Source organism: Candidatus Omnitrophota bacterium (assembly GCA_041653595.1).
Taxonomy (GTDB): domain Bacteria; phylum Omnitrophota; class Gorgyraeia; order Pluralincolimonadales; family Pluralincolimonadaceae; genus Pluralincolimonas.
In genome coordinates, this window is record JBAZFB010000002.1 from 54,941 (window position 1) to 109,713 (window position 54,773).

Here is a 54,773-nt window from a genome sequence, read left to right on the forward strand (position 1 = left end):
CCCTGTGATGCTGATCGAGGAGGCCGAAAAGCAAAGATGAAGAAAATACTCGTAATACATGGTCCTAACCTTGACCTGCTCGGACAACGCGAGCCCGGAGTATACGGGAAGGTCACTCTCAAGCAGATAGACGGGGAATTACGGAAGATCGCGAAATCCGAGAAGGTCGCCCTTGAGACATTCCAGTCCAACCACGAAGGCGAGATAGTAGAGAAGATAGGGAAGGCGAAGGGTAAATTCGACTGCATACTTATAAATCCCGCCGCTTACACCCATACCTCGGTCGCGATAAGGGACGCGATCTCCGCGGTCTCGATACCTGTGGTGGAAGTCCACCTTTCGAACATCTACGCCCGGGAAGAGTTCCGGCATACCTCGCTTATATCCCCAGTCGCCGTAGGCCAGGTCAGCGGTTTCGGCCTCGACAGCTACAGGCTCGGCCTTAAAGCCGCGATAGAGATAGCCAAGAAAAAGAAATAACAAGGACCCGACTTGACCCCATATCATAAGCGCCAAAAAAAGTTGTCCGCCATTTTGCGCCGCCAGGCCATAGACTCGTTTTTTGTCAGCAAGCCGGAGAATGTCCGCTACCTGAGCGGATACGGCGGCGACGATGCCTACCTTTTGTTCGCAAAGTCCAAAAAGTACTTCATTACCGATTCGCGATACTACCTGCAGGCAAAAAAGGATGTGAAAGGTTTTAGGATAATCATCGCTAAAGTGCCGGTCTCCCAGCTCCTGGCGGAGATCTCGGCAAAGTCAAAGGCCGGGAAGACGGCTTTTGAAGCGGGACAACTGCCTTATGCGGCCTATAAACGTATAGCCGGGAAACTTGCGGAGAAGGGGATAGGATTCCTGCCGCTCGAAGGCGCGGTAGAGGGATTAAGGCAGGTGAAAGACGCGCCGGAGATAGCCCTTATCAGGGATTCGATAGCCATACTAGAGAACGCGGTCCTGTATTTCGAGTCTATCCTGAAGCCGGGACTAAGCGAGAATGACCTCGCTTCCAAGACAGAGTATTTCATCAGGGCCGCGAGCGGGGAGTGGGCCTCTTTTGAGATAATAGTCGCCTCGGGCAAGAACAGCGCGTTCCCCCACGCCAGGCCGAGCGACCGTATAATAAAGCCTAACGATATGGTTTTATTGGACTTAGGTGTGAGCTATGAAGGCTACAAATCCGACTTGACACGGGTATTCTTTTTGGGTAAAATTAATACCAAGCAGAAGAAGATTTACGGCATAGTAAAAGAGGCGCAGAGACGCTCAGTCAAGGCTATCAAGCCCGGCGCGAAGATATCTGAGATAGATGGAATTGCGCGGGGCTTTATTAACGCTAAGGGATTCGGAAGCGGATTCGGCCATGCCCTTGGCCACGGCATAGGGCTTGAGGTCCACGAGAGCCCGTCCGTCTCCAGCAGGAACCACGCAGAGATCAAACCGGGAATGGTATTCACAATAGAGCCAGCCATCTACCTGCCTGATTGGGGCGGTATACGGATAGAGGATATGGTACTGGTCACAAAGAAAGGGTGCGAGGTATTGACAGATGATATCGACAAGTGATATTAAAAACGGCTTAACGGTCAAAATAGACGGAGAAATTTTTCAAGTCATAGAGTTCCAGCACGTGAAACCCGGCAAGGGCGGAGCTTTTGTAAAAACGAAGTTGCGCAGCTTGTCTTCCGGAAATGTCCTGCCCAGGACGTTCCGTTCGGGTGATAAGCTCGAGGACGCGTTCATCGAATATAAAAAACTCCAGTTCAGCTACGTCGCCGGCGATGAGTACCACTTCATGGAAGAAAAGACCTTTGAGCAGTTCCAGATGACCTCCAAACAGCTGGGCGACGTCACCCATTACCTGAAAGAGAACATGGTGGTCAACGCATCTTTCTACGAAGGTAAGTTGATGAGCGTAGAAGCCCCCATGTTCGTCGAGCTGGCCGTAGTGGAAGCCGATCCCGGCCTCAAGGGAGATACGGCCAAGAGCGGCACAAAAGCGGTAAAACTCGAGACCGGGTATTCCATACAAGTCCCGTTATTCGTAAATACAGGCGACGTCCTAAAGATAGATACCCGCACAGGCGATTACGTCGAGAGAGCCAAATAAAAGCCCAAAGGGGGATAAGATGAACGTAAAAGAACTCAAAGAAATGATAGCCCTGATGAACGAGAACGGCCTGACCGAAATAGAGATCGAGAGGGAGGGCCAGAGGATCAGGCTGAAGAAAGGATTTTCAGGCGCGCCCGAAGTGACCCAGGAGGGAGTATTTATCCAGCCCCAGCAGGGCCCTATCCTGGCCGTGCCGCATAAAGAACCGGAGCCTGTGAAATCAAACCTCATAGAGATAAAAGCTCCTATGGTAGGGACCTTTTACAGGTCGCCCGCGCCTGACGCGCCTTCGTTCGTCGAGGAAGGCAGCATGATAGAGCCCGGGCAGGTGATATGCATCGTCGAAGCGATGAAGCTCATGAACGAGATAAAGTCGGAAGTCAAAGGCAAGGTCGTCAACATCCTCGTTGAGAACGCCCAGCCCGTCGAATTCGGCCACGTGCTCTTCCTTATCGAGCCCGCATAAAAAATGTTCTCAAAAATATTGATAGCCAACCGCGGAGAAGTCGCCCTGAGGATCATAAGGGCGTGCAAGGACATGGGGATAAAGTCCGTCGCCGTATATTCCGAGGCGGATAAAGACTCCCTCCATGTGAAATTTGCCGACGAAGCCATCTGCATAGGCGCCGCGGCGCCGGCAGGCAGTTACCTTAACATACCCAGTATAATAAGCGCCGCTGAGATATCCGATGTCGAGGCGATACATCCCGGATACGGGTTCCTGGCCGAGAACGCCCATTTCGCCGAAGTCTGCGAATCCTGCAATATTAAATTTATAGGCCCTACGCCTGAAGCCATGCGCCTCATGGGCGACAAGATGGCGGCAAAAGATACAATGAGGAAGGCCGGGCTTCCTATCATACCCGGCAGTTTGTCGATAGTGAAAGAAAAGGAAGAGGCCCTCAGGGTCGCGCATAAATTGCAGTACCCGGTCATCGTAAAGGCCGCCGCAGGCGGCGGCGGGCGCGGGATGCGTATCGCGCACAACGACGTCAGGCTCGTCAGCGTCCTGATGACCTGCCAGACCGAAGCCGAGGCCGCGTTCGGTAATCCGGCGGTATATATCGAGAAGTATGTTTCCAACCCGAGGCATGTGGAGTTCCAGATAGTCGCGGATAAATACGGCCACATCGTCCATCTGGGCGAGAGGGACTGCACGATACAGAGGCGCCACCAGAAGCTGCTCGAGGAATCCCCTTCGCCGGCGGTCGACCCCAAACTCAGGAAGAAGATGGGCGACGCCGCGGTGAAAGGCGCGAAGGCGGGGAATTACACGAATGTCGGGACGATAGAATTCCTCCTCGATGAAAACGATAATTATTATTTCATGGAGATGAATACGAGGATCCAGGTCGAGCATCCGGTCACCGAGATGGTCACCGGTATAGACCTCGTAAAGGAGCAGATAAAGATCGCGGCCGGAGAGAGGCTCTCCTACAGCCAGGATGACATCAAATTCAGCGGCCACGCTATCGAATGCCGCATAAACGCCGAGGACGCCGACAATAACTTCATGCCATGCCCGGGTAAAGTCACGTTCTTCCATGCGCCGGGCGGGCCGGGTGTCCGCGTCGATTCGCACGTCTACCAGGGATATACTATACCGCCTTTTTACGATTCGATGATAGCCAAGGTTATAACTTACGGGAAGAACAGGTCCGAGGCGATACAGGTGATGCAGAGGGCCCTCTCGGAATTCACCATCGAGCCGATCAAGACGACGATAGATTTCCACAAGCGCCTCACCGCAGATCCCGCGTTCCTTCGCGGTGAGGTCACGACCGAATTCATAGAGAAGAAGATGTCAGACAAGGAGGCAGCGCAATGAAAATATTGAACAGGTTAACGATGATGTTTTTCCTGATAGTCTTTATCACGATCGGCCTCTTCCTCATTGCCGTATCCATAAGGTCCGTGGAGAGCGAACCGATAATGAACGCGCTCGACTCGATCAATGCCTCTACGACTTTGCGGATCGGGGTGGGAGCGGTCGGTTTTCTTCTCATCGTGATATCATGGGCGAGCTACCAGTTTACGGTCGCGCGCATCCAGAGGCAGAAGAACATAGCGTTCAATAATCCCGACGGCCAGGTCTCCATCTCGCTTTCGGCGATAGAGGAGTTCATAAGGAAGATAGGTTCGTCCCTTCCAGAGGTCAAGGAGATGAAGTCGGATTGCATAGCGACCAAGAAGGGCATCGATATATCCACTAAGGTCATATTCTGGGCCGACGCGAACATCCCCGAGTCCACGGAAAAGATACAGGGCCTCGTGAAGTCGAAGATACAGGAGATGCTCGGCATAGACGAGCCGATCATAATAAAGATACACGTCACAAAGATAGCGACCCGTCCCGACGCCAAACCCGTTGCGAAGAAGGGTAAGGATAAGGACGATGTTAGCCTTCCGTTCGGCGGGTTCGATTACAGGAACGAATAAAAAAGACAAAAGGAGGAAGTACCAGATGAAAAGGTTGGGAATACTTACCGGGGGCGGGGACTGCCCGGGCTTGAACCCCGTCATCAGGGCGGTCGTGAGAAAGGCCCATCTTGAAGGATATGAAGTCTTAGGCATAAAAAGCGGCTGGAAGGGCATTATCGAGGGAGATGTAATGACCCTGGATCGCCATTCCGTATCCGGGATATTGCCGAAGGGCGGCACGATATTAGGCACCTCAAGGACCAATCCCTATAAGAAAGAGGGCGCGGTACAGAAAGTAAAAGATAATTTCAAGAAGTTCGAGCTCGACGCCCTGATAGCCGTAGGCGGCGAAGACACGCTTGGCGTCGCCAATAGGTTGGTAAAAGAGGGATTGAAAATCGTGGGCGTCCCTAAGACCATAGATAACGACCTGGGTGAGACCGATTATACTTTCGGCTTCGACACCGCGATCAACATCGTAATGGAATGCATCGACAGGCTGCACACTACGGCCGAAAGCCATAACAGGATAATAGTTGCCGAAGTCATGGGCCGCCATGCGGGCTGGATAGCGGTCTATGCCGGTATCGCCGGCGGCGCGGATATAATTTTGATCCCCGAGGTACCGATAAATATCGATGAGGTATGCGCTATAATAAAGAAGCGTCACGAAAGCGGCAAGAATTTTTCGATCGTCGTCGTCGCTGAGGGCGCGAAGTTCGGAGATGAAGAGATCCTGCAGACCGAAAAGCTGGATGAATTCGGCCACGTTAGGCTGGGCGGTATAGGCCAGCAACTGGGCGGAATGATAGAGAAGAAGACCGGCTATGAGACGAGGGTCACAGTGCTTGGCTATATCCAGCGCGGCGGCTCGCCTACGGCGTTCGACAGGGTCCTGGGCACCAGGTTCGGCATTAAGGCCGTCGAACTCGTCAAACAGGGCAAATTCGGTTATATGGTCAGCCTCCAGGGAAATAAGATAGTGGAAGTTCCCATCGAGAAAGCCGTCGGTACGCTGAAGACGGTCGATAATGACTTCTATAACGTGGCCAAAACATTCTTCGGTTGAAAATGAAAAAAAAGATAGAAGGCATACTGGAAGAAAGCATATCCGTAAAAAAAGACCTCATAACGTCGCAGGCCGGCGCTATTGAAAAAGCCGCCGACGCTGTCATCAAGTCGCTGAAGTCCGGCGGCAAGGTCATAATCTTCGGGAACGGGGGGAGCGCCGCGGACAGCCAGCATATGGCTGCTGAACTCGTAGGGAAGTTCCTGAAGGAGAGGAAAGGGGTCCCGGCGATAGCCTTGACCACCAACACCTCGATAATTACGGCGATAGCCAACGACTATTCATATGATGAGGTATTCTCGCGCCAACTCGACGCGATCGCGGGAAATAATGATGTGGCGATTGGGATATCTACGAGTGGGAACGCGAAGAACGTCATCAGGGCTGTAGAGCTTGCCAATAAAAAGGGCATGGTCACGGTCGCGCTCACGGGACGCGACGGCGGCGGGCTGGCCAAAATAGCGAAGATCCCCATAATAGTCCCTTCCGGGTCTACCCCGAGGATCCAGGAAGCCCACGTCATGGTGGTCCATATCCTCTGCCAGTTGGTCGAGGAGGCGTTGTTCTAATTTACCGGCGGGGTCCCATAATGACTGAAAAAAAGATAACCTCCTTTACGGAAGTAAAGGCTCTCGCCTCAAGGCTTCGCGCAAAAGGCAAAAGGATCGTTTTCACGAACGGGTGTTTCGACATCCTGCACGCCGGACACGTAAAATACCTCGAGAAGGCCAGGTCCCTCGGGGATGTCCTGGTACTTGGGCTCAACAGCGATCGTTCGGTTAGAAAAATAAAAGGGCCGTCGCGCCCCATAGTCCCGCAAAAAGACAGGGCCGCTGTCGTGGCTTCCCTCGGTTTTGTGGACCATGTGGTAATATTCGGCGATACCACTCCCCTGAAACTCATAAAGGCGGTAAGGCCCCACGTGCTCGTTAAGGGAGCGGACTGGAAAGTAGGAAAGATCGTCGGAGCCGACCTCGTGAAGTCCTACGGAGGGAAAGTCGTCGCTATACCGCTGGTCAATGGCAGGTCCACCACCGGGCTTATCCGCAGGATATTGAACACTGCGGATATCCGCAGTGCAAGAATATCTTAATGAAAGAGAAGCTTTACAGGATAATTGACGCGAACCTTAACAGGTCGAGGGAAGGCTTAAGGGTCTGCGAAGAGATCGCGAGATTTGTGCTCGATGACGCGCCCCTGACGAGGGAATTCAAGGGCCTGCGCCACGGCATATCAGACTGCATCAAGCTTTATCCCGCCAAGCTGCGCGGAATAATATCGGCGCGCGACCCGGAAGGCGATGTCGGCCGGGGCAAGCAGGCGATCGAGAGGAAGAGAAGCGGATGGAAGGAGATCTCGATAGCCAATATGGAACGCGTCAAGGAGTCGCTCCGCGTCCTGGAGGAATTCTCAAAGCTCATCGACGGAAAGATAGCCGATAAGTTCAAGAGGCTCAGGTTCAAGGCGTATAATACCGAGAAAAAACTCGTTTCGAGGTTTTGATATTGCGCGATTTCAGGCTTTACGTGATCATAGATAAGAAGGCGGTCAAGGGCCGCGACCTGGCCTATGCGGCGAAGGAAGCGATAGCCGGAGGCGCGGACGTGATACAATTCCGCGACAAGGAATCTGACGCCGCGGATGTAGTCGAGGCCGGGCGCGCGATACGCGAGGCTATAGGAAAAGACAGAGCGCTATTTATCGTTAATGACAGCCCGGATATCGCGTTAGCCGTCGATGCCGACGGCGTGCACCTCGGCCAGGAAGATATGCCGGTCATCGGCGCCCGCTCCATATTAGGCAGGGGCAAGATAATAGGCCTCTCGACGCATTCGCTCGAACAGGCGGGCGCGGCGCAAAACAGCGGCGCGGATTATATAGGAGTGGGGCCGGTATTTTCTACGCCTACCAAGCCCGGATATAAAGCGGTCGGGCTCGATCTGATAGAACAAGTAAATAATATGAAGGGCCTTCCTTTTGTCGCTATCGGCGGTATCGACGAGACGAATATCGACGAGGTGATAGCGGCCGGCGCATCAAGGGTTGCGGTAGTAAGGGCGGTATGCGGCGCGGAAGATATCAGGGAAGCGGCAAAAAGATTGAAGGATAAACTCACCAAAAGATGACCCAATTAGAGTCGGCAAAAAGAGGCAAGATCACGCCCGAGATGAGGCTGGTCGCGAAAGCGGAAGGCCTCGACTTGAAACTGCTCGTCAGGAAGATATCTTCGGGCAGGATCGTCATACCTTCCAATATACTCAGGAAGAAGGGAAGGGTCTGCGGGATCGGCGAAGGGTTAAAGACCAAGATAAACGCCAATATCGGGACATCCCAGGGTTCTTCGAGGATATCGGCTGAGCTGAAGAAACTGAAGGTCGCGGTCGATAACGGCGCGGATGCCGTAATGGATCTTTCGACCGCCGGTGATCTGCGCGCTATCAGGAAGGCTATACTCAGGGCTTCGCCCGTGCCTGTAGGGACCGTCCCTATTTACGAAGCGGCTGTCGACGCGGACCGCAGGAAGAGGCCTATCTATTCCATGACGGCGGATGAGATGTTCGCCGTGCTTGAGGAACAGGCGAGGGAAGGCGTGGATTTCTTTACTATCCATTGCGGCGTTACGAGGAAAGCGGTGGATTGCCTTAAGAGACAGGGCAGGGTGATAGGGGTCGTCAGCAGGGGCGGCGCCATAATGGTCGAATGGATGGCGCATAACCGCCGCGAGAATCCCTTTTATGAGGAGTTTGACAGGGTCCTGGAGATCGCGCGCAAATACGACGTCACTTTAAGCCTGGGCGACGGGATGAGGCCGGGATGCCTTGCCGATGCCAGCGACAGGGCGCAGATACAGGAGTTAATGACACTTGGCGAACTTTCCGTGAGGGCTAAACGGGCCGGCGTCCAGGTAATGATAGAAGGGCCCGGGCATGTCCCGATCAACCAGATCGAAGCAAATATTCTGCTGGAGAAAGACCTTTGCCACGGCGCGCCGTTTTATGTCTTAGGCCCGCTGGTAACGGACATAGCGCCGGGCTACGACCATATAACATCGGCGATAGGCGGAGCGCTTGCGGCCGCCCACGGCGCTGATTTCATCTGCTACGTCACGCCTTCTGAACATCTCGGCCTGCCTTCGGTCGAAGACGTGAAGACAGGCGTCATCTCCGCCCGGATAGCCGCGCACGCGGCGGATGTAGCCAAGGGGGTAAAAGGCGCGCTCGATTGGGACATCGCCATATCCGCCGCCCGCAAGAAGAGAGATTGGAAGAAGCAATTCGCCCTGGCCATCGACCCGTCGCGCGCAAAGGAATACAGGAACCGTTCCAAGCCGGCGGCGAAAGATGTCTGCACGATGTGCGGGCAATATTGTTCAATGAAAATATCGGAGGAATACCTGGGATAATGTCACTCTTGGTCGTAGGTTCAATAGCCTTGGATTCGATAAAGACCCCGTTCGGAAAGGTGGATGAGGCGCTCGGCGGTTCGGCAGTATATTTCTCCTGCGCCGCGACATTCTTTAATTCGGCGCGGCTGGTTGGAGTGGTGGGCGCCGATTTCCCGGAAAAATATATCAAACTATTGGAAAAGAGGGGCGTAGATGTCACGGGGCTCAAGATCGACGGGGGAAAAACCTTCCGGTGGAAAGGCGAATACGGGTTCGACCTCAACACGGCTCACACGATCTATACGCATCTTAACGTGTTCGCCGATTTCAAGCCGGAGATCCCCGCGGAATACCGGGACTCCGATAATGTCTTCCTGGCGAATATTGACCCTTCGTTACAACTGGATGTCCTGAAACAGGTCGACGACCCGCGCCTTATCGCCTGCGATACGATGAACTACTGGATAGAGAACAAGCCGAAGGAGCTTAAAAAACTCCTGAAGCACGTCCATATATTTTTCGCCAACGACAAGGAAGCGCGCGAGTTTTCCGGCGAACTCAACCTCCTCAAGGCCGCAAGATATATATTTTCTTGCGGGCCGAAAATTGCTATAATAAAAAAAGGCGAGCACGGCGTTCTTTGTATCTCAAAAGATTTCATCTTTTCCTATCCCGCGTATATTCTTGAAGACCCGTTTGACCCGACCGGCGCCGGCGATACCTTCGCCGGAGGGTTTATGGGTTATCTCAGTAAAGCGAAGAGGATCAACGAGACGGTGCTGCGCAAGGGATGCGCCTACGGGACCATCCTTGCCTCATTCGCGGTCGAGGATTTCAGCGTCAACAGGATATTGAAGTTGACGGAAAGGGATATACAGGGCAGGTATAAGAAATTCAAGATGCTCATGCATCTTTCCGATTAGGAAGAGGGCGAAACGAATTCGTTTAAGCGGGTGTAGTTCAGTTGGTAGAACGTCAGCTTCCCAAGCTGAATATCGTGGGTTCGAGTCCCATCACCCGCTCCATTTTTGGGATGGTGTATTATAAATGTCTTATTTTAAAGTTTTATTTATAGCTATTCTTATCCTCTCCCTGGCGGGCTGCGCGGAGACCCCGGTCATTAAGCCGCCGAAAGGAGGCCTGCCTGTCCACGCTAAAGGCGGGACTTACCACAGGGTCGTAAAGGGTGAGACGCTTTGGAGGATAGCGAAGAATAACGGCGTAGACCTCGAGACCCTTGTCGAGGCGAACGGCCTGGCGGACGCCGGGAATATAAAGGTCGGACAGGATATACTCATACCCGCTAAACCCGCACAACCCGTGTCGAATATCACGCCTATCCCCGTGTATTCAAAAGAGGATTTTATCTGGCCGGTCAAGGGCAAAGTCATCTCGTCGTTCGGACAGAAGAGAGGATCGACGCCGAATAAAGGGGTGGATATCCAGGCGCGGGAAGGTACGGTAGTCATCGCCTCCAGGAGCGGCAGGGTCATATTCAGCGATGATAAAGTAAGGGGTTTCGGGAAGACTGTCATACTGGACCATGGCGACGGCATCCAGACGGTTTATTCGCATAATTCCGAGATACTTGTCAGGATAGGTGAAGATGTCAGGCAGGCGCAACCGGTCGCTAAAGTCGGCTCCGGGGGGAGGGGCAATTCCCCGTACCTGCATTTTGAGATAAGAAAGAGGCATAAGCCTCAGAACCCATTTTATTATTTGTCGTAAGCCAGGAAGGTTTTATCTATAATGTTATTGGACCCCGCAACGGGAAATAATTTTTTCGGCAGAGACGATATACTCGCCCTGCTTAAGAAGCGCGCCGACGGCCTGCGTTTCGGTTACCGCCAGAATGTCGCCATCATAGGGCCTTCCTATTACGGGAAGACCTCGGTCATCTACCGTTTCATAAGCACCCTGCCTTTTAAGGACACGGTCCCGGTCTATATCGAGGTAAAAAACCAGGGGTTTCCCGCCTTCGCCGAAAAGTTCATCGCCGCCTTGCTTTTCAGGTATCTCGATTTCGCGGAGTTTAAGGCGGCCGGCACCGGCGGGCTCGTCTCTCTCGCCGCGGACAGGATGCCGAAGACCGCGAAGGCCGTGAAGGCGATCGAAACGCTTATAAAAGGGGGCAAGAACCTGAAGGCCTACCGCGCCCTGTTCGAACTTCCCGCTACGGCATATTCCGAGACCGGCCTGCGGCCGATAATTATACTGGATGAATTCCACCGGATCGCGGACCTCGGCATAGAAGACGCGTTTGCCGAGCTCGGAAAATTCATCATGCTGCAGAAAGACACGATGTATATCGTATTATCTTCCCAGATAAACCAGGCCAAAAATATCCTCGCGGAAAAGCTCTCCCTGTTATTCGGTAATTTCGAAATATACGAACTCGGGACCTTTGATGTCCGGACGGCCTCGCAGTTTATCAGGGCGCGCCTTGTTTCCGGCCCGCTGCCGGATGAGCTCGTGAATTTCCTGGTGGCGTTCAGCGACGGCCACCCGTTCTACCTCGATTCTATCCTGTTGAGCCTGCGGGGCCGGGGCGGTAATATTACCGCGGTAAAAGACACCGATACGCTTACGGCGATGTTCATCGAGATACTCTTTGATTCGAAAGGGATATTAAACCAGCATTTTTCGGGCGTGATGACCCGGCTCGACGGCATAGACAGGCATTCCGCGGCGGTCCTGCTGGCCATCTCCAACGGCGCGAAGAAAGTCCAGGCGATATCGGAGGCCTCCCGCGTCAAGACCGCAGAGCTCTCAGCCCTGCTTGAGAAATTGATAGACGCGGGGTGGGTATCCAGGCAAGGGAAGTTTTACCTGATACGCGATAAAGTATTCGAATTGTGGCTCAGGAACGTCTACCAGATAAAGGAATACCTGCTCGACCCGTCTTACGAGCCCAAGATATCGATGTTCAGCGCCGAGGTAAAAGGGTTCATAGAGAATTTCGTGGAATCTTCAGCCAGGGATATCGACGACCTTGTCGCGGGGCTTTTCACCTCGTTCAACGGCGAATTTATGGAATTAGGAGGGAAGAGTTTCAGGTTGCCGCATTTCGGCAATACAGAGGCCCGGGCATCAAAAATAGACGGCATTTCGTATTTGAGCCTTTTTGCGGAAGGCTGTACATGGGAACTGATAGTCGGCCGGCGCCCGGTCAGGGACAGCGATGTCATGGATTATCTCAGCCAATGCAAGGGCAGGAAAAGCGCGGTCAAGCGGAAGATCGTCATCGCCCTGGCAGGTATGGGCGCGAACGCCAAACTTCTCGCAAAAGAAGCGAAATGCTGGATATGGGACCTGAAGGACCTGAATACCCTGCTCGACATGACCGGAAGGCAGAGGCTGGTCCTGCCGCAATGGGACGCTGAAGGGATAGCGGAATCGCAGAAAGATCATCTTGCAAGCACGGAGAGCGCTTAATTGATATGAAGATACTGGTCTTGTCCGACACGCACGTACCCAGGATGGCTAAAGATATCCCCAAGGCTGTCTATGAAGAGATAAAGAAGGCAGACCTGATACTGCACGCCGGAGATTTCGTGGAGATGAGTTTACTGGAGAAATTGAGGAAGCTCAAAAAGACGGTCGCCGTATACGGGAACATGGATTCGAAGGAGTTGAGTTCCGCCCTGAAAGCGAAAGAGATCGTGGAAGCCGGCAAATTCAGGATAGGCCTTATCCACGGCTGGGGCACTCCGGACGGGTTGACCGACCGCATATTGGAAGAGTTCAAGGGCGATAAAGTAGATTGCATTGTCTTCGGCCATTCCCACCGGCCGATGAGCGAAACGATAAAAAAGGTGTTGTTCTTGAACCCCGGCAGCCCGACCGATAAGATATTCGCCCCGTACAATTCCTACGGGATAATTGACGTAAACAGCAAGATAACCGCTAAGATAGTGAAACTTTGACGGAGGATTAATGGACAGGCTTTGGGCGCCGTGGAGGACCAAATACATCACTAAGGCGAACACGATGAAGGGCTGTATCTTCTGTTCCAAGCCCAAGACGGGAAAAGACAGGAAGAATTATATAGTAGCGCGTACCCGCCACAGCTTTTCCATCCTTAATCTCTATCCATACAACAACGGCCATATGATGATCGTCCCTTTCAGGCACGTTGACAGCCTCACTAAACTTAACAAGGAAGAGACGGCGGACCTCATAGGCCTCCTTAACGCGACACAGGAACTCCTTTCGAAGACGATGGGTCCCGACGGTTTCAATATCGGCATCAATGTCGGGAGGGCGGCCGGCGCCGGCATAAAAGATCACGTCCATATCCATATAGTCCCGCGGTGGTTCGGGGACTCCAATTTCATGACGGTTTCGGCTTCGACGAAAGTCATATCCGAATCTCTCGGCGCCTTGTATGACAGGCTGATAAAATGCTCACGCGTAAAGAAATAGAAGAGATAGAATCGAAGACGCTCGCCCCTTACGCGATGAAGGCGAAGGATTCGAGGGGCAGGGAGCATAAGGAAGAGGAGCATCCTTATAGGACCTGCTACCAACGCGACAGGGACAGGGTGATACATTCGACCGCTTTCCGCCGCCTGGAATACAAGACGCAGGTCTTCGTAAACCACGAGGGCGATTATTACCGTACGAGGCTGACGCACACCCTCGAGGCCGCGCAGATAGCGGTCTCGATAGCGCGCACCCTCGGCCTGAACCCCGACCTGACCGAGGCGATCGCCCTGGCTCACGATATCGGCCACCCGCCTTTCGGGCATTCCGGGGAGCAGGAACTGCATGAATTGATGAAAGGCCACGGGGGATTCGACCACAACATACAGGGACTTCGCGTCGTGGACCTCCTCGAAGAAAGATACCCGGATTTTAAAGGCCTTAACCTTACATGGGAAGTCAGGGAAGGGGTAAACAAGCATTCCACCCCGTATGACAGATCCGGCGGCCTTCCCCAACTCGAACCCGAGAAATCGCCTACGCTTGAAGCCCAGATAGTCGACCTGGCCGATGAGATAGCCTACGACAACCACGACATAGACGACGGATTGACCTCGGGCCTGATAAAGGAAGAAGAGATCCGCGATATACCTTTATGGAAGAAGATCTGCGAGGAGATCTCCAGGGCCCACCCGTCGATGAGCAACAGCATAAGGAAATACCAGATGGTTAGGTCGCTTATAAACACGGAAGTCACCGACCTCGTAAATGAATCCGGAAAAAGGATCGAGGATTTAGGGATCGCCTCCGCCGAATCGGCAAGGTCGAGGCCGGAGAGGACTATCGCTTTTTCCAAAGGATTGCTTGAAGAGAGGAAACCCCTCAAGAAATTCTTATATGATAATCTTTATATGCACAAGAGGGTAGTGAGGACGGCGGATAAATCGCGGCGCTTTATCCGGGAGCTGTTCAATTATTATATCTCGAACCCCGAACAGCTGCCCGCGGCCGCCGGCCGGGAGGCCGAGGACAGGTACAGGGTGGTCTGCGATTATATCGCGGGGATGACCGACAGGTACGCGCTTGACGAGTACATAAAACTATTTAACCCATATGAGAGGATGCAATGAGGCACCGTCTTTTATACCTGATCATATTAGTGGCCATACTTTTCGTGGTCTTCTATTCGCCGCTTACCTCATACCTGCTCAAGGATTTCATAACCTTTAAGCTCGAAAAGGCCCTCGAGATGAATGTCGTCTTCGGGTCGGTGCGCGTGAAGATGCCGGCCCAGCTTACGGTATCCGACATAAAAGCGATGGACAAGGACGGCCTGGCGTTCACCGCGGAGAGGGCGTACCTGCGCCTCGACCCCGCGAAGTTCTTTAAGGCGCAATTCGTCCTCAGCTGCGATTTCCAGAATGTCGTCCTGAAGTCGGCCCTTAAGGACTCCCTCAACAAGCTCCTAAAGCCTTTCGGGGTATCCGCGCAGAATAACTATAAATTCGACGGCATAACCGGTGTCATAACGGTCAGCAAGAAATCGATCTCCATCACGGACCTGAAAGGGACCGGCCAGGATTTCAGATTTTCGGGCAATTTCGCCAGGTTCCAGGACAATAAGGTGGATTATGACCTCGACTTCGACATAAATAGCAGGTTTGTCGCGGCGGACCAGGAACCGGCGAAGACATTCTTCCTGACCGGGGCCAAGGACGGCTGGTATTCCATAAAGTTATCTTTCAAAAAAGGGAATCCCGTTTTTTTCTCGACGGGAGGGGTAATACTGGAGACCCATCCGGTAATTAAATAATTGTTTGCTTTCAAATGCCCGTTATGATAAAATTAGTCTTCCTCGGAGTGATATAGATGCCGCCTTTAAATACCCAAAAACAACAGCAAGAGCTGTTTGACGAGTTTGTAGTAGTAAAGAAGACGAGGGGAAGGTTTTTCGGCGTATTGAACAAGTTCGATAAGCAGATCTTCCCGCAGTATCGTCTGGCTTTGTCTATTCGCTATGAGACGCTGTTCATAATCCTGATCGGCGTCGCTCTTGTGGCGGCTATCATCTTTTCTCTGGGGGTGGAAAGAGGGAGGAACTTGAACAGCGCGGACGTGGAAGCCCCGGCCCCGGTCGAACCGGTTGTCGAGGCGCCGTCTGTAAAGCCGGCGCCGCTGCCGGTCGCCGAAGCGCCAAAGACGTTTCCGAAGGCGCCGGAGCCCGTTAAAACGGTTGCCGTCAAACCGGTTGTAAGCGCCGCGGCACCGGCCGCGGATAAGCCTTTTACGGTACAGGTAGCTTCGTACAAGGTCCGTGGCGCGGCGGAGAAAGAACTCTCGCGGGTTAAGGCCATGGGCTATTCCGCAGATATAATAAAAAAGGGCGATTATTTCATTTTGTGCGTCGGTTCATTCGCCACGAAAGATGCGGCGAAACAGACGCTTGCAGCGATGGGAAAGAAGTATAAAGGGTGCCTGGTAAGAAAACGCTAAAATGCAAGGAGAGTGATTGATGTCGATCCATCCAAGTCTGCGTCCTTCCAAAGGGAAGGGCCATAGGTCGGTTTTTAAGAGGTTCGAACGTATAAAAATGCTGTCGGAAAAAGACAAGTGGAAGGAAGATCAGTCCGTATTCGGCCTTCCTAAGGTCAAGTCCGTGAAGATCAAGGTCAAGAAAGAGAAGGTCGAGAAAGTCGCGGCTGAAGGTGCCGTAGCGGCTCCAGGGGCGGCGGGAACGGCTCCGGCCGCAGGCGCGGCCACTGCCGGCGCGAAACCGGCCGCGGGCGCGAAACCGGCGGCAGCGGCTCCGGGCAAGAAGGACCAGGCAAAATCGAAGGAAGGGAAGTGAAACTTTCTTTTTGTGCAAGGTTTTTTCTCTGCGCTGTAGCCTGCCTTGTTTTTCCTTTTAACCTTTCATACGCGTCGAAAGGATCGCTCGAGGGCGGGCCCTTTACCGGGACCGTCTCCGGTGACCGGGTGAATGTAAGGGCCGCCGACAGCATCTCTTCCGAAGTTGTCTGCCAGTTGAAAAAAGGGGAAGAGATAAACGTGCTGGGGCTTAAGGGCAAATGGTATAAGATAGAGCTCCCGAAGAAGGCGCTCGTCTATGTCACTAAGTCCAAGGTCTCAAAGAAAGACGGCCAGACGGTGATCTCGGAAGACAAGATCAACGTCAGGGCCGCGGGCACCGTCTCCTCATCCATCGTCGGCCGCCTTAATAAAGGCACGGCGGTCAAGATACGCAAGGAATACCTTGACTGGTATGAGATAGAGGCCCCAAAGGGTTCATGCGGGTGGGTATCCTCTGATTACGTCAATAGTGACGGAAGCTCCGAAGTCCCGAAGCCCGCCGGCCTGCCTGAAAAATTAGCCCAGCTTGACGCGTCATACGCGGCGGAGCTTAAGAAGCCCTTACGCGAGATAGAGCTCAAGTGGATCCTCGAGAGATACCAGAAATTCGCCGCCGAATACAAAGACACTCCCGAGGAGAAAGAAGCGCTGCTTAAGGCGGAAGAGATAAAATTAAAGATGGCCGAGATAGGGCATCTAAAGGCGAAAGAGGATTACGACGCCAAAATAAAGAATATCTCCTCGCCGCGGCCCGGAGAGGCGCCAATGGTCTCGGGGCTGGTCAATAATGTGGGCAAGGTCCACGGGCGCTTAAGCCATTTTAAGATCGTCAAAGACGGCAAGTCCCTGGGCTATCTCTCGAGTTCGAAAGTAGACCTTAACCGCTATATCAACCTGCCGGTGAACGTCTGGGGCGTAAGGAAGGACGTGAACGGGACGGCGCTCTACGAGGCTGACGCGGTACAAATAATCGAGTAGAGATGGAATACGTAAAATTCGAAGATTTCAAAAAACTCAACATCAGGATAGCCAAGGTCCTGAAGGTAGAAGACCATCCTAACGCCGACAAACTGTATCTCATCACCGTATCGACCGGCGAGGCGGAAAAGACGGTAGTCGCGGGCATAAAGCCTTTTTATAAAAAAGAAGAACTCGAGGGGAAGTCGGTAGTCATGATAGACAACCTCGAACCGGCCACTATACGGGGAGCTGTCTCGAACGGCATGATCCTCGCCACGAAGGACGGGGAATCGCTTGCCGTATTGATCCCCGAAAAACCCGTAAAAATAGGCAGCCCCGTTTCCTGATGGATAGATTTTTAGCAAATTTTACCGTAACCGTCCTGGATTTTATCGTAATAATCCCGATATTCCTGTTCGCCATGATGATCCATGAGATCGCCCACGGATGGGTAGCTTATAAGTTAGGCGACCCGACGGCGAAATTTTCCGGAAGATTGACCCTAAATCCCGTTTCTCATATCGACCCTATCGGCACCATATTGTTGCCTATCACCCTGATGATCATGGGATCGCCGGTCGTCTTCGGGTGGGCCAAGCCCGTCCCGATAAATTTCCTGGGTCTCCGCAATCCAAAGAAGGATATCGCGTGGGTCGGCGCAGCCGGCCCTTTAGCCAATGTCATGTTAGCCTTTGCGCTTGTGGCGGCTTACCGGCTGTTCCCTTTTTTGCATGAGCCGCTGTTAAAAGGCCTTATGTTTTACGCGATAAGCATAAACCTGATCCTGGCGGCGTTCAACCTTATACCGATCCCGCCTCTTGACGGTTCGAGGATCTTATTCAGCTTCCTGCCGCCAAGGATGGCGATGAGCTATATGAGCATAGAGCCGTACGGATTTATGATACTCTTTGTAATGCTGTGGATGGGTTTTTTAAATTGGTTCGTTAATCCTATTTTGTTTGCGCTCTCAAGGATCATAGGGTTTTAAATCTTAAAAAGGAAGGAGGTGCGTAATAACAATGGCAGACGAATTGACCGGAGTGGTAAAGTGGTTCTCTAACCAGAAGGGCTACGGTTTCATAACTCCGGATAACGGGGGTAAGGATGTCTTTGTCCACCATTCTGCGATAATCGGCGAAGGTTATAAGACTTTGGCCGAAGGGCAGAAGGTGAAATTCGAGATAGCGAACACCGAAAAAGGCGATCAGGCGTCCAACGTAACGAAGATCTAACTAAGCGGCTCCGTAATCATCAATCATAAGGTGATATCATGGCTTCAGTACCGGTCCGCCTTGGCGAGCGCAGCTATATTATCGCCATCGAAAAGACTCTTGGAAGGCTGTCGCGGGAATTAAGAAGGCTTGATCCCGGGACAGACGCGGCAGTCATCACGAATGCGAAGGTCAAGTCCCTTTTCGGCAAGAAGCTCGGGAGTTCCCTTAAGGGGTCCGGCCTCAGGGTGAAATTCCTGGTTGTCCCCGATTCGGAAAAGGCCAAGTCGCTCAAAGAGGCGATGAGGCTTTTGGCGTCGCTTTCCAGGATGGACGGCAAGGGCAAGAGGCTGTGCGCCGTCGCGCTGGGAGGCGGGGTGGTGGGGGACCTCGGAGGTTTCGCGGCATCCGCGTATAAACGGGGGATACCGTATATCCAGGTCCCGACGACATTGCTTGCCCAGGTAGACTCATCGATCGGCGGAAAAGTAGCGGTGGACCTGCCCGAGGGCAAGAACCTGGTAGGCTCATTCCATCAACCCAAACTCGTCTACAGCAATATATCTTTCCTCAGGGGCCTTTCGGGCCGCGATTTCGCCTCAGGCATGGCCGAGGTCATCAAATACGCCGTAATAAAAGACAGGGCGCTCTTCGGTTATCTCGAACGCAACAGGAGGAAGATACTCAGGCGGGACGCCGGCACGCTCCTGGAGATAGTAAAGAGGTGCGCGAAGATAAAAGCAGTCATAGTATCGAAGGACGAAAAGGAAAAGAAGTCGATAAGGACAATTTTGAATTACGGCCATACGATAGGGCATGCCGTCGAGGCGGCGCACGGATATTCCGGCGCCTATTCGCACGGCGAGGCGGTAGGGTTGGGAATGATAGCCGCCGCGCGCATGTCGCAGAGATTGGGGATATTCCCGGCTGCGGGTGTCTCAAGGATAGAAAAGCTGATCGGCAGTTTCGGCCTCCCGGTAAACCTGAAGAAGACCGACACGGCAAAGATCATGTGTTCCCTGTCGCGCGATAAGAAATTCATCCGGGGGGTGAACAGGTTTGTCCTCCCGGTAAAAATAGGCAGGGTCGTAGTCAGGGAAGCGATCCCCGAACCGTTAATACGCGAAGAGATAAAAAAATTATACCGTTGAAACCCCTCCATGGCAGATAAATCAAGGTCATCCGAACTTAAAAAATTTGAACGGCGGATAAAGTATGCGTTCAGGAATAAGCGGCTCCTGGCGCAGGCGCTTGTCCACCGTTCATACGCTTATGAGCATGCCGGAGGGAAGGGGTCCGATAACGAGAGGCTCGAGTTCCTCGGTGACGCGGTCCTCGGGTTGGTGATAAGCGGCACTATCTTCAAGCGGTTCCCGGATTTCCTCGAGGGAGAGATGACCCGGATACGGTCGGCGCTCGTAAGCCGCCCGACCCTGGAAGGCCTGGCCAGGAAGCTCGGGCTCGGAGAGATGATCCTGCTCGGAAAAGGAGAAGCGGCGAGCGGCGGCGCCGAACAGTCGAGGAACCTTGTGGGCGCGTATGAGGCCGTGATAGGGTCCATCTATATCGACGGGGGCTTCAAAAAAGCCGGAAAATTCATCGAGGGCCAATTTAAGGCGGAATTGAAGAGGATCTCGGAAGGCGGCACCACTAAAGATTATAAATCGGTCCTCCAGGAATATACTTCGAAAGCCTACAAGGCCACCCCGAAATATACGGTAGTATCCGAAGAAGGGCCGGAGCACAGGAAACATTTCGAGGTCGCGGTCCTCTTCGGCGGGATGGCGCGCGGGAGGGGAGAAGGGAAGAACAAAAAATCGGCGGAACAGGACGCCGCCTATAAAGCGCTTTTTAACGAGGGCTTGCTTGACAAAATGGCTGAGGAGAAGTAAAATCACATAACATGCAGATCAGACCGATACAATCCAGGGACCAGAAGCAGGTAAAGGAGTTGATCAGCGGCATACTCTCCAAAGAGTTCGAGTATGGGCATAACGCTTATCCTTACGGCGACCTCGATTCGATAGGCAAGGTCTACGGCGGAAAGAGGGAGCAATTTTTCGTGATAGAGGATAACGGCGAGATAGCCGGGACCGTCGGGATCAAGGAGGAGTCGAAAAATACCGCCATCATAAGGCGGCTCTTTGTCAGCCCTTCATTCAGGAAGAAAGGATTCGGAGGCCTGCTCATAGACAGGGCCCTGGATTTTTGCAAAGAAAAAGGTTATCGCGAAGCGGTCTTCCACGCCGCGACAACTATGAAGAGCGCGATCAAATTGTGCGGGAGCAGGGGTTTCAAGGAGGACCAGAAGCTCGTCTCCGGCGGCATCGACATAATAAAATTTGTAGTCACTTTCTGAGGCCAAATTGTTCTGGAAAAAATCGGATAAAACGGATAAGAGCGTAAAGAACCTCTCGGAAAAAGATATCCAGAGGCAGCTTTACGGGGATTACCTCGGCAAGGTGGAGGTGATGGATTCCTCTTTTATCGTAAAGGAAAATGAAGAGGCGCCGATACAGGAAAAACCCGACGCGAAAATGAAGAAGGAGCTTAATTCCGAACTGGAAGAATTAAAAGGCGAGTTCAAACGGCTTCAGGGCGAGGTCAACAGGCTTAAGAAAGACAAGGAATCGCTCGAGCGCCCGGAGATATGGTTCAAGCCGCCTTTCCTTAAGACCAGGCAGCTGGTGGTGATCGGGTCCATCGTGGTCCTTATCTTAGCGGCTTACGGATCATTCTTCGCCGTAAAATTGTTCATATCGAAGGTCAGCCATAAAGAGCCTGTCCTTTCCGAAACCGCGGTCTCTAAAAAAGAGACCGTTCCTTCCAAAAATACAGCCGTAAAAAAATCCGTTAAAAAGGTAAAAGGTAAGAAGCCTTAACCCGGAGTAAGGGTCAATCCAATTTCAGGACGAAACCCTGGCCTGTCACCTCATCCAGCATCTCGACGCTGCTATTATGGATCTTTACTATCCTGGCTCCTTTTATTGAGGCGCCCTCCTCGAGGATCCTGTTCTCTATTATGGCGGCCGGTTTACCCGCGCCATAGACTATCCCGCTGAGGGTCAGGCGGGGATTTGACAGTTTTGTTATGAAACTGCCGAGGGGGGTAACTTCCTGTTTTGAGGGAGCGGGAGAGGGGACCGTAGAGTATCCTTCGGCGGCCGGTCTGCTGTTTGTTTCATGGGAAGACGAAAGAGATGCGATAACGTTGTTCGCTTCGGTTGTCGGGTTCTGCGACCCGCCCTGCGGGAGCGTCAAAAATGCGACAAGGCCGACGATCACGATCGCCGCCGCGGCCATCAGCATTGTCCTCGAAAGGTTAAAACCGCCGCTGTCAGAGACCCCGGCTGCCTCCTCGATCTTTTCTTCCCGGATTTTGGCCGTAGTTCCGGCGGCAAGCGGCGGGGTATTACCGTCCGCAGACGCCTTTTTTAAGGCTTCCAGTATTATGCTCATATTTTTACATACCCCTCGATCTCTTCAACGGAACGCTTTATCATGTCCAGAGTCATTGTTTTTGTCTCCATGGAGAATCCCAGAAGTAATACCCTGTCGCAGATGAGGTTTATCAATCTCGGCACGCCTGAGGAGTATTCATAGATCTCTCCCAGGGCATCCGGCTCGAATGTTATGTTCCCGTCGGCGCCCGCGACCCGCAGGCGGTGGTAAATATAATCGCCCAATTCGGTCCTGTCCAGGGGAAGGATATGATACCTTACCGCGATCCTCTGCCTGAGCTGTTCCAACTCGGGGGAATCAAGCTTTTCCTTCAGCTGCGGTTGGCCGACGAGGACTATCTGGATCAGTTTTTCCTTGTCGGTCTCAAGGTTGGAAAGCAGCCTTATCTGTTCCAACTGGGCCGCCTTGAGGTTTTGCGCCTCATCGATGATAAGGACCACATTAGAGCCGGCTTTAAGTTCCGCGATCAGGAACTTGTTGAGCTCGGTAAGGAGGCTTATCTTGGTCTTTGGCTTTGGCGCGAGGCCCAGGTCGGTGACTATGGCCAGTAAGAGCTGCATCTCCGGAAGGTTTGAGTTAAGGATAAAGGCGGTCTTCGTATTTTTGTCGAGCTGGCCCAAGAGGGCGCGGCAAAGGGTGGTCTTGCCTGTGCCGATCTCGCCGGTTATCTCAAGGAATCCCTTTCTTTCTTTTATGCCGTAGATGAGATGGTCGAAGGCTTCACGGTGCTTCTTGCTGAAAAAAAGGAAATTAGGGTCGGCGGTTACGTTGAAAGGTCTTTCTTTTAGGCCAAAAAAACTTTCATACACGCGGAGGACCTCCAAAAAACCCGAAAAAACGGATTTCGTGATTTTCATTCTATCATCATAATATATGCTTGTCAAAGCAAAAATCCTGTTGTAATGCGCGGTATTGGGGGTATAATATCTTTGTGAGGGGATGAAAATGGGCTGGGGCGGAATCGATACAAGAAGGGGCGCGCGCGTCGTCTTCGAATGCGTCGTCATCGTCAAGAAAAAAGAGACCAGCCTTGTCTTCAGGACCCAGACCGAGAACATCTCTACCGGCGGGATCTGTGTCATACTCGAGAAAGGGTTATTGAGGAATACCCCGGTTGACGTAGAAATTTTCCTTGCCGATGACCCGGTCCCGTTAGCATGCGGCGGCAAAGTCGCATGGGTCATGCGGCGCAACGAATACGCAAAGAAGAAACCCGCGCAGTTTGATACGGGAATAGAATTTACCGATATCACGGACGAGGATAAAGGCCGTATAAAGCGGATCATCGAGGAGTTGCTGGAATATTAACTTGACTTTTGTTTTTGAGGGGTAGATAATGATTACAACTGAAAAAGGAGGACGAGAACTGATCTTTAAAAAAAGATAGGGGGGTGAGGGGGATGAGTGAGAAACGGAAATTTATGCGTTTTGATGTGGCCGTTGAAGTGGAGTATATGGTTCCCGGAAATGGCGCCCCGATAGAAGGCATCTCCGTTACGCGCAACCTGAGCCGCGAAGGGATGCAGATCACCGTAAACAGCAAACTCGTTCCGGGCACCGAGTTAGAGATCAAGTTGAGGATCCCCGAGGATATGGCTCCTGTGTACGCGAAAGGAGACCTTGTCTGGGTGGAGAAATCAGAGATCAAGACCGAATCCTCCGCCGGGGTGAAGTTCTCCCAGATGTCGCCTTTTGACAGGAACCGCATACTGGACCACGTTTATAAAGAGTGGGTGGAAGAACAGATCGGCCAGAACGCAGCACAACCGCGGAACAAGTAAAATATAAACTTATGTCAAGGCCAAAGTCCGAAAGAAGAAAACATCCGCGTGTCGATGAGAAAGTGCCTCTAAAGATAAAAGATGAAGGCTTCGACACGATAAGCGTAACAAAAAATATCAGCTGTTCAGGCGTTTTTTGCCAGGTTGACGGTTATTTCCCGCTTTTATCAAAAGTCAAGATCGTGCTCCTGCTCCCTTCCGAAGAAAAATCAAAGGCGCATCCCATACATATAGAGGGCGTTGTCGTCCGTTCGGAACCGGTAAAATCCCCGTCGAATCCCAATTGCAGGAACATAGGCGTCTTCTTCAGCAGGATCAAGAAACAGGATATGGTTAAGATAACCGGCTATATCAATTCCATCCTGGCCAAGAGGATGGTAATAATAAATTAAAACTTTGTTGTACGGAATCCTGCGCCCGATCGGGTGGTTGATCTGCAGGATTTTTTTCTGCCTGAAAGTCAAGGGCGTAGAGAATATCCCCGCCGAAGGCAAAGTCATAATAGCCGCCAATCACTCCAGCTACCTGGATCCCGTCGCGATCGCAGCCGTTGTCCCCAGGCAGATAAAATGGATAGTCCGGAAAGACGTCTATGATGTTTGGTGGCTGAGGCCTTTGTTCGCTTCGACAGGCATGATAAGGGAGAACGGTTCGGTCGGGAAGGCCATAGACCTGCTCGGGAAAGGCGGGGCTTTAGGAGTATTCCCGGAGGGATCCAGGAGTTACGACGGAAGGCTCGGCGCGGGCAGGAGAGGCGCGGCCATTATGGCGTTAAGATCGGGCGCGCCGGTCGTACCGTGCGCGGTCAAGGGCGCTTTCAAGGCCTATCCGCGCAATTCCGTATTGCCGAAGCCCTGTCCCGTAGAAATAATAATAGGAAAAGCTATCGAACCGGGAAGGATGGATGAGCCGGACGATCGGACGGTCGATTCTTTACTGGCAGGGATAATGAAGGCGATCCAGTCGCTGATGGAGCAATAGTAGTATTGACTTTACCTGCGGCCGTGATATAATTGTATCGGAAAAGATATCTACCCTATCCGTGTTAGGGTTGGCGCAATGATCAGCAAAGTCGTATAAGGGGTTTGGAGTTCGGATACCTTTCGGGGTATTCGACAGAACCCCACCTTGAATAAAGGGTCAAGCAGCCAAACCTCACGGTAGGGTTGAGGACTTATTCACGGCCTAGGGTAAACCTAGGCCTTTTTTACGAATAGAAGGAGTTTATTAAATGAGGATAACTAAGGAGAAGGTCTACTTTCATGTGCCTTACAGGATACTCTTAAGCAGCCTCGACTGGATAGCGCAGATCGGGGTGAATTGCGAGATATACGCCAACGGAGAGGCACTGGACAATTATACCGATGATGAGATAGATAAAATAAACGGCGTCTTTGAAAGCCGCGGGATAAAAAAAATAGTGCACGGGCCGTTCCTGGACCTTAATCCGGGAAGCACGGATCCCAAGATAAGGGACCTGACCTACGGGCGTTTTATATCGGCGCTTGATTTTTGCGAGAAACTGAGGGCCAACCACATCGTATTGCATACAGGGCTCGACCCCATCTTTTACAAAGGCGCCTCGCGCATTTTTCTCGACCTCAGCATCCCGGTCTGGAAGGAGGCGATGAAAGCCGCCGAATCAAGGAAGATAGTCATCGCCATAGAAAATTCCGTAGACCCGGATCCCGAAGTGGTTGTGGGGCTGCTGAAGGGGATCAACTCCCCGTCTGTGGAGGCGTGTTTTGACGCCGGCCATTATTACGCGTTCGGCAAGATGTCCCCGTTCGACGCCTTGAAATGGTACCCGGACGGGTCGATAGGCGAATTGCATCTTTCCGACAACAAGGGTGATTTCGATACCCATCTGCCGCTTGGGGACGGTGACCTGGATTTCAAGAGGCTGCTGATCGAAGCCTGGAAGAAAGGCAGGGAGCCGATCATAACTTCCGAGCCCCATTGCAAAGAACATATCGAAAGAAACCTCAAATACCTGCTCTCGCTGGGCCTTTAGAAGAGAGGCTTGGCCTTTTGAAGAGCGGTATGTTATAATAAAAAACGGAGGGATGAAGATGGCTAAAAAAGAGATCAAAGGTGATGTCGCGCTCTTCCCGCTGCCGGTCGTCCTTGTTACCTGCGTCGGAAAGAACGGCAAGCCGAATATCATAACTTTGGCGTGGGCCGGCGTCGTCTGCTCGGAACCGCCGATGGTCTCCATCTCCATAAGGCCGCACCGCCACTCCCACCCGCTGATAAAAGAAACGGGGGAATTTACGGTGAATATCCCAACTTCCGATATAATGAAAGAGACCGATATCTGCGGGATGGTCTCCGGGCGGGACACGGATAAGTTCGCCCTGACGAAGCTTACCCCGGAACCGGCCACGCACGTCAAGTCCCCTCTCATAAAAGAATGCCCTGTAAACCTCGAATGCAAAGTGAAGAACGCGATGCTGCTCGGGACGCACGAGATGTTCCTGGCCGAGGTCGTCGCCGTCCACATAGACGAGTCGGTGATGACGGAGACGGGCAGGATCGATTACGCCAGGGCGAAACCTTTCTCGTATAATTGGGGCGAATACTGGAGCGTTAAAGAGAAGATAGGACACTACGGATGCTCGAAAAAATAATCTTCCGCATCGATAGGATATCCGAGAAGATCAGCGCGGTCTTTGATTATTTCGGCGCGCGGATAAAAAATCTCTTCTTCGGCCATTTCGGGATAAGGCTTACGTACAGGCGCGAGTCGGTAGTCACGCTCATGGTCCTGGCGGCTGTCGTTATCTTTTTTTCTTCCCGGGGCTGGCTTATCTGGATAGGGATATCGGCGATGATGGCCGGCATGTTCCTCTGGCTCATAATCATCTTCTCCTGGACCCTCGACCCGCTGATAGATTACAAGATACGCATCCATAAGATAAAAAGATGGGGGGAGAGGCTGCTTAAATACCTGAGCGGTGAATTCAAGGACCTGGAGAACAGGCACCATATGGAGGCTTACGCCTGGGGCAAGCTCGCTTACTTCGAGGAGCTAAAGAACGAGGTTGCCAATTTCTCGAAGGTCAGCCTGCTCCAGAATTTCCTGGGCAGGTTCTTTTCGACCTTCATGTTCCTGATACTAGGCTACGCCTTCATATACTACGGCCTGCATAAGATCGTAGGTTCAAGCTTCGTTTCGTCCGCGGAACTGGGCGGGTTCGGCCGTTTCGGCTCGATAGCGGATTTTATATATTACAGCGCGATCACTATCGCCACAGTCGGATACGGGGACATCTATCCGGTACATATCCTGGCAAAGTTCTTCGTCGTGACCGAAGTCCTCTACGGCGCGCTCCTGGTCATCTTCCTGATATCATCTTTTACCGCTATATCTATTCCTCTTACCTCGGAAAGGCAGAAGGCGCTGCTCGGCGAGATCGAGAAAGAAATAAAGAACATCGAAAAGGTCTTTGCCGATATCAAACAATTAAGCGGAGGCGACTGATGCCGCCTATCTTTAATAAGGCCTTTGCCGTAATAGCGGCCTCTCTCTTCCTGGCTCTCCAGTCCTCCGGACAGGCCGAAGGGGAGGGCGTCTCCGGCAAAGAACTGGAATTGGGAAATGTGATGGTGACCCTTTACGCCTTAGGGGGGAGCGCGGCCGGCCAAAAGACTTACGGGGAAGAGATATATTTGGCAAAAGGCACACCCCGCCAGGCCCTGATCACCCTTAAACAGGTACTGCTTGAAGGCAATAGGCCTTCCCGGTCGTTTAAGATGAAGGACCAGATCGAGGTCATCGTTTTCAGGGGATCCTTTTTAAAATTAAGTAAGATAGCCATAAAGAAAGTAGTTTTAAAAGGTTCAACCATCGAGGTATATGCGGAATATAAGGACCTTCCCGGCACTGATGTCGCTTCCCAACCCGCGGCTATAATCCCCGCAGGCCAGCTTCCCCCAGGCAAGTATACGGTTATTTTATTCGTAGATAATAACTTACGAAAAAAAGCCGAGTTCAGCGTCTCCCGTTAGTCACCAGCCTAATAATTTGACTTTTGAAGACATTGGTGGCATAATTATAATGATTTAAAAACATGGGAGAAAAAGACATCCAGGACCAATTATTTGATATTATTGAATTTCTTCCAGATGCAACCTTTGTCATAGACATCAATGGCAAAGTCATCGCCTGGAACAAGGCCACCGAGGAGATGACCGGCGTCGCCAAAAGCGAAGTCATCGGCAAGGGAGATTACGCCTACGCCGTCCCTTTCTACGGGGACAGAAGGCCTGTTCTCGTTGACCTCATATTCAAATCCAACCGCGAGATCGAAAGCAAATACGATTACGTAAAACGTGAAGGTAACGTGCTGTACACCGAGGTCTTTTTGCCGTCCCTGAACCACGGCAAGGGTATCTTTGTCTGGGCCAAGGCCTCGCCGCTTTACGACAAGTCGGGCAATCTTACCGGCGCCATAGAATCTATCCGGGATATAACCGAACAAAAACTCGCCAAAGAGAACCTCGCGAAGCTCAACGAGGAGCTCACCAAATCCAACAGGATCTTCAAACAGCTCGCCCTCAAGGATTCCCACACAGGCCTTTACAACCACCGTTATTTAGGCGAAGTCATCGAGGCCGAATTCTTCCGCGCCAAGAGATACGCGCACCCCCTTTCGGCGATACTTACCGACATAGACTATTTTAAGTCTATAAACGACGTTTATGGCCACCAGTTCGGGGATGTTATCCTTAAGCAATTCGCGCGGCAGCTCAAGATGGCGGTCCGCCAGTATGACATAGTGGTGCGTACGGGAGGAGAGGAGTTTGTGGTATTATCTCCCGCTACCGACAGGGCAGACGCCGTGGCACTTGCCGAAAGGATCCTCGAAGTCATCAGCCTCTACGATTTCGGGGATGAGTCGCATAAAGTAAAACTCAAGATAAGCGTCGCGGTGGCGTCGTATCCGGAAGACAAGATATCAAAAGGGATGGACCTCATCGACTTTGCGGACCACATATTGGTCAAGGTCAAGGAGTTCGGGGGGAACAGGGTCTATTCGTCATCCGACCTGAAGAGGCAGGATAAAGGCAGGTCTCCCGGCGAAACCGAAAAGACGGCCGATGTCAAGTCGCTGAAGAAGGAATTAGAGAAGTTGACCAGGCAGGCGAACCAGGGCCTGATAGAATCAATATTCGCTTTCGCCAAGACTATCGAACTCAAGGACCATTATACCGGCGAGCATGTCGAGAAGACCGTGCATTACGCTACCGAGGTCGCGCGCGAGCTTGGCCTTCCAAATGATGAAGTGGACAAGATAAGGAAAGCTTCCATTTTACACGACCTCGGCAAGATAGGCATAAGCGAGAATATCCTCCTAAAAAAAGGGAAGTTGACGAAAGAGGAATTTGACGAGATAAGGAAGCACCCCCAGATCGCGGTGGACATATTAAGGCCTATCCAATCGCTACAGGGCGTCATCCCAATGATATACTATCATCATGAGAGATGGGACGGCGGCGGATACCTGAACGGGCTGAAGGGCGATGAGATACCTATAGGGGCGCGGATAATCGCGGTCTCGGATGTCTACGAGGCGTTGACCTCCGACCGCCCCTACCGCAAGGCCTTTTCGAGAGATGAAGCGATAAAGATGGTGAGGGAGAGTTCCGGCACACAGTTCGACCCGAAGGTGGTGGACGCTTTCTTGAAGGTCCTCCAACAGGAAAAATAGCAGTTGGACAGAATAAAAAAGATACTTATCATTTCTTCTGACAAGAGCCTAAGGGAAGTCTTAAGCTTTTGTTTCGACGGCTGGGGTTATGAGGTATTCCTGCACGAATCCCCGCTCCACGAAGTCATGCCGATAAAGATGATATCCCCCGACGTCATAGTGGTGGATGTGCATTCCGCCAGCAAGGCGCACCTCGAGATATGCCGCCTTTTAAAAGACGATTTCGTTACCGCTTTCATCCCGGTCATAACCCTCATCAACAAGCGCCAGCTCAGGACGCAGCTGTTGAACCTGAAACAGGGCGTGGACGATTACCTTATCAAGCCGCCGGATCCCCTCGACCTGCGCGTAAGGGTGGAGATGGCGATGCGGAGATCGCAATACGGTTTCTACGCCAGCCCGCTTACCGGGCTCCCGGGAGGCCGTATAATAGAAGAAGCGGTGCAGGAGCGGCTGAAAAAGGACGTCTCTTTTTCTTTCGGCTACCTCGATATAGACAGTTTCAAATATTTCAATGACGTCTACGGTTATCTAAAGGGCGACAGGGCCATAATGCAGACCGCATACGTCCTTTATACGACTATCAAGAAATACGGCACAGCGAGGATTTTATCGGCCACATAGGAGGTGATGACTTCATGTTCATAACCTCCATCGATAAGTTCAAAGAGGTCTGCCACAACATGATCCTCGCTTTTGACAGGATCATACCTTTCCACTATTCCCCGGATGACAGGAAGCAGGGGTTCATTTACGCGAAAGACAGGACGCGCAAGATGGTAAAGGTGGACCTGATGAGCATATCGCTCGCCGTCGTAAACAGGGAGAGCCGCTCCGAATTGCGCAGCATAATCCAGATAAACGAGAGATTGGCCGAGATCAAGGGCTTCCTTAAGGAGATATCCGGGAGCAAATTCATGGAGGACAGGAGGAGCAGCAAGACCGGGGAATTTGTAGGGCCGCAGCTCTATAAGAAGCCGGATGTCTCCTTAGACCCTTATGTGCCTCTCGGGACCATCCTTCTGGGGAAGAAACTCCTGACGGCGGAACAACTTGACGAGGCCCTTAATATCCACTGGAGGAGGGGGATCCTTTTCGGTGAGGTGCTCAAGGAGCTCGGGTTTATCAAAGAAGAAGAACTGCATGAAGCCCTCAGGGAACAGTACGCGACGAAACATCATCCCCACCACCCGCCAAAAATTATTCTTGACAAATAAAATATAGATGGTAGAATTATACAAAATGATAAAGCGGCGATTTGAGGCGTATTGCTCCGCTTAATAAATGTGCTAAAAAGCAAACAAAGATTATTTGAGGCCCGTGCTTTTTAGCGCGGGTTTTTTGTTTTTATGGTTAGGTGAACTAACCACAAGCGGGTTTCGAAAGGAAAAAATGAGCAAGATAGACAGTAAACTGAAAGTGGAATCACTGGCTTTGCACGGCGGGCAGGAGCCCGACCCAACGACAGGCTCGAGGGCAGTCCCGATCTACCAGACAACCTCGTACCAGTTCAAGAGCACGCAACACGCCGCTGATCTTTTCGGCCTGAAAGAGTTCGGCAACATCTATACGAGGCTCATGAATCCCACTACCGACGTCTTCGAGAAGAGGATAGCTCTTTTAGACGGCGGCGTGGGCGCATTGGCCGTGGCAAGCGGCCAGTCGGCCATAACGCTGGCGCTCCTTAATATAGCGCAGAACGGCGATGAGATAGTCTCCGCGGATAACCTTTACGGAGGCACGTATAATCTTTTCCATTATACGTTCAAGAAATTCGGCATAAACGTCAAATTCGTCAAGTCCAATGACCTGGCCGGGTTCGAGAAGGCAATAACCCCGAAGACGAAGGCGATATACGCGGAATCCGTAGGCAACCCGAAGCTTGACGTCACGGACCTGGAAGAGCTCTCGAAGTTAGCGCATAAGAACGGGATACCGCTTGTCCTGGACAACACAGCGACGCCTTACCTGCTCAGGCCGATAGATTTCGGCGTGGACATCGTCGTCTATTCGGCGACGAAATTCATCGGCGGGCACGGGACCTCGATCGGCGGCGTGATAGTCGATTCGGGCAAGTTCAACTGGACGAACGGAAAGTTCCCGCTTATATCAGAACCGGACCCGAGTTACCACGGCATAAACTTTGTGGAGGCGCTAAAGCCGCTCGGTAATATAGCGTATATAATAAAAGCAAGAGTGACTCTCCTGAGGGACCTCGGCCCGGCGATATCGCCGTTCAACTCTTTCCTCCTGCTACAGGGCCTTGAGACCCTGCATCTCAGGATGCCGCGCCATTCGGAGAACGCGCTGGCGGTCGCCCAATATCTCAAGAAGCATCCTAAAGTCGCCTGGGTGAACTACCCGGGCCTGCCGTCGAGCCCGGATCACGATAAAGCAAAGAAATACCTCGGCAAAGGCGCCGGCGCGATAATAGGCTTCGGCGTAAAGGGAGGCCTTGAGGCCGGAAAGACGTTCATCGAATCGCTCGAGTTGATATCGCATCTCGCGAATATCGGCGACGCAAAGAGCCTCGCGATACACCCGGCTACTACGACGCACCAGCAGCTCAGCGAAGAAGAGCGCCTCGCGACAGGCGTCACGCCCGATTTTATAAGGCTATCCATAGGCCTCGAGCATATAGATGATATAATAGCTGACATAGAGCAGGCCCTGGGAAAAACCAAAGGTTGAGGTTAAAATGACAGTCGAGAACAGCGTAGGCACAGTAAAAATAAAATACTTCACTTTCGCGGAACCCCCGCGCGAGCTGAAGTTGGAGTCCGGCCAGGCCCTCGGCCCCATCACTTTGGCTTACGAGACCTACGGCACCCTGAACGGCCGGAAGAGCAACGCGATACTGATAGAGCACGCCCTCTCAGGCGACGCGCATGCCGCGGGTTTCCACGAAGGGGATAAGGACCCGGGCTGGTGGGATTCGATGATAGGACCGGGCAAGGCCTTTGATACGACGAAATATTTCGTGATCTGTTCCAATGTCATCGGCGGATGCAAGGGAAGCACAGGCCCTTCTTCGGTCAACCCGAAGACAGGGAAGCCCTACGCGCTGGAATTCCCGCTGATAACTATATCCGATATGGTCCATGCCCAGAGCCATTTGATAAACCATCTCGGCATAGACAAGCTGCTTTGCGTGGTAGGCGGCTCGATGGGCGGGATGCAGACACTCCAATGGGTCGCGTCTTACCCTGACAGGGTGCGCTCTGCCATACCCATTGCTTCGGCGCTGAAACATTCTCCGCAGCAGATAGCTTTTAACGAGGTCGGAAGGCAGGCGGTAATGGCTGACCCGGAGTGGAGGGAAGGGGACTATTACGGTCACGGCCAACCCGAGAGGGGCCTGGCTGTCGCGCGCATGGTCGGCCACATAACTTACATGAGCGACCAGTCGATGGAGGAGAAGTTCTCCCGCCGGCTTAAAGAGAAGAATTACAGCTTTACGTTCAAGACCGATTTCGAGGTAGAGGGTTATTTGAGATACAAGGGCGACGCCTTCGTGAAACGCTTTGACGCCAATTCATATCTCTATATAACCAAGGCGCTCGATTATTTCGATCTTTCCGACGGGAAGCTTATACGCCAGGGGAAGGCGGTGGATACCCGCTTCCTGGTCATCGCTTTTAAGTCGGACTGGCTCTATCCTTCTTACCAGCTGCAGGATATCGTGCGCCAGCTTAAGACCAGGCATGTCGACGCCACGTATTGCGAGGTCAAGTCGACTTACGGGCACGACGCGTTCCTGCTCGAGGTCGAGGAGGAAACGCACCTGATAAAGCACTTTCTTAAAAAAATATACAAGGAAGGCGAATAAAATAAATGGCTGAAGAAATAGCGAGGCTTGACCATAAGGTAATATACGTGATCGTCGAACCCGGCTCGAGGGTATTGGACCTCGGCTGCGGCGAAGGGGACCTGCTTTATCTCCTCTCGAAGGGGAAGAAGATAAAGGCGCAGGGTATTGAACTGAGCGAAGACGCGATCTATAAATGCGTGGAGAAAGGATTAAGCGTATTCCACGGAGATATAGACAGCGGGCTGACCGAATACCCTGACAAATCTTTCGACTACGTGATACTTAACCAGAGTATGCAGGAGGTCAGGAAGGTCGACTTCGTGATAGACGAGGCGCTCAGGGTAGGCAGGAACGTAATCGTAGGATTTCCCAACTTTGCCTACTGGAGGGCAAGGTTCCGGCTTTTCCTAAAAGGCAAGACGCCGGTTACCCCCTCGCTGCCATACAGGTGGTATAATACACCTAACCTGCATTTCCTGAGCATAAGCGACTTCAAGGAGTTCTGCGCGGAAAAGGGGATCTCTATCATAAGCGAGCATTATCTGGCGAAGGGTAGGCCGGCCAATTTTTTCCCCAACCTCTTCGCCTTAAACGCCGTATTCGTGATAACCAAGTAGAAAAAAGAAAGGAGAGGGCATGAAAAAGATACTGATCATAATTGCGGTAGTCCTCGTCGTATTATTTCTCGCCAAAGACTTTATTGCCAGCTCATTTTTAACCGTAGCGGTAAGGTCCTTTACCGACCTTTCAGCGAGTTTACGAAGCGTCAGCTTAAACATTTTCAAGAGCGCGGTCGATGTCAAAGGGTTCAAATTATACAATCCGCCGAGGGATTTCAAGGACAGGGTCATGGTGGATATGCCGGAGGTTTATATCAATTACTATCCCGGCTCATTCCTGACCGGCACCAAACATCTTAAAGAAGTAAAACTCAACATCAAGGAGTTTGTGGTCATAAAGAACGTGGAGGGCAAGCTTAATCTCGATTGCATGAAGCCTATACAGCAGCAGATGGACCAAAAGAAAGGGGACAAGAACCAGAATAAGAAGTTTAAGATCGACGTCCTGGAGTTAAAGATAGACAAGGTCGTATATAAGGATTATTCGGGGTCAGGCGAGCCGATGGTGAAAGAGTACAATATAGGGGTTAATGAGCGTTACACCAATATAACCAACCCGTATTCTTTCGCTGCTTTGGTCGTCTTCAAGGCCCTGGCCAGTACCAGCATCGCGTCACTTGCCCATTTTGACCTCAGCCCGCTGAAGGTCTCCGCCTCAGACGTGATTTCCGCTGTGAACAGCGTTACGAGCGCAGGCGGCGATGTAGCTAAGGATGCCGCCAAAGCCGTAAAGAACTTGCTGCCGTTAGGTAAGCAGGAAAAGTAAGGCCGAGTTCTCGAAATCTTTTGTTTTGACACTTAATTTGTAAAGAGTTATAATAAGTATGTCATGAGAGCCGGTAAAACCCCTATTTGTTTGCAAATCAAGGAGCAAATGGCATTAAGCATAACAGCTTATTGTGCCTTGCTCCTTTTTGTTTTCAACCAACCTGCTTTAGCGCAGGGCGGGGACGTCATATTGTGGGACGGGCTTGAAAGTAGCAGCAATTGGAGCATGAACACCGGCGGCAAAATGGCCGTTACCTCCGACTACAAGACAGAGGGGAGCAGCAGCCTGGCGGTGAACGTTAACGGGGAGATCCCCGCGAGCGGCGTCATCATCAGGAAGGCGAACGCCAATCTTAATGTTTCTTTCGCGAACCAGGTGATCCTGGATATCTATAACAGCGGAGACCCCTGCCAGATAGCGCTCGCTTTCGAGACAGGCAATTACCACGAAAGCGTTCCCAAGACCCTCAAAAGCGGGATGAACAATAACGTCACATTTGAGATCAGCTCAAAAGATTTCAAGGCCCCGTTTGATTATGCCACTACGGCAAATAACGTGATGTTCGTGGTGTATCCAGGCGGCGGTCCGGTAGACCCGTTTTATCTCGATAATATCCGCGTAAAAAAATACGGCGGGCTCCAATCGGTGCCTCCCGGGATCTCGCCCGCTATACAGGTCGCCGCGGCAGAAGAAACGCCTGTCGAAGCGGCCCCGGAATACACAGGCGCTTACAGCATATTAAACGGTTCGGTGCCCAACGAGAATACGGTGCCGGAACACAAGACCGCCGTCATATTCGGCCTGGGCCTCGCCGGCCTCCTTTTTTATCGAAAAAAATCCTAAAAACTTCCCAATTACGGTATAATATGCGCATGCGTAAATCACTTTTTATCACGTTGGTTTTGCTTTTCCTGTTTTATCCTTCCCGCGTTTACGCGGCTCCGGCATACGGCACCGATACGCCGGACAAAGGAAAGATCTCGATAGGGTATCAAGCCAACCTTGTATTTAAACACAGCTTAAACGACTCCAACGGCAGGATCAGGAGCTACCAGCATTTTGTCGACCTCTCTTACGGCGTGTTAGACTGGTTCGCGTTCGACGGCAAACTTGGCGTCGGCGACGTCAGGCAGAGCGGAGGAGAGAGGCCGGAGATAAATTTCGGGACAGGTTTCGCCGGCGGATACGGGTTCAGGATCCTCCTCTGGAACAAGCCCGCGTATAAGGCCAGGGCCACTTTAGGCTTGCATCATATAAGCGTCCATCCCACGGATGAGAATGTCGGCGGTAATTTGTACGAGACTTTCCTCGATGATTGGCAGCTCGACCTCCTCGCGTCCAAGAAATTCGGGAAGTTCGAGCCGTTCGTCGGCGGGAAAGCGTCGCTGTTCGACCAGGGCTATCGCGTAAACCACGGCGACAGGAAAAGGATGCACCCGAAATATTACGGCGGCGTTATAGCCGGCTGCGGGTTCGACATCAGGGATGACTTGACCCTGAAGGTAGAAGGCCATTTCATAGACGAAGATTCGCTGAGCGCCGGCCTTTATTACAAATACTGAAAGAAGGGAAAAGGGATATGGATATCTTTGAAGCGTTTAAAAGCAGGATAAGCGTCAGGGAATACAGCGATAAACCCGTTGAAAAAGAGAAATTAGAGAAGATGGTCGATGCCGGCCGCCTGGCCCCGACCGCGAGGGGCGAACAGCCGTGGGAATTTGTAGTCGTAACCAACAAGGAAAAGGTAAAGGAACTCGCGAATATCACCGACCACGGCAAATTCATGGCAGAGGCATCGGCGGCAATAGTCACGTTCTGCAAGGACACCAAGTATTACCTTGAGGACGGATGCGGCGCTACCGAGAACATCCTTCTCGCCGCCGCCGCACAGGGAGTAGCGTCCTGCTGGATAGCCGGGGATAAGAAAGACTACGGGATAGGGATCGCGAAAGCCCTCGATGTCCCGGCAGATCTTAAATTGATAAGCATCATATCGCTCGGTTATCCTAAAGAAAAACCCCGATCTCACCAGAAGCGTCCGCTGAAAGAAGTCATCCACTGGGAGAAGTTTTAATTGTTATTCCCGCGTAAGCGGGAATCCAGACCAAAGGAGAGCGACATGAAAAAGGTAAAAATTTACAGCACTCCCACCTGCCCGTATTGCATAAGGGCGAAAAAATTCCTGGAAGAAAATAATATACCATTTGAGAATTTTGACGTCTCCGCGGACCAGCAGAAATCCGAGGAGATGGTCAAGCTCTCCGGCCAGATGGGCGTCCCGGTCTTAGACATCGAGGGCAAGATAATAGTCGGCTTCGATAAAGAAGAGATAAAAAAAGAATTGGGGATATGACCGTTTACGACCTGATAATCATAGGCGCCGGGCCCGCAGGGATCACAGCGGCCGTTTACGCGGCGCGCAAAAAAATGAGCATACTGGTCATTAGCCCGGATATCGGCGGGCAGGCCGCTTGGAGCGGCGACATCGAGAATTATACCGGCTACCAGTTCATAAGCGGGCCTGACCTTGCAGCGAAATTTGAAGAGCATATGCGCAAGTATAATATCGCGCTCAAGGAAGGCGAGATGGTTACCGGCCTTAAAAAACTGGTCGATACGGCGCTGGTAAAGACCGACAAGGGCGAGTACCGGGGCAAGGCCGTAATAGTGGCTTCCGGCAAGAAGTCCCGCGAACTGAGGGTGCCGGGGGAGAAAGAGTTCAAGAACAGGGGGGTGACCTATTGCGCCACCTGCGACGGCCCGTTATTTTCCGGGAAGGATGTGGCTATTATAGGCGGCGGCAACTCTGCCCTTGACGCCGCCCTGCAAATGTTAAAGATAGCGAAAAAGATATACGTCATAAATAATACTTCGCGGCTTGGGGGAGACCCGGTGATGCGCGAAAAGGTCGAAAAAGACCCTATCGTCACGGTGTTTAACGAGAGCCGCGTTATTGCTGTTTTGGGCGACAAATTTGTAAATTCCATAAAGATAGCTGTCAGCGGCGAGGAACGCACCGTAAACGTCCAGGGGATCTTTGTAGAGATAGGCCTGATCCCGAACGCTGATTTTGCCAAAGACCTGTCCAAGAACGAGGTTGGCGAGATCAAGGTCAATAGCCGCAACGAGACGAACATCCCGGGCATCTTCGCTGCCGGCGACGTCACCGATGTCCCCGAGAAGCAGATAATCATCGCCGCAGGTGAGGGTTCCAAGGCCTGCCTGAGCGCGTTCAGGTATTTGTCGGAACACTGAGGAGGAATGAACCTATGAAAGTAATTGTTTTATCCGTTCTTTTGTTATGTGTGCTTGTGATGCCCTCCGGGGCTGTGCTTGCCGCGGACCTTATGGTGGCAAGTTTTGAGAATAACGGCCGCAGCGATATCGGCACCGATATCGGCACGTGGGATTACAACCCCGCCGACCCTAACCAGAGCTGTTCCATCGAGGTAGTCACCTCGAAGGACGTATTGGGCAAAGTAGGGGTCGAGACCCATGTCCTGAAGATATCATATAGTGTGGCGTCGTCTATGCCGGCGTTCAACGGCATCTATATCAAGCTCAACAACGCGGACCTCAGCTCTTACGACGAGATGAGCATGTTGATAAAGGGCGACAGCGAAAGGGGATTTACGACCCAATTCAAGATCGAGATGAAAAACGACAAGGGCGAGCGCGTGGTATACCTTGTCAAAGACATAACCCTCGGATGGCAAAAGATGGTAATACCGATGCAGGAGCTGAAGGCGCTGGGCTCGATATCCGATTGGTCGAAGATGAAAGAGCTCGTCTTCACGTTCGACGACATAACCGCGGATGTCAGGCAGGGCGCCATTTATGTTGACGATATAATGTTCTCGAAGAAAGAACAATCCCAATAGGAAGGGGACAAATATGCGCTCTAAGAAGATGATCCTATTATTGCTTTTGGCGGCGGGGCTTTTGGTGCCGGGCCCTGTCTTTTGCGAAGAGATGCAGGTCAGTGTCCTCAAGATAGATGATTTTGACGGCAAAGTGATGTTCAACTTGCTGGGCGGTAAGGCGCAGGGCTATGAGGAAGCCGGGATCAAGTGCATACCGTCATTTACCGATGACCCCAAAGAAAGGTACGGCGACAAAGGCGCGTCGCTCAAGCTTGATTTTGACGTTACCAAGAGAGGGAGTTTCGCTTTTTACTGGACTATGCTGACCGTCAAGAAGAATATCGAAGCCGAAGGCAGGAATGTCGAGGTAATCTCTTTTGCGGCCCTGCGCGGCCACGATTTCCTGGAATTCCAATTCAAGGACCCGAAGGGGGGAGCCGACTTAACGATAGAGGTACATGAGGATGCCGACGGCGACGGCGTATATATGATGGGGGTAGACAGGTCATCTATGGTGGATGCCGATCCGTATATCGACAGGACCGCCACCGGAAAATGGCAGAAGATATCGATACCGCTTATCAAATTTGCGAACATCAAGGACTGGAACCGCATCCTCGAGATAGTCTTCGTCTTCAAGAGCGGATACGGGATACCCAAGGGGACGGTTTATCTGGACGACCTGGAATTGGTAAAATATCCGAAGGAAGAGCCTTCGCAATAGGGCTCCGTAGATCTCGAAAGGAGTGGAGATGAAAAGAATACTTTTTGTTTTTGTTTTAAGCGCCGCCTTGTTTTCTCCGGTTGCCGGCAGCAACGCGGAAGAACAAAGGACTTACATGAGCCCTTATTTCAATTTCGCGATAAATTATCCTTCTTCCTGGCAAGCCAGGGAATTAAGCGGGATGGTATTCTTTTTGTCTCCGCGCGAGGGTAACTCAGACGGTTTTACAGAAAACGTCGGTGTCAATATCGAAGACCTGGCTAAGAATCCGATGAGTTTGAATGAGTATGAGACGATTTCGCTTACGAATGCCCCAAGCATAATACCGGCTTTTAAATTGATAGAAAAGAACAACGCTAAAATAGACGGCAGGGATGCTTATTTTATGGTTTATACAGGCAGCGCCCAGACTAGAAGCCTTAAATATAAGTCATACACATTTATCACGGATTCAAAGGCGTTCACCTTGACTTATTCAGCCGAAAAGAAGAATTATGATAAATACCTGAAACGGGCTGAACTCATAATGAAATCCATTAAGATAACTCATTGATATAGGGGACGTGTCAAAAGGGGACAGGTTAATAGGGGGATAGGCAAAATGGAACGTAAAGGTATCGTGACATTCAAGGGAAACCCGATAACTTTAGTGGGGGAGGAAGTAAAGGTCGGGCAGAAGGCGCCGGATTTTAAGGCATTGGCCGCGGATTTAAGCGAAACAGGGCTTGACGCCTTCAATGGCAAGATAAAGCTTATCGCATCGGTGCCGTCTTTGGATACGCCTGTCTGCGACCTCCAGATCAAGCGCTTTAATGATGAAGCCTCAAAAATATCCAAGGACGTGGCAATAATTTTCATCAGCATGGACTTGCCGTTTGCCCAGAAGCGGTTTTGCCAGGAATATGAGATAAATAAGGTCAAGACGCTCTCAGACCACAGGGACGCGAATTTTGGGCTTAATTACGGGGTCCTGATAAAGGAATTGCGGCTGCTTGCCAGGGCGATCTTCATAGTAGACAAGGACGGCAAGGTCACATACGTGGAATACGTCAAGGAACTCGGCTCAGAGCCCGATTACGAGGGAGCCCTGAAAGCCCTTAGCGCCAGCATCGCATAAGTCAGGAAAGGGGATAAGGCGTGATAAAAAGGTGCAAGAAATGCAGGGTCCCGCTGGAAGGGTTTATGTATGAATGCATAGCGGCCACGATCTTCAAGATCAAGCCATCCTCAAAAGACCCGGAATTGTGTAATAAGTGCGAAGACATCACAAACATCCCGGTCCGGATCACAAGCGCATTTAAAGACCTGGTGGTGCTGATCGTTATCACCGTCATCATATTGGTCATCTCATATTTTTTTAACGTATTTGAGTTTATCGTAAGCTTGTTCAATAAATATCCCCATTTGATAACTTACGTTGACGAGATCATAACATTCCTTTTGACTTTAAGCATCGGCTTCGCGATCTTCTCCTGGCGCAGGTGGCGGGAAGTCAAGAGAGAGGCCGCTGAATGCATAAGACTGCAGGAAGAGCTTGTCATGGTCGCCAATACAAAGGCGGAAACAGAGAAGATCATCAGTAAACAGCTTCACAGCGAGATCGAGTTGCGCAAGCAAAAGCGGTGAGAATAGGAGTAAAATAAAGTCAGTAAAGTGTCCCAAAGTGACACGTCCCCAAAATCCCTCCAAATAGCAATAAATTCCTCTTGAAATAATCTCAATTAATGGTACATTAGAGTATCTTCGAAACGTGATGAAAATATGAGAAAATCAACCATAATAATAATCGCAATCCTGCTAATGAGCCCTGCGGCGGCAAGCGCCAATCTGCTGGTCAACCCGGGATTTGAGACGGGTAATTTCAGCGGATGGGCTCCCTACGTTTTTGGCTCTGAAAATGTATCAAATGCAAACCCTCACACGGGCCAGTATGAGGCAAGGATAACTAACTATGGATGGATAACCCAAACCGTCAATTTAACGCCGAATGCCACCTATAAACTTTCTTCATTCCTGTATATGCCGCAAGACGGCGGTGACGCGTCGATCTCCATAACTTTTTATAACGCTACCGGCACGACTTCCTTCCAGCAGGAGCGTTCCTGGCAGCGGATCCCGGGAGACCAGCAATACGATAAGATAGAAACGGACTGGCTGGTTGCCCCAAGTTATACCGCTTATGCCAAGGTGCGCTGCTCAGTCGCTTCAGCCGGCAGCTATATAGACTTCGATGACGTCAGCCTGGACGTTGTACCGGAACCAAGCTCGCTCGTTCTTTTGCTTACCGGCCTCACAGGATTATCCGGTTTAGGCTTTAAGAAAAGGAAGTAGACCCCGCCTCGTTTCAAATTGACTGGCCCTCCCCAATGGTGTATCATATCCCCGTATTCCGTATACTACTATAATAAGACAACTTAAATAGGGGGGGAAAAATGAAAAAGGGATCAAGGCGTGAATCATCTTCGAGTTTGCTATATGCGGCCATGTTTGTTTTGTTTATTCTTTCCGGCTCCAATCCGGCCTTTGCCGGTACGGTCACCATTATACAAGGTGATACGGTAAACTGGGGCGACGCTTTAGATGCGCCTTATTACACCGGAGCGTCGACAGGCACTTACCAAACCACACTTACCGGGCAGAATATTGCCGGGCCTATTACGTTTTTGAATTCGGGAAGCATCGGCACATTGTCCCTCGCCGGCGCTTCTTCGATCGGAGGTGCCATCGGCAGCTCCTCCAGCAGTCTTAACTTGATGAATATAAACGGAGCCGCAGGAACAGTCACTCTCAACGGGGCTTCAAATTATATTACGACAACGAATTTTGTAAACCCGGCAGCCGGCGCAATCCTTTCATTGGCTCCGGGAATAACTTTAAACGGAAGTATCACAACCTCAAATCCCGGGATCGGTATAGTGGAATTTCAAACTACCGGCGGTACGGCGGCAACGATAAATGGCAATATCGGCGGTGGCAACGCCCTTGCTGAAGTCGACGTGTATCAGGGATCAAGCGCGATCAACGGAAATGTTACAGCCACAAATTTTGCTTTTAAAGGAAATGGCGGCAGTCTTACGGTCGGAGCCGGGTATAGCATTACGACCGCTAACCCGATCACCGTGACTACGCCCAATTCAAGTACGATCACTTATCTCGGGTCAACGACGATCGGCCAGGACCTTGCTACGGCAGGTAACAAATTTGTCAATATTAATTTCAGAGGCGGCTTAGTAACCCTGGGAGCTAATCTCTATTCTCTCATTACGACGGTTGATAGCGCGAGCCTGGATTTGACAGGTGACAGGACTGTCGGCACCGCACTTCTTTCACTAGTAAACGCCGGTAGCATTACAGGGGCGGGGAAAAAGTTGACTTTAGTTGGCGGCTATTTTGATATGCAGAGCGGCGCGGCCTCTGCCATTCTGGATGGCGCGGTTGACCTGACTAAAACAACGGCCGGGACAGTAACGCTTTCCGGCGCCAACACCTTCAGCGGACGGTTGACCGTGGAGGACGGCAAACTGGCAGTCGCTACGATCAATAACGTTAGCGCTAACGGTACGCTGGGCAACAGCGCGCTGGCCGTAATCCTCGGGACAGCCGGCGGCAATACCGGTACACTGCAATACACCGGCAACACCGCCACCAGTACCAAGCCCTTCACGATGACCACCGGCGGAACCGGTGCATTCCAGATCGATACAGCAACTCAGATCTTGAGCCTCGACGGAATAATTGACGGTGGGGGCAACCTGACTAAGACCGGCGCGGGTATTCTTGACTTAGGTGGCGCGAACACTTACACCGGAGCCACGACAGTCAACGCCGGAATGCTCAGAGCCGGAATAGCCAACGTCGCCTTTGGCGTGGGCTCAGCCGTGACAGTTGCGACCGGAGCGACGCTGAATTTATCCGGCGGAAACCAGACGATAGGCTCGCTCGCGGGAGCCGGCACAATAACTAGTGATGGTGTACCTGCCACATTGACAGCAGGCGGAGACAACACATCGACCACCTTTTCCGGAATCATTAATAGTGTTGGTGCAACTGTAGCGCTGACCAAGACCGGTGCGGGCACGCTTACCCTAAGCGGCGCCAATACCTATTCCGGCGCTACCGCGATAAATGCAGGCACAGTGGTTGCCTCTAACGCCAGCGCCCTCGGCAACGGATCAGCAGTTACAGTTGCAAATGGGGCTACACTCGATGTCGGCACGACCAATGTCACCGTTAACGCCATCTATACCCAGCAAGCCGGATCAAATTTTAATTTGACCATCGCGAGCCCGTCTTCATCGGGTAAAATAACATCTAATGCCAATGCGACCGTAGCCGCAACGAGCACCGTCAATGTGACGGTCGCTAGCGGCTCCTATATTGCAAGTAAGACCACATTTACGGTAGTAGACGGCTCAGGCGGCGCCGGGGTAAATGTCCCCGGCACGATCACATCAAGCGATCCCCGCCTGAAGTTCTCAGGTTTAAGCTTAAACGGCGACCTTATTTTAACTGTAGACCGCTCCGCAAGCGGTTTCTCCAGCTTAGGCACAAATTCTAATTCTTCTGCCGTTGGCGCTACGCTCGATAATATTACGACCCCGTCAACCGACATGACGACCGTCTTAAATACGCTTGAAGGACTGAGCAATTCCCAAACAGCCTCAGCCCTTGATACCGTCACCCCCACTGTAGACAACGGTGTGACTAATACCAGCAATACCTCAATCATCCAGTTCATCGGGACCTCTACCGACAGGTTAGAGGGGCTCTTCGTCCAGGCGCATAATGAAGAGACCGGCGTCTCTACCGGAAGCAAGGGATCAAGCGGCTTTGAAGCCTGGGGCAGGGGATTCGGTGAATACGCCCACCAGGACCCTCGCGGCATAAGTAACGGCTACCACGCCACCATCTGGGGCACGGCCATCGGAGGAGACCTCCCGATCTTTAACGACAGGGCCCGCTTAGGCGTTAGCGGCGGCTACGCGGCATCCGACATAAACTCTAAAGATAACAGCGGCGCAACCAATATCAACAGCTACCAGTCGGCCTTCTACGGCGGCTACATAGACCGCGATAAGCCCTACTACATAAACGGCGCATTCTCCTTTGCCTATAATACCTACCGCGGCAAGAGAAATATCGATGTAGGCGCAATTAGAAGGATAGCCAACTCCAGCTATAGAGGTCAACAGTACTCCGTACTCTTTGACGGCGGTTATACCTTCAAGACCAAACAAGTCAATATAACCCCGATAGCCTCACTTCAATACATCCACCTGCACATCCAGAGCTACACCGAGACAGGCGCCGATGCATTGAACTTAAGCGTGGCAAGCCAGGATTATGACCTGCTCGAGACAGGCCTGGGCGCAAAACTCGACCGTTCCTTCGATGTCAGCTACGGCAGGATGATCCCGGAGGTGCATGTCAAGTGGCTCTACGACGCCATAACCGACAAACAGGCCACCACATCGACCTTCTCAGGCGGCGGCGGCTCATTCGCCACCAATGGTTTTACTCCCGCCCGTAACGCCTTAAACGTCGGAGGACGTCTTGCACTGGTCACAAAAGGCAACTGGAGTTTTGACGCCAACTACGACTTCGAATACAAACAGGACTTCACTTCCCATACGGGATGGGCGGATGTAAGATACAGCTTCTAGGATTATTTCCCCGCATGCAAACCTTAGGGAGACGGATTCTTGAATAAGATCTTTGTTCGTATTAAGAAAGGGTTACTTGAGGTCCTGCCAGCATTTATATTCTTCCTTATAATGTTCCAAATCCTCGTCGTGACAAGGGCGCTGACACTCAAAGCCTACGGCATAACCGCCCATTCCACAGCCATTGCAGTGATCGGAGCGCTCGTCGTGGCAAAGGCGACCTGGATAGCCGATAAACTGCCTTTCCTTAATCTATACCCGAAGAAGCCGCTTGTGTGGAACACTGTTTTGAAGACGGTCGTCTTTGGCATCATCACAACTTTCTTCCTTTTCATCATGGAACTGCTCCGCCAGTCGCATGAGTACGGCGGCATAGCTGCCGGTTATGAGCATTTAAAAACCGATGTAGTCTGGCCTGCTTTCTGGTCGCGGGAAATATGGATCACAGTCCTGATCCTGTTTTACTGCGCAGCAATTGAACTTGCCCGCGCGATTGGCCCTACCAAGGTAAAAGAAATATTTTTTGGCGGGCTTAAGAAATAATATCTGTTTACTATGAAGTCGTGCCGCCGCCCAATCAATAACTTTGTCTGGTGAAGGGCAATAGGGGACGTGTCAAAAGGGGATACGCCATGAAAATTGTTAACAATAAACTAATATATGCCCTTATTATATTGGCACAGATCTTTGTGTTTAACATCGCCTATTCAGCTTCCAATACCAAGGCTGTGGTTGATACCCTTCCACCCACTAAACCGATAGTCCTTGATGACGGTGATTATTTAGTGTCGGAGTCCCGGCTTCATGCCTATTGGATCTCCGCAGGTCCGGAAAGCGAAATAATAGACAACCAATACTCTATCGGAACTTCTCCAGGCGCAACGGATATAGTTGAATGGACCTCAGTGGGTAAAGATACGGAAGTAACCCGTACGGATCTCGTTTTGACTCATAACAAGGCTTATTACTTCAACGTTAAAACCAAGAACGGCGTTAATCTCTGGTCTGAAGTAGGTTCTAGTGACGGCATCGTCTTTAATGCCCATAATCCCTTAATAAATAGTATTACACCGCAGGATAATTCTACCTTCTTTACCAAGACAGCCGTGAATATAGTCGTCAATGCTCGAGATTCTGACGATGACCCCTTGGAATACAGATTCTTAGTCGATGATAAGGTAGGGCAGGATTGGAGCACTTCCTCAAGCTTTATCTGGACAGCTCTTCCAACGACAACTTTAACCCGTAAGATAACCTGCCAGGTTAGAGACAATAAGAAAGGTGAAGTCTCGCAAAATGTTAATTACAATATAGAAATCGATATTAACGATACTACCCCTCCGACCACTCCTATAGTTACAACAGATGAATATTCTAATTCACTGGATAGTCTTCATGCCTCGTGGACTGCTGAAGATCCCGAATCTGGTATAAGTGAATTTCAATACGCAATAGGTACTTTCCCCGGCGGAAGAGATGTGGTGGACTGGACTTCAGCCGGCACAAATACAGAGATAACTCATTATGGATTGAATCTAGTAGAAGGACAGGGTTATTACTTTAGCGTAAGAGCCATAAACGGTGCCAAAGTTAAAAATTCTGAACAACCAGTCGATTTAAAATTAGAAGCATTTTCTGCTCAGGCAATGAATAAAATTAAAAACGCGGACTTTAATAATTTATTCAATGATTTATATATCCCTAAAGAAAATACCGCAAAAGACACAGAGAACGACAAAGAGGCGATAGTTTCTGGTTTAAGAGAACTTATACAAAACAAACTTGGAATGCCCAAAGATTTCTCAAATATAAATTCTGTTGCTGAAAATGCGCTTACTATTAGTATGGCTACGGGTTCCCCTCAAACGACAGGAAAAATACCAAGCACAAATTTATTTTATAAAGTAACTTTTCCTAAATTTGGACACGGCTATATAGCCATTGGGGTGTATAGCGGAAGCGATAAGCTATATATAAAAGATATAACTATAGAGCTTCCTATTTCAAATCCAAAAAGCGGAGAAATAGTTAAAACATTTGAAATATTTATGATGGATATTGCAGCCAAACAACAAAAAAGTAAATAATAGGTGACGTGTCAAAAGGTAGCAATGAAAAAGGTCATCACCTACGTAGCGCTCACATTCCTTCTTAGCTCCGCCGGCTATTACCTGATAATCAATAGTAAAGCTTTAGGCCTGAACCCGGCCTTCCTGATCTTATACCTTATGTGGTGTCCCGGGATCTCGGGCATGGCCACCTCGCTCATATATGAAAGGAGCCTCTCCGGCATCGGCTGGAAACCGGGCAAACTGCGCTGGCTGGGATTGGGGTATTTCCTGCCTATCTGCTACGCGGCCGTCGCTTACGGGATCATCTGGCTCTCCGGCTTCGGCGGCATCAACCACGATTACCGTATTAACGCGTTTATGCTAATCGTGTTGGGCCCGGCAATAAGCGTGGTGTATGCGGCAGGGGAGGAGATAGGTTGGCGCGGGTTCATGCTGCCCCAGCTGTATAAGTCCAAGGGCTTCACGGCGTCGTGCCTGATCACCGGTATAGTATGGTCGGTCTGGCATTTCCCGCTTATCATAACCGGCTTATACCTGGCAAAGATGCCGATGGGCCCCCAGCTTTTGCTCCTGCTGGTCACGATAACCGCGATGACCTTCGCGATCGGATGGCTAAGGCTGAAATCAGGCAGTGTCTGGCCGGCAGTCCTGATGCACGCAAGCCATAACTTTTACATCCAGTGGTTATTCGACCCGCTTACGACCGAAACAGGCCCGATGTCCAAGTATATGATAGGCGAATCCGGCATCGTTTTGACGGTGATCTTTATCGGATTGGCGTGGGTTTTTTGGAGTCAAAGAGGACGGCTTCCTAGTGGAATAAAGTCAAAATAATCATAATCCTCTGCAATTATATCTGTTGCAGAGGATTTTTGTTTGGAGTAGAATGAATTCAGTGGAATGTCCCATAGTGGCACGTCCCAAAACCATATAAGGTGTAAAATAAACAAAAATCTTATAATTTTTAGTTAGTCAATAGGAGGGGAAAATGAACATAGCCGAACTTAAAGACCTAACCCAGTCATTTCTTAAAACTCACGGTTACAATTTTAAAATAACTGGAATCGAAAATTCTATTCTTTTTTCACGACCTACGGGTATGGGAGTTAGTGATGAGATATTAATATATTTTCATACGAAGGGCGACGAAGGATATATTGACTCAAGGCTGGGAGATTTAAATGCAAAATATAAGGGAATTTCCGGAGGAGAGTCAGGAAGAAAGTTTTTTCTCTCCCTAACCTCATTAGCAGGCGACGTTCTTGAAGAAGTAAAGAAACATAGTTTTAAATATCAGGTTCCAGTTTGGTTTTTTGATAGAGAGTTTTCTGTTGATAAGAAAACAACTCCTTTAAAACAATTGGAAGAACGGGCAAGGGAATATGAAACAGAAAGGATAGGCCAGCCGTACAAAATAGGTACTGTGATCAAGAAGAATGATTTATTAATGGATCTTTTAGATGAAATTGAGGAATCAGAAAATCCCTGCTTAAGAATAATAATTGCTCCAGCCGGCTATGGGAAAACCGTATTGATGGAAACATTATATACAAAAATGAATGAGAAATTCATTAAGGATAAGCAGGAGCAGGTGATAAGCAGAAGACCTTTGCTCATGTTGCCTGGGCATATAAGACAAGCCAAAGATTTGGACAGTCTAATCAATAATTTTATCGGTGAAGAGTATGAATATGGAGTTATTAATGAAAATACTTTCAAATTCATGGTAAAAAATAATCTTGCGATCTGGTTACTCGATGGTTTAGAAGAATTAATTTTAAGAATACCTGAAGAGCTCATTTTTGCGTTACTCGAAGATTACATAGTATCTGGAGATGCAAAGGCCCCTCAAATTGTTATTGCTATCCGTAAGCCTGTTCTTAGTACTTTGCCAGAACTAAAAGAATATTTACAAGATTATGATAAATGGATAAAAATTTATGAATTGAGTGAATGGGGGAAAGAGGAGAAAATAGCATATTTTGAAAAAAATCTAACTATAAGTAAAGATGAAATAGATAATTTCAAGAAGGATCTCACCAAATCAGGCCCTTTAAATGAAATTTGTAACGTACCGTATTATTGTAGTTTAATTGCTGATTTAAAAAATAACCACGAAATGCAAATTTTTTATGACGAATGTGAACTAGTTAAATATGCAACTGAAAAATTATGTGAGAGGGAATTTAGTAAGGACCTTGATAAAGATATTTTCCCCGTGAAGAAACAGCTGGAATTTTTCAAAGAGCTCGCAGAAGAAAGTTTTATAAATGGGAAGATTCTAAAAGATATTTTGATAGAATATGCCGAAATTGAATTATCAGGTGTTCAGGAAACTGTGAAGACGAATCAGATTAGTTGTTTGCAAAGGCATGCTCTTTTAACCCAGGTGGGGGAAGATTTTGACATTATGCATGATATCGTTAGAGATTATTTGTTGGGACTGGAGTTTTCAGAACATTTGGAAAAATGTAATGTTAAGATCTTTGACATCAAAGAAATCGAAGACGATTCTTTTATTTTACGTTGCTTGATTAAGAATTCTCAAGTTATAGGTTTTAATTGGGAGAAGATTAAGGCTGAAATTTTAACATTTCATTCCTCTCCGGGCGACTCTGCATATGGATTCCGCAACGTTTTAAAATTTATTCTATACATTGATCCACAGAATGCTCAGAAAATAATTAAAGATATGTTATCCAATAGAAATCTTACTGGATTAACTTTTAAAAATATTGATATGCGTGGCTTTGAATTCCAGTTCTCTAAACTAGATTCGACCAGATTTGAGGGCTGTAATTTAGAGAATGCTAATTTTAGTCGCTGTTATTTTAGAAATGCGTTTTTTAGTTCAAAATGTGTTCTTACGGGAGCATTAATTAAAGGGGCCATTCTAGATTCTATAGTTGATGAGAAAAAGGAACGTTTTGATTTAAAAGAAATTCGTGAATATCTTTACGAAAGAACAAAAGTTATTCCTGAGAGTAAAGAACCTTGTCAAGCAGTAATAAATCTTAAAAGAGTTTTAGAAAAACTTGCTAGAAAAGACAGAGAGTTTAAATTACCTAAAAAATTTCTAATTCAGACAAAATGTAGCGGAGGAATTAGTGCGAGTAGATGTGTAGAAACTGCAGTAAAATATGGAGTTTTAGCAGATGATGGAATTCGCATAAAGATTAAAAGCAGTTTATTTGACGAGGTTAATGATTTTGTATTGAATCCTAAGTCAAAAGAAATACATGCTTCTTTGCACAAAATTTTAGACGATATTTGTCTTGAGGTAAAAACAGGATGTAAACATATTTATTTGGAACAATAGATGAATAGGCCAGAGGACATTTATTTATTTAAATTAATGCAGCTAGGTGTCTATTAGTGAGACTTGTAGGTACTTTTTGGGCACCCAAATTTGTATGGCACCGGCCTAATTGCTATGGTAAAATCAAGATATGCTTGAAGAAGAAATAACTGAAACTCCAGAAATTGATGAAGCTTTACTCAAGGAAGCTGTTCAGCGTGATGCGGGAATTTGTCGCCATTTGTATCATGGAACTTCTAAATTTCTTGCCCACGAAATTCAGAAAAATACCAAAATAAAAATAGGGAGCGAAATTGGTTATATGGGTTATGGTTTCTATTGTTATATATATGATATTAATGCAAGTAAAATTTGGGCAAGGGAAAAGTTTGGAGAAGAGAAGATCTCCGTCCTGAAAATCGTAGCAAATTTAGGAGATCTCCTCTTTATTTATAATGAGTTATATGATATTCTTAAAGAAAAGGCTCATAAGGCATGTAAGGGGAATACGGGGAGATTACATCAATTTATAGGTCTAATAATTGAGAAAATTATTAAAGATATTCTTAGCTCTAAACATGGAATAGAAATAAGCGCTGTTTGTAGTACTTACTACTTGAAGCAACAGAAGGAAAGCCGTCTCACGACAATGTATTCCTTGCGAAACGAAGAAATGGTTAAAGACATTAAAATAGAATGGGAGGAATTATGAAAGAGAATATTTCAAGAGAACAGCTAACTAAAGAAGTCAAGGAATACCTGGCCGCTTTCTCTGATGAGGAACTCTGCCTTGAGCTATTAAAAGAAAAGAAAAGAATTGAGATGGAAGTTATAAAAAATTTAGGATGGTTAGGTAGAGATGTTCTTAGAGCGATTATTGATCTTCCCGAGGTGGAGGATGTCGTAACTAAAAAAGACGAGAGGAAGGACGAGAAAAGGTCTCTATGGAATTCAGTCAATGCTTCTGGCGGCAATAAAATTCCTTCATTACCGATATTTCATGGAGATTTTTATTCGGAGGCTGCTTAATGGAAGCTACCAAACAACCGGGAATAAGATTTGTTAGGGTTTTCCTTTCAAAATTACGCTTTGAGTTACCTGAAGTACCGCCTAAAGAATTCAAATATAACTTCAGTTTTTTAGACAGCCACAAAATTGAGGGAAACTCTCTAATATGCACCATTGCCATAGAACTTTACGATAAATTCCAGGTTGAATTAACCGGGCTGTTTGAAATTATTGAAGGGGCAGAAAATATGAGCTTAGAGCAATTTGCCAAGGTAAATGCCCCCGCTTTAATGATGCCTTTCGCTAGAGAAATCATAAGCAATATAACATCCAGAACGCCGTTACCTCATCTTTTGTTACCCCCTATCAACATCATTGCTATAAAAAATAAGACAATAGAAGAAAAGAAACCGTAAGGTAATTTTAAGAAATAAATCACTAGCTTAATCAGAAGGCAGCTCTCAAAAGGGGAGTTGCCTTTTTTATTGAGAGGCGGTTTATGCGAAGAATATTGGCTGTTAATATTATTCTTTCAGGCTATAAATAGTTAAGACTCGTGAAGGAAAACCTCTGAAAACCGCCATATTTCTGGGATCTTGACATCCACACAAATGTGTGGTATATTCCTGCCTATGAAACCCCATGTAGAATTAACCGCCAAACAAGAGAAGGTCCTGAAATTTATCCGTGAGAGAGTGGGGGAGAGACTGCCTCCGACCATAAGGGAGATAGCAGGGGAGATAGGTGTTTCATCGACCGGGACGGTTAGAGATTACCTTGCGGCACTCCAGAAAAAGGGCTACCTGAAACGCACCAACAATAAATCCCGCGCTATAGAATTATTAGATAGCCCGAATAAGATACCTATAATCAGTAGTATTGCGGCTGGGCAGCCGAAATTGGCCTATGAAGATACCGAGGGTTACGTAGAGATCGCCAGGGAGAACACCTTTGCCTTGAAAGTAAAAGGCGAAAGCATGATCGACGCGGGCATTATGGACGGCGACATAGCGGTCATCAGGAAACAGAAGACGGCCGATAATGGCGACATCATCGCCGCGTTGCTGGATAATAACGAAGTTACCCTGAAAAAGCTAAAGATAGGCGCCGGCAAGCCGTTCCTGGAAGCAGCGAATAAAAAGTATCCTCCGATACATAAAGATTTCAGCATCATAGGAAAGCTCGTCAACATAGTAAGAAAATATTAAGCGATGGCGATATCAGGCTTCAACCCAAAGGCGCGCTGGGACAGGCATGTTCCCGAGACCGAAGACAGTGTCGACCCCGGTCTAGTTAACGAAAAGATAGAAGTCCTGGCATATTTTAAGGGCTCCGCGATATTTCCCCGCGCGTTCATCCGCAATAACAAGGTCCACAGGATAAGGAAGATAACCTATAACTGGCAGGAACGCCGCGGCCGGGAGGTCCTGAACCTGTTTTCGGTGGACACCGGGACCTGCCTATACCAGATATCATTCAACAATACGACGTACCGCTGGCAAATTGATAAAATCATTGAATAGAAGGGACAGTCCCCATGCGGGGACAGTCCCTGCGCATACCGACAGGATAATAGAATGATCCTGCACATAGACATGGACGCTTTCTTCGCGTCCGTTGAACAAGCCATCAACCCGCGGCTTAAAGGCAAACCCCTGATAGTAGGCACGCGCGAAAGGAAGCTCCACACGGTCGTTTGCGCGGCCAATTATGAAGCCAAGGCCTTAGGTATCGGCTCAGGGATGTCTTCTGATGAGGCCTTTAAGATATGCCCGGACCTTAATTTTGTCCCGGCAGAACAAAGCAAATATATCTGGACCTCAGGCCGGATATTGGAGCTTATCAAAGGATACGGGTTTGAGACCGTATATGTTTCGATAGATGAGTTCCAGGTGGATGTGGGAAGCGAACAAGGGACAGTCCCCATGCGGGGACAGTCCCTAGCTGAAGATATACGGCGCAGGATAAACAAAGACTTCAATATAACGGCCTCCGTAGGCATAGCGAAAAATTGCCTTCTTGCCAAACTTGCCTCAAAGATAAATAAGCCCAACGGCATAGCCGTCCTGAATGAATCAAATTTAGCTGAAATCTTGGCCAAAACACCGGTCGAAAAATTATGCGGGGTGGGGGAGAAGACAGCCGAAATTTTTTGGGGTTTAGGGGTAAAAACCTGCCTGGACCTGTACGCCAAAACGCCCAAATTTCTGGAGCGGAATTTAGGCAAGAACGGGCTCAATCTTTACGTGTCATTGCATGCCGAAGAGACGCTTGAGCCGGCCGATGATGACCCGGACCCCAAATCCATTGGCCATTCGTACACCTTGCCGAGATCCACAGAAAATCCTGGGTTTGTCCGCGCCTGGATACGCCTTTTGGCCGATATGGTCGCTGAGCGCCTAAGGCAGCAAGGCCTGGCAGCGGCAACAACACACCTATGGCTGAACGGGCCGAAAGTAGGCAATTTCGGGGCCCAAAAGACATTCCCTGAAGCCACCAATGACGGCCAGGAGATATTCCGGAGAGTACTTGTTAATATGTCCAAATTAGGGCCAAACACGCCCAAAACAAGGGCTTTAGGCGTAACCTGCAGTAGTTTCACACATACCAGTTATTTGCCTTTATTTGACCAACAGAAGCGCCGGGAAGCGCTCCTGAAGGCGGTAGACAGGATCAATGACCGCTACGGAGACGGCTCGATTTATCCCGCCGTTATTACCTTGACCAGGAAGATGCAATAAAGGGGACGTGTCACTTGGCGAAGTCCCTCCTCAGAGGGAGGACACTCTAAAAATAGTTGAAAGTTTTTTTCCTCTTTTAGCGTCTATATGGCTAAAGGAGGGATTTTTTATGGGTAAGTTGATTATACATAAGGTAATAGAGCAGAAGATATTCGTAATAAGGTGAAAGAAAGTAATCGTTGATAGGGACCTGGCTGAGCTTTACGGAGTAGAAACAAAGCACTTAAATAGGCAGGTAAGGAGAAATATCGACCGTTTTCCTAAAGAGTTCATGTTTCAACTTACCGAGAACGAGAAAAAGGAACTGGTGACAAATTGGCACCAGTTTAAGCCATTAAAGCACTCATACGTGCTGCCATATGCTTTTACGGAACATGGAGTAACTATGGCGGCTATGGTATTGAACAGTGACACTGCCATAAGGATAAGTATTTTTATAGTAAAGACTTTTATCAAACTCCGCGAGATTATTGCCTCTCAGAAGGAATTAATAACCAAGTTTAGCGAGCTTGAGCTAAGGGTAGATAAGCATGACAAAGATATCTTAAATCTGATCAGAGTTATCAAAGAATTATTAGAACCGAAATTTGAGGAAAAGCCGAAGCGGAAGATAGGGTTTTATCCCTAAAAATAGTTATGACTAAGGTATGGTGTCAAGGCAAAAACTGCAACTAATGGTTGCAGAACTAACTCCGCGGGGCGCCCACCAATGGTGCGAGAAATCTCTGAAATAGGGGCCATCCAAGGCCAAATTCCGGGCATTATCTATGCCATAACCAGCCAGAAATCCGCCTCACAAGCTATCCGATAGAGACA

The 54,773-nt window shown here is 49.9% G+C and carries 70 protein-coding genes, 1 tRNA gene and 1 pseudogene (1 of these 72 cut by a window edge); 70 read left to right on the plus strand and 2 right to left on the minus strand.

All coding sequences use genetic code 11. The annotated features are described in order from the left end of the window. From WC317_01275 to WC317_01425, 31 genes are all read left to right on the plus strand, one after another. On the plus strand, positions 1 to 40 hold the 3' end of the coding sequence (locus WC317_01275) for a Trm112 family protein (GenBank protein MFA5338763.1). Its footprint begins 125 nt before the window's first position; the window shows 40 of its 165 coding nt (coding positions 126–165); the start codon falls outside the window, past its left edge; it ends in the stop codon at positions 38 to 40. Further along, positions 37 to 480, plus strand: a complete 444-nt coding sequence (gene aroQ / locus WC317_01280) for a type II 3-dehydroquinate dehydratase (protein ID MFA5338764.1) — start codon at positions 37 to 39, stop codon at positions 478 to 480. Before WC317_01275 ends, aroQ begins: the two co-directional genes overlap by 4 nt. Positions 481 to 522: 42 nt before the next feature. Then, positions 523 to 1,563 (plus strand): Xaa-Pro peptidase family protein, encoded by a 1,041-nt coding sequence (locus tag WC317_01285; protein ID MFA5338765.1) that lies wholly within the window; start codon positions 523 to 525, stop codon positions 1,561 to 1,563. Then, positions 1,547 to 2,107: an elongation factor P gene (efp, locus tag WC317_01290; protein ID MFA5338766.1), complete on the plus strand. Its 561-nt coding sequence runs from the start codon at positions 1,547 to 1,549 to the stop codon at positions 2,105 to 2,107. Before WC317_01285 ends, efp begins: the two co-directional genes overlap by 17 nt. A 19-nt stretch (positions 2,108 to 2,126) precedes the next feature. After that, positions 2,127 to 2,576 carry an acetyl-CoA carboxylase biotin carboxyl carrier protein gene (gene accB / locus WC317_01295; protein ID MFA5338767.1) on the plus strand — a complete coding sequence of 150 codons (450 nt, stop codon included), beginning with the start codon at positions 2,127 to 2,129 and terminating at the stop codon, positions 2,574 to 2,576. Positions 2,577 to 2,579: 3 nt separating this feature from the next. Then, on the plus strand, positions 2,580 to 3,938 hold the full coding sequence (accC, locus tag WC317_01300; protein MFA5338768.1) for an acetyl-CoA carboxylase biotin carboxylase subunit: 1,359 nt from the start codon (positions 2,580 to 2,582) through the stop codon (positions 3,936 to 3,938). Next, entirely contained in the window at positions 3,935 to 4,549 is a 615-nt protein-coding gene (amaP, locus tag WC317_01305) for an alkaline shock response membrane anchor protein AmaP (protein ID MFA5338769.1), read from the plus strand. Before accC ends, amaP begins: the two co-directional genes overlap by 4 nt. Positions 4,550 to 4,574: 25 nt before the next feature. Then, the gene (locus WC317_01310; protein MFA5338770.1) at positions 4,575 to 5,600 is read left to right on the plus strand and encodes an ATP-dependent 6-phosphofructokinase; all 1,026 of its coding nucleotides are present in this window, start codon (positions 4,575 to 4,577) and stop codon (positions 5,598 to 5,600) included. A gap of 2 nt (positions 5,601 to 5,602) precedes the next feature. Beyond that, the gene (gmhA, locus tag WC317_01315; GenBank protein ID MFA5338771.1) at positions 5,603 to 6,169 is read left to right on the plus strand and encodes a D-sedoheptulose 7-phosphate isomerase; all 567 of its coding nucleotides are present in this window, start codon (positions 5,603 to 5,605) and stop codon (positions 6,167 to 6,169) included. Positions 6,170 to 6,189: 20 nt separating this feature from the next. Continuing rightward, positions 6,190 to 6,693 carry a D-glycero-beta-D-manno-heptose 1-phosphate adenylyltransferase gene (gene rfaE2, locus WC317_01320; GenBank protein MFA5338772.1) on the plus strand — a complete coding sequence of 168 codons (504 nt, stop codon included), beginning with the start codon at positions 6,190 to 6,192 and terminating at the stop codon, positions 6,691 to 6,693. After that, positions 6,693 to 7,103 carry a thiamine-phosphate pyrophosphorylase gene (locus WC317_01325; protein ID MFA5338773.1) on the plus strand — a complete coding sequence of 137 codons (411 nt, stop codon included), beginning with the start codon at positions 6,693 to 6,695 and terminating at the stop codon, positions 7,101 to 7,103. Before rfaE2 ends, WC317_01325 begins: the two co-directional genes overlap by 1 nt. A gap of 2 nt (positions 7,104 to 7,105) precedes the next feature. Next, the gene (gene thiE, locus WC317_01330) at positions 7,106 to 7,726 is read left to right on the plus strand and encodes a thiamine phosphate synthase (protein MFA5338774.1); all 621 of its coding nucleotides are present in this window, start codon (positions 7,106 to 7,108) and stop codon (positions 7,724 to 7,726) included. After that, the gene (gene thiC, locus WC317_01335; protein ID MFA5338775.1) at positions 7,723 to 9,003 is read left to right on the plus strand and encodes a phosphomethylpyrimidine synthase ThiC; all 1,281 of its coding nucleotides are present in this window, start codon (positions 7,723 to 7,725) and stop codon (positions 9,001 to 9,003) included. The genes thiE and thiC overlap by 4 nt, the downstream gene beginning before the upstream one ends. Then, a complete protein-coding gene (locus WC317_01340; protein ID MFA5338776.1) occupies positions 9,003 to 9,908 on the plus strand; it encodes a PfkB family carbohydrate kinase in 906 nt (301 codons plus the stop codon). The genes thiC and WC317_01340 overlap by 1 nt, the downstream gene beginning before the upstream one ends. Before the next feature lie 26 nt (positions 9,909 to 9,934). After that, positions 9,935 to 10,010 (plus strand) — tRNA-Gly (locus tag WC317_01345). A 22-nt stretch (positions 10,011 to 10,032) separates the two neighbouring features. Beyond that, the gene (locus WC317_01350; GenBank protein ID MFA5338777.1) at positions 10,033 to 10,713 is read left to right on the plus strand and encodes a LysM peptidoglycan-binding domain-containing M23 family metallopeptidase; all 681 of its coding nucleotides are present in this window, start codon (positions 10,033 to 10,035) and stop codon (positions 10,711 to 10,713) included. Between the two features lie 21 nt (positions 10,714 to 10,734). Further along, the gene (locus WC317_01355) at positions 10,735 to 12,420 is read left to right on the plus strand and encodes a hypothetical protein (GenBank protein MFA5338778.1); all 1,686 of its coding nucleotides are present in this window, start codon (positions 10,735 to 10,737) and stop codon (positions 12,418 to 12,420) included. A 5-nt stretch (positions 12,421 to 12,425) separates the two neighbouring features. Next, complete coding sequence (locus tag WC317_01360) at positions 12,426 to 12,911, plus strand: metallophosphoesterase family protein (GenBank protein MFA5338779.1); 486 nt, start codon at positions 12,426 to 12,428, stop codon at positions 12,909 to 12,911. Between the two features lie 10 nt (positions 12,912 to 12,921). After that, positions 12,922 to 13,410 carry an HIT domain-containing protein gene (locus WC317_01365; protein ID MFA5338780.1) on the plus strand — a complete coding sequence of 163 codons (489 nt, stop codon included), beginning with the start codon at positions 12,922 to 12,924 and terminating at the stop codon, positions 13,408 to 13,410. Then, positions 13,389 to 14,540, plus strand: a complete 1,152-nt coding sequence (locus WC317_01370) for a deoxyguanosinetriphosphate triphosphohydrolase (protein MFA5338781.1) — start codon at positions 13,389 to 13,391, stop codon at positions 14,538 to 14,540. The genes WC317_01365 and WC317_01370 overlap by 22 nt, the downstream gene beginning before the upstream one ends. Then, on the plus strand, positions 14,537 to 15,223 hold the full coding sequence (locus WC317_01375) for a hypothetical protein (protein MFA5338782.1): 687 nt from the start codon (positions 14,537 to 14,539) through the stop codon (positions 15,221 to 15,223). Before WC317_01370 ends, WC317_01375 begins: the two co-directional genes overlap by 4 nt. A gap of 56 nt (positions 15,224 to 15,279) precedes the next feature. Continuing rightward, on the plus strand, positions 15,280 to 15,903 hold the full coding sequence (locus tag WC317_01380) for an SPOR domain-containing protein (protein ID MFA5338783.1): 624 nt from the start codon (positions 15,280 to 15,282) through the stop codon (positions 15,901 to 15,903). Between the two features lie 19 nt (positions 15,904 to 15,922). Continuing rightward, positions 15,923 to 16,258: a small basic protein gene (locus WC317_01385; GenBank protein ID MFA5338784.1), complete on the plus strand. Its 336-nt coding sequence runs from the start codon at positions 15,923 to 15,925 to the stop codon at positions 16,256 to 16,258. Between the two features lie 128 nt (positions 16,259 to 16,386). After that, entirely contained in the window at positions 16,387 to 17,238 is an 852-nt protein-coding gene (locus WC317_01390) for an SH3 domain-containing protein (GenBank protein ID MFA5338785.1), read from the plus strand. A 2-nt stretch (positions 17,239 to 17,240) separates the two neighbouring features. Beyond that, a complete protein-coding gene (locus WC317_01395) occupies positions 17,241 to 17,567 on the plus strand; it encodes a hypothetical protein (GenBank protein ID MFA5338786.1) in 327 nt (108 codons plus the stop codon). After that, positions 17,567 to 18,208 (plus strand): site-2 protease family protein, encoded by a 642-nt coding sequence (locus WC317_01400; protein MFA5338787.1) that lies wholly within the window; start codon positions 17,567 to 17,569, stop codon positions 18,206 to 18,208. The genes WC317_01395 and WC317_01400 overlap by 1 nt, the downstream gene beginning before the upstream one ends. A gap of 31 nt (positions 18,209 to 18,239) precedes the next feature. Beyond that, positions 18,240 to 18,452 carry a cold shock domain-containing protein gene (locus WC317_01405; GenBank protein MFA5338788.1) on the plus strand — a complete coding sequence of 71 codons (213 nt, stop codon included), beginning with the start codon at positions 18,240 to 18,242 and terminating at the stop codon, positions 18,450 to 18,452. 38 nt (positions 18,453 to 18,490) lie between these two features. Further along, positions 18,491 to 19,582, plus strand: a complete 1,092-nt coding sequence (gene aroB / locus WC317_01410) for a 3-dehydroquinate synthase (GenBank protein MFA5338789.1) — start codon at positions 18,491 to 18,493, stop codon at positions 19,580 to 19,582. 9 nt (positions 19,583 to 19,591) lie between these two features. Further along, the gene (rnc, locus tag WC317_01415) at positions 19,592 to 20,323 is read left to right on the plus strand and encodes a ribonuclease III (protein ID MFA5338790.1); all 732 of its coding nucleotides are present in this window, start codon (positions 19,592 to 19,594) and stop codon (positions 20,321 to 20,323) included. 11 nt (positions 20,324 to 20,334) lie between these two features. Continuing rightward, positions 20,335 to 20,790, plus strand: a complete 456-nt coding sequence (locus tag WC317_01420; GenBank protein MFA5338791.1) for a GNAT family N-acetyltransferase — start codon at positions 20,335 to 20,337, stop codon at positions 20,788 to 20,790. Between the two features lie 7 nt (positions 20,791 to 20,797). Then, positions 20,798 to 21,313, plus strand: coding sequence for a hypothetical protein (locus WC317_01425; protein MFA5338792.1), 516 nt, complete (start codon positions 20,798 to 20,800; stop codon positions 21,311 to 21,313). A gap of 13 nt (positions 21,314 to 21,326) precedes the next feature. Here the strand turns inward: WC317_01425 and WC317_01430 are convergent, their stop codons facing one another. Together WC317_01430 and WC317_01435 are read right to left on the minus strand one after the other, a co-directional pair. Further along, entirely contained in the window at positions 21,327 to 21,890 is a 564-nt protein-coding gene (locus tag WC317_01430; GenBank protein ID MFA5338793.1) for a hypothetical protein, read from the minus strand. Beyond that, entirely contained in the window at positions 21,887 to 22,750 is an 864-nt protein-coding gene (locus tag WC317_01435) for an AAA family ATPase (GenBank protein MFA5338794.1), read from the minus strand. Before WC317_01435 ends, WC317_01430 begins: the two co-directional genes overlap by 4 nt. Before the next feature lie 88 nt (positions 22,751 to 22,838). Between WC317_01435 and WC317_01440 the strand changes: the two genes are divergently transcribed. The 39 genes and pseudogenes from WC317_01440 to WC317_01630 all read left to right on the plus strand — a co-directional run bounded on the left by WC317_01440 (position 22,839) and on the right by WC317_01630 (position 54,585). Beyond that, positions 22,839 to 23,201: a PilZ domain-containing protein gene (locus tag WC317_01440; protein ID MFA5338795.1), complete on the plus strand. Its 363-nt coding sequence runs from the start codon at positions 22,839 to 22,841 to the stop codon at positions 23,199 to 23,201. A 92-nt stretch (positions 23,202 to 23,293) separates the two neighbouring features. After that, a complete protein-coding gene (locus WC317_01445; GenBank protein ID MFA5338796.1) occupies positions 23,294 to 23,674 on the plus strand; it encodes a PilZ domain-containing protein in 381 nt (126 codons plus the stop codon). An 11-nt stretch (positions 23,675 to 23,685) separates the two neighbouring features. Further along, positions 23,686 to 24,066, plus strand: a complete 381-nt coding sequence (locus tag WC317_01450; GenBank protein MFA5338797.1) for a PilZ domain-containing protein — start codon at positions 23,686 to 23,688, stop codon at positions 24,064 to 24,066. 4 nt (positions 24,067 to 24,070) lie between these two features. Further along, positions 24,071 to 24,655: a lysophospholipid acyltransferase family protein gene (locus WC317_01455; GenBank protein ID MFA5338798.1), complete on the plus strand. Its 585-nt coding sequence runs from the start codon at positions 24,071 to 24,073 to the stop codon at positions 24,653 to 24,655. Between the two features lie 250 nt (positions 24,656 to 24,905). Next, positions 24,906 to 25,688, plus strand: a complete 783-nt coding sequence (locus WC317_01460) for a sugar phosphate isomerase/epimerase family protein (GenBank protein ID MFA5338799.1) — start codon at positions 24,906 to 24,908, stop codon at positions 25,686 to 25,688. A gap of 58 nt (positions 25,689 to 25,746) precedes the next feature. After that, positions 25,747 to 26,304, plus strand: coding sequence for a flavin reductase family protein (locus WC317_01465; GenBank protein MFA5338800.1), 558 nt, complete (start codon positions 25,747 to 25,749; stop codon positions 26,302 to 26,304). Further along, positions 26,289 to 27,158, plus strand: coding sequence for a potassium channel family protein (locus tag WC317_01470; GenBank protein MFA5338801.1), 870 nt, complete (start codon positions 26,289 to 26,291; stop codon positions 27,156 to 27,158). Before WC317_01465 ends, WC317_01470 begins: the two co-directional genes overlap by 16 nt. Then, positions 27,158 to 27,685 (plus strand): hypothetical protein, encoded by a 528-nt coding sequence (locus WC317_01475; protein ID MFA5338802.1) that lies wholly within the window; start codon positions 27,158 to 27,160, stop codon positions 27,683 to 27,685. Before WC317_01470 ends, WC317_01475 begins: the two co-directional genes overlap by 1 nt. Before the next feature lie 62 nt (positions 27,686 to 27,747). Further along, a complete protein-coding gene (locus tag WC317_01480) occupies positions 27,748 to 29,388 on the plus strand; it encodes a diguanylate cyclase (protein ID MFA5338803.1) in 1,641 nt (546 codons plus the stop codon). A 3-nt stretch (positions 29,389 to 29,391) separates the two neighbouring features. Next, a complete protein-coding gene (locus tag WC317_01485; GenBank protein ID MFA5338804.1) occupies positions 29,392 to 30,012 on the plus strand; it encodes a diguanylate cyclase in 621 nt (206 codons plus the stop codon). Positions 30,013 to 30,026: 14 nt separating this feature from the next. Next, positions 30,027 to 30,605, plus strand: a complete 579-nt coding sequence (locus WC317_01490) for a hypothetical protein (protein ID MFA5338805.1) — start codon at positions 30,027 to 30,029, stop codon at positions 30,603 to 30,605. Positions 30,606 to 30,780: 175 nt separating this feature from the next. Beyond that, entirely contained in the window at positions 30,781 to 32,079 is a 1,299-nt protein-coding gene (locus WC317_01495; protein MFA5338806.1) for an O-acetylhomoserine aminocarboxypropyltransferase/cysteine synthase, read from the plus strand. A 7-nt stretch (positions 32,080 to 32,086) separates the two neighbouring features. Continuing rightward, a complete protein-coding gene (locus WC317_01500; GenBank protein MFA5338807.1) occupies positions 32,087 to 33,217 on the plus strand; it encodes a homoserine O-acetyltransferase in 1,131 nt (376 codons plus the stop codon). Between the two features lie 5 nt (positions 33,218 to 33,222). Next, positions 33,223 to 33,816 carry a methionine biosynthesis protein MetW gene (gene metW, locus WC317_01505; protein MFA5338808.1) on the plus strand — a complete coding sequence of 198 codons (594 nt, stop codon included), beginning with the start codon at positions 33,223 to 33,225 and terminating at the stop codon, positions 33,814 to 33,816. Between the two features lie 19 nt (positions 33,817 to 33,835). Then, entirely contained in the window at positions 33,836 to 34,585 is a 750-nt protein-coding gene (locus WC317_01510; protein MFA5338809.1) for a hypothetical protein, read from the plus strand. Positions 34,586 to 34,693: 108 nt separating this feature from the next. Next, the gene (locus WC317_01515) at positions 34,694 to 35,431 is read left to right on the plus strand and encodes a hypothetical protein (GenBank protein ID MFA5338810.1); all 738 of its coding nucleotides are present in this window, start codon (positions 34,694 to 34,696) and stop codon (positions 35,429 to 35,431) included. 29 nt (positions 35,432 to 35,460) lie between these two features. Beyond that, the gene (locus tag WC317_01520; protein MFA5338811.1) at positions 35,461 to 36,150 is read left to right on the plus strand and encodes a hypothetical protein; all 690 of its coding nucleotides are present in this window, start codon (positions 35,461 to 35,463) and stop codon (positions 36,148 to 36,150) included. Between the two features lie 17 nt (positions 36,151 to 36,167). Next, positions 36,168 to 36,662 carry a nitroreductase family protein gene (locus tag WC317_01525; protein ID MFA5338812.1) on the plus strand — a complete coding sequence of 165 codons (495 nt, stop codon included), beginning with the start codon at positions 36,168 to 36,170 and terminating at the stop codon, positions 36,660 to 36,662. A 45-nt stretch (positions 36,663 to 36,707) separates the two neighbouring features. Further along, a complete protein-coding gene (locus WC317_01530) occupies positions 36,708 to 36,941 on the plus strand; it encodes a glutaredoxin domain-containing protein (GenBank protein ID MFA5338813.1) in 234 nt (77 codons plus the stop codon). Then, positions 36,938 to 37,843, plus strand: a complete 906-nt coding sequence (locus WC317_01535) for an FAD-dependent oxidoreductase (protein MFA5338814.1) — start codon at positions 36,938 to 36,940, stop codon at positions 37,841 to 37,843. The genes WC317_01530 and WC317_01535 overlap by 4 nt, the downstream gene beginning before the upstream one ends. 14 nt (positions 37,844 to 37,857) lie before the next feature. Beyond that, the gene (locus WC317_01540) at positions 37,858 to 38,469 is read left to right on the plus strand and encodes a carbohydrate binding domain-containing protein (protein MFA5338815.1); all 612 of its coding nucleotides are present in this window, start codon (positions 37,858 to 37,860) and stop codon (positions 38,467 to 38,469) included. A gap of 13 nt (positions 38,470 to 38,482) precedes the next feature. Then, entirely contained in the window at positions 38,483 to 39,175 is a 693-nt protein-coding gene (locus WC317_01545; GenBank protein ID MFA5338816.1) for a hypothetical protein, read from the plus strand. Positions 39,176 to 39,203: 28 nt separating this feature from the next. Then, positions 39,204 to 39,728, plus strand: a complete 525-nt coding sequence (locus WC317_01550) for a PsbP-related protein (protein ID MFA5338817.1) — start codon at positions 39,204 to 39,206, stop codon at positions 39,726 to 39,728. Between the two features lie 48 nt (positions 39,729 to 39,776). Continuing rightward, a complete protein-coding gene (tpx, locus tag WC317_01555; GenBank protein ID MFA5338818.1) occupies positions 39,777 to 40,292 on the plus strand; it encodes a thiol peroxidase in 516 nt (171 codons plus the stop codon). 20 nt (positions 40,293 to 40,312) lie between these two features. After that, entirely contained in the window at positions 40,313 to 40,801 is a 489-nt protein-coding gene (locus WC317_01560; GenBank protein ID MFA5338819.1) for a hypothetical protein, read from the plus strand. A 135-nt stretch (positions 40,802 to 40,936) separates the two neighbouring features. Continuing rightward, positions 40,937 to 41,506 (plus strand): carbohydrate binding domain-containing protein, encoded by a 570-nt coding sequence (locus WC317_01565; GenBank protein ID MFA5338820.1) that lies wholly within the window; start codon positions 40,937 to 40,939, stop codon positions 41,504 to 41,506. A gap of 422 nt (positions 41,507 to 41,928) precedes the next feature. Then, on the plus strand, positions 41,929 to 44,838 hold the full coding sequence (locus WC317_01570; GenBank protein ID MFA5338821.1) for an autotransporter domain-containing protein: 2,910 nt from the start codon (positions 41,929 to 41,931) through the stop codon (positions 44,836 to 44,838). A gap of 39 nt (positions 44,839 to 44,877) precedes the next feature. After that, positions 44,878 to 45,381 carry a hypothetical protein gene (locus WC317_01575; GenBank protein MFA5338822.1) on the plus strand — a complete coding sequence of 168 codons (504 nt, stop codon included), beginning with the start codon at positions 44,878 to 44,880 and terminating at the stop codon, positions 45,379 to 45,381. Between the two features lie 89 nt (positions 45,382 to 45,470). Beyond that, positions 45,471 to 46,925 (plus strand): fibronectin type III domain-containing protein, encoded by a 1,455-nt coding sequence (locus tag WC317_01580; GenBank protein MFA5338823.1) that lies wholly within the window; start codon positions 45,471 to 45,473, stop codon positions 46,923 to 46,925. A 24-nt stretch (positions 46,926 to 46,949) separates the two neighbouring features. Beyond that, positions 46,950 to 47,744, plus strand: coding sequence for a type II CAAX endopeptidase family protein (locus WC317_01585; protein ID MFA5338824.1), 795 nt, complete (start codon positions 46,950 to 46,952; stop codon positions 47,742 to 47,744). 154 nt (positions 47,745 to 47,898) lie between these two features. Then, positions 47,899 to 50,229: a pentapeptide repeat-containing protein gene (locus tag WC317_01590; protein ID MFA5338825.1), complete on the plus strand. Its 2,331-nt coding sequence runs from the start codon at positions 47,899 to 47,901 to the stop codon at positions 50,227 to 50,229. 130 nt (positions 50,230 to 50,359) lie between these two features. Continuing rightward, positions 50,360 to 50,920: a hypothetical protein gene (locus WC317_01595; GenBank protein ID MFA5338826.1), complete on the plus strand. Its 561-nt coding sequence runs from the start codon at positions 50,360 to 50,362 to the stop codon at positions 50,918 to 50,920. Continuing rightward, complete coding sequence (locus WC317_01600; protein MFA5338827.1) at positions 50,917 to 51,237, plus strand: hypothetical protein; 321 nt, start codon at positions 50,917 to 50,919, stop codon at positions 51,235 to 51,237. The genes WC317_01595 and WC317_01600 overlap by 4 nt, the downstream gene beginning before the upstream one ends. Then, on the plus strand, positions 51,237 to 51,632 hold the full coding sequence (locus WC317_01605; protein ID MFA5338828.1) for a protein-export chaperone SecB: 396 nt from the start codon (positions 51,237 to 51,239) through the stop codon (positions 51,630 to 51,632). The genes WC317_01600 and WC317_01605 overlap by 1 nt, the downstream gene beginning before the upstream one ends. 216 nt (positions 51,633 to 51,848) lie before the next feature. Next, entirely contained in the window at positions 51,849 to 52,424 is a 576-nt protein-coding gene (gene lexA, locus WC317_01610) for a transcriptional repressor LexA (protein ID MFA5338829.1), read from the plus strand. Between the two features lie 3 nt (positions 52,425 to 52,427). Continuing rightward, positions 52,428 to 52,739: a hypothetical protein gene (locus WC317_01615; protein ID MFA5338830.1), complete on the plus strand. Its 312-nt coding sequence runs from the start codon at positions 52,428 to 52,430 to the stop codon at positions 52,737 to 52,739. Positions 52,740 to 52,793: 54 nt separating this feature from the next. Continuing rightward, entirely contained in the window at positions 52,794 to 53,957 is a 1,164-nt protein-coding gene (locus tag WC317_01620; protein ID MFA5338831.1) for a hypothetical protein, read from the plus strand. A 175-nt stretch (positions 53,958 to 54,132) separates the two neighbouring features. Then, positions 54,133 to 54,342 (plus strand): annotated as a pseudogene (locus WC317_01625) (ORF6N domain-containing protein). Next, on the plus strand, positions 54,343 to 54,585 hold the full coding sequence (locus WC317_01630; GenBank protein ID MFA5338832.1) for a hypothetical protein: 243 nt from the start codon (positions 54,343 to 54,345) through the stop codon (positions 54,583 to 54,585). The last annotated feature ends 188 nt before the right edge of the window (positions 54,586 to 54,773 follow it).

What these genes read in the sequence shown, in the direction of transcription:
- aroQ (MFA5338764.1), top strand. Translation starts at nt 37, where the DNA reads ATGAAGAAAATACTCGTAATACATGGTCCTAACCTTGACCTGCTCGGA.
- efp (MFA5338766.1), top strand. Translation starts at nt 1,547, where the DNA reads ATGATATCGACAAGTGATATTAAAAACGGCTTAACGGTCAAAATAGAC.
- accB (MFA5338767.1), top strand. Translation starts at nt 2,127, where the DNA reads ATGAACGTAAAAGAACTCAAAGAAATGATAGCCCTGATGAACGAGAAC.
- accC (MFA5338768.1), top strand. Translation starts at nt 2,580, where the DNA reads ATGTTCTCAAAAATATTGATAGCCAACCGCGGAGAAGTCGCCCTGAGG.
- amaP (MFA5338769.1), top strand. Translation starts at nt 3,935, where the DNA reads ATGAAAATATTGAACAGGTTAACGATGATGTTTTTCCTGATAGTCTTT.
- WC317_01310 (MFA5338770.1), top strand. Translation starts at nt 4,575, where the DNA reads ATGAAAAGGTTGGGAATACTTACCGGGGGCGGGGACTGCCCGGGCTTG.
- gmhA (MFA5338771.1), top strand. Translation starts at nt 5,603, where the DNA reads ATGAAAAAAAAGATAGAAGGCATACTGGAAGAAAGCATATCCGTAAAA.
- rfaE2 (MFA5338772.1), top strand. Translation starts at nt 6,190, where the DNA reads ATGACTGAAAAAAAGATAACCTCCTTTACGGAAGTAAAGGCTCTCGCC.
- WC317_01325 (MFA5338773.1), top strand. Translation starts at nt 6,693, where the DNA reads ATGAAAGAGAAGCTTTACAGGATAATTGACGCGAACCTTAACAGGTCG.
- thiC (MFA5338775.1), top strand. Translation starts at nt 7,723, where the DNA reads ATGACCCAATTAGAGTCGGCAAAAAGAGGCAAGATCACGCCCGAGATG.
- WC317_01340 (MFA5338776.1), top strand. Translation starts at nt 9,003, where the DNA reads ATGTCACTCTTGGTCGTAGGTTCAATAGCCTTGGATTCGATAAAGACC.
- WC317_01350 (MFA5338777.1), top strand. Translation starts at nt 10,033, where the DNA reads ATGTCTTATTTTAAAGTTTTATTTATAGCTATTCTTATCCTCTCCCTG.
- WC317_01355 (MFA5338778.1), top strand. Translation starts at nt 10,735, where the DNA reads ATGTTATTGGACCCCGCAACGGGAAATAATTTTTTCGGCAGAGACGAT.
- WC317_01360 (MFA5338779.1), top strand. Translation starts at nt 12,426, where the DNA reads ATGAAGATACTGGTCTTGTCCGACACGCACGTACCCAGGATGGCTAAA.
- WC317_01365 (MFA5338780.1), top strand. Translation starts at nt 12,922, where the DNA reads ATGGACAGGCTTTGGGCGCCGTGGAGGACCAAATACATCACTAAGGCG.
- WC317_01370 (MFA5338781.1), top strand. Translation starts at nt 13,389, where the DNA reads ATGCTCACGCGTAAAGAAATAGAAGAGATAGAATCGAAGACGCTCGCC.
- WC317_01375 (MFA5338782.1), top strand. Translation starts at nt 14,537, where the DNA reads ATGAGGCACCGTCTTTTATACCTGATCATATTAGTGGCCATACTTTTC.
- WC317_01380 (MFA5338783.1), top strand. Translation starts at nt 15,280, where the DNA reads ATGCCGCCTTTAAATACCCAAAAACAACAGCAAGAGCTGTTTGACGAG.
- WC317_01385 (MFA5338784.1), top strand. Translation starts at nt 15,923, where the DNA reads ATGTCGATCCATCCAAGTCTGCGTCCTTCCAAAGGGAAGGGCCATAGG.
- WC317_01395 (MFA5338786.1), top strand. Translation starts at nt 17,241, where the DNA reads ATGGAATACGTAAAATTCGAAGATTTCAAAAAACTCAACATCAGGATA.
- WC317_01400 (MFA5338787.1), top strand. Translation starts at nt 17,567, where the DNA reads ATGGATAGATTTTTAGCAAATTTTACCGTAACCGTCCTGGATTTTATC.
- WC317_01405 (MFA5338788.1), top strand. Translation starts at nt 18,240, where the DNA reads ATGGCAGACGAATTGACCGGAGTGGTAAAGTGGTTCTCTAACCAGAAG.
- aroB (MFA5338789.1), top strand. Translation starts at nt 18,491, where the DNA reads ATGGCTTCAGTACCGGTCCGCCTTGGCGAGCGCAGCTATATTATCGCC.
- rnc (MFA5338790.1), top strand. Translation starts at nt 19,592, where the DNA reads ATGGCAGATAAATCAAGGTCATCCGAACTTAAAAAATTTGAACGGCGG.
- WC317_01420 (MFA5338791.1), top strand. Translation starts at nt 20,335, where the DNA reads ATGCAGATCAGACCGATACAATCCAGGGACCAGAAGCAGGTAAAGGAG.
- WC317_01430 (MFA5338793.1), bottom strand. Translation starts at nt 21,890, where the DNA reads ATGAGCATAATACTGGAAGCCTTAAAAAAGGCGTCTGCGGACGGTAAT.
- WC317_01435 (MFA5338794.1), bottom strand. Translation starts at nt 22,750, where the DNA reads ATGAAAATCACGAAATCCGTTTTTTCGGGTTTTTTGGAGGTCCTCCGC.
- WC317_01440 (MFA5338795.1), top strand. Translation starts at nt 22,839, where the DNA reads ATGGGCTGGGGCGGAATCGATACAAGAAGGGGCGCGCGCGTCGTCTTC.
- WC317_01445 (MFA5338796.1), top strand. Translation starts at nt 23,294, where the DNA reads ATGAGTGAGAAACGGAAATTTATGCGTTTTGATGTGGCCGTTGAAGTG.
- WC317_01450 (MFA5338797.1), top strand. Translation starts at nt 23,686, where the DNA reads ATGTCAAGGCCAAAGTCCGAAAGAAGAAAACATCCGCGTGTCGATGAG.
- WC317_01460 (MFA5338799.1), top strand. Translation starts at nt 24,906, where the DNA reads ATGAGGATAACTAAGGAGAAGGTCTACTTTCATGTGCCTTACAGGATA.
- WC317_01465 (MFA5338800.1), top strand. Translation starts at nt 25,747, where the DNA reads ATGGCTAAAAAAGAGATCAAAGGTGATGTCGCGCTCTTCCCGCTGCCG.
- WC317_01470 (MFA5338801.1), top strand. Translation starts at nt 26,289, where the DNA reads ATGCTCGAAAAAATAATCTTCCGCATCGATAGGATATCCGAGAAGATC.
- WC317_01475 (MFA5338802.1), top strand. Translation starts at nt 27,158, where the DNA reads ATGCCGCCTATCTTTAATAAGGCCTTTGCCGTAATAGCGGCCTCTCTC.
- WC317_01480 (MFA5338803.1), top strand. Translation starts at nt 27,748, where the DNA reads ATGGGAGAAAAAGACATCCAGGACCAATTATTTGATATTATTGAATTT.
- WC317_01490 (MFA5338805.1), top strand. Translation starts at nt 30,027, where the DNA reads ATGTTCATAACCTCCATCGATAAGTTCAAAGAGGTCTGCCACAACATG.
- WC317_01495 (MFA5338806.1), top strand. Translation starts at nt 30,781, where the DNA reads ATGAGCAAGATAGACAGTAAACTGAAAGTGGAATCACTGGCTTTGCAC.
- WC317_01500 (MFA5338807.1), top strand. Translation starts at nt 32,087, where the DNA reads ATGACAGTCGAGAACAGCGTAGGCACAGTAAAAATAAAATACTTCACT.
- metW (MFA5338808.1), top strand. Translation starts at nt 33,223, where the DNA reads ATGGCTGAAGAAATAGCGAGGCTTGACCATAAGGTAATATACGTGATC.
- WC317_01510 (MFA5338809.1), top strand. Translation starts at nt 33,836, where the DNA reads ATGAAAAAGATACTGATCATAATTGCGGTAGTCCTCGTCGTATTATTT.
- WC317_01515 (MFA5338810.1), top strand. Translation starts at nt 34,694, where the DNA reads ATGGCATTAAGCATAACAGCTTATTGTGCCTTGCTCCTTTTTGTTTTC.
- WC317_01520 (MFA5338811.1), top strand. Translation starts at nt 35,461, where the DNA reads ATGCGTAAATCACTTTTTATCACGTTGGTTTTGCTTTTCCTGTTTTAT.
- WC317_01525 (MFA5338812.1), top strand. Translation starts at nt 36,168, where the DNA reads ATGGATATCTTTGAAGCGTTTAAAAGCAGGATAAGCGTCAGGGAATAC.
- WC317_01530 (MFA5338813.1), top strand. Translation starts at nt 36,708, where the DNA reads ATGAAAAAGGTAAAAATTTACAGCACTCCCACCTGCCCGTATTGCATA.
- WC317_01535 (MFA5338814.1), top strand. Translation starts at nt 36,938, where the DNA reads ATGACCGTTTACGACCTGATAATCATAGGCGCCGGGCCCGCAGGGATC.
- WC317_01540 (MFA5338815.1), top strand. Translation starts at nt 37,858, where the DNA reads ATGAAAGTAATTGTTTTATCCGTTCTTTTGTTATGTGTGCTTGTGATG.
- WC317_01545 (MFA5338816.1), top strand. Translation starts at nt 38,483, where the DNA reads ATGCGCTCTAAGAAGATGATCCTATTATTGCTTTTGGCGGCGGGGCTT.
- WC317_01550 (MFA5338817.1), top strand. Translation starts at nt 39,204, where the DNA reads ATGAAAAGAATACTTTTTGTTTTTGTTTTAAGCGCCGCCTTGTTTTCT.
- tpx (MFA5338818.1), top strand. Translation starts at nt 39,777, where the DNA reads ATGGAACGTAAAGGTATCGTGACATTCAAGGGAAACCCGATAACTTTA.
- WC317_01565 (MFA5338820.1), top strand. Translation starts at nt 40,937, where the DNA reads ATGAGAAAATCAACCATAATAATAATCGCAATCCTGCTAATGAGCCCT.
- WC317_01570 (MFA5338821.1), top strand. Translation starts at nt 41,929, where the DNA reads ATGAATATAAACGGAGCCGCAGGAACAGTCACTCTCAACGGGGCTTCA.
- WC317_01580 (MFA5338823.1), top strand. Translation starts at nt 45,471, where the DNA reads ATGAAAATTGTTAACAATAAACTAATATATGCCCTTATTATATTGGCA.
- WC317_01585 (MFA5338824.1), top strand. Translation starts at nt 46,950, where the DNA reads ATGAAAAAGGTCATCACCTACGTAGCGCTCACATTCCTTCTTAGCTCC.
- WC317_01590 (MFA5338825.1), top strand. Translation starts at nt 47,899, where the DNA reads ATGAACATAGCCGAACTTAAAGACCTAACCCAGTCATTTCTTAAAACT.
- WC317_01595 (MFA5338826.1), top strand. Translation starts at nt 50,360, where the DNA reads ATGCTTGAAGAAGAAATAACTGAAACTCCAGAAATTGATGAAGCTTTA.
- WC317_01600 (MFA5338827.1), top strand. Translation starts at nt 50,917, where the DNA reads ATGAAAGAGAATATTTCAAGAGAACAGCTAACTAAAGAAGTCAAGGAA.
- WC317_01605 (MFA5338828.1), top strand. Translation starts at nt 51,237, where the DNA reads ATGGAAGCTACCAAACAACCGGGAATAAGATTTGTTAGGGTTTTCCTT.
- lexA (MFA5338829.1), top strand. Translation starts at nt 51,849, where the DNA reads ATGAAACCCCATGTAGAATTAACCGCCAAACAAGAGAAGGTCCTGAAA.
- WC317_01615 (MFA5338830.1), top strand. Translation starts at nt 52,428, where the DNA reads ATGGCGATATCAGGCTTCAACCCAAAGGCGCGCTGGGACAGGCATGTT.
- WC317_01620 (MFA5338831.1), top strand. Translation starts at nt 52,794, where the DNA reads ATGATCCTGCACATAGACATGGACGCTTTCTTCGCGTCCGTTGAACAA.
- WC317_01630 (MFA5338832.1), top strand. Translation starts at nt 54,343, where the DNA reads ATGGCGGCTATGGTATTGAACAGTGACACTGCCATAAGGATAAGTATT.